Here is a 40,745-nt window from a genome sequence, read left to right as displayed (position 1 = left end):
CAACGAATTGATTTGTTCAAGAGATTAAATAAATCATATCGTAAACAAGCGTTGCGAAGTGGGGGTTTATCCCCCCGTAGCAACATCAGTTTAGAATCCTCCGGTTTCTAACCGGGGGAGATATCAATCACGACTAAGCCTTGTAGTGGTACAAACGCGGGAAATATTTTATAGAAATAATTGCTCCCGGCAAAATTAGAGTCTCTCCTAATCGGTCTGCACTAATTGCCTGCCGGCTTAACATCCATGCGGGTGGGTATAAACGTAACACTTCCATTACCACCAGTCGCAGATAAGATAATTTAGGAATGTCTTTAACGGTCGGTTCGCGATCGCCAATAACCCGATCAACCTCACTATATACTCGCTCTAGTACTTCTTGGTACTGTACTAATTGATATATTATCCATCCCAGTGCTGTTGCCATCCCATTGTAACTATTCAACAATGTGCGGACGATAGTTGTCTTTAATTGCTTCGGTACTTCGCTATCAGCCGTTACTAACCCAGCACAGCGTGCAATCCGTAGCGCTATTGCATTCTGCACTTCAATAGCTTCTTGATAGCTTTGCTTTATCGGCAAGAGTTCCGTTGCTGAAAGATTCTGCGTCAAGTGTGATTGATTGGCGCAGTATTCCTCTATAAAATTCGTTGCACTTACAAATGCTTCTTTCCAATCGCTAGCGTCTATATCAAACAGCATTTTGACATTGACGGCAAACATCATTTTTTTGGTTTCGATATCAATCTGAACAGGTGCTACTTTTGAGGATTTTTGCCATTCCCAAACAGTTGCTGTTGCCGATAAAGCTAGTTCGTTTTTTGGATATTTTTATTTATAAGCAAAGCTCATAAATAAAATGCAGAAGCAATGCGAAATTTCTTGCCAAAACATGATACTTGCGGCGATCGCATGAATTTTTGTAAAATTTATACGCGATCAACCATCCAACATTGAGGTAGGTGTCACCGTGCCGATTTGGCTTTAGTGAAAAATTAAGCGATCGCCACTTCAATATGTGTGTGCGATCGCTTATTAAAATAATTAAAGTCACGACTTAACTAAACTCAAGCCTAGTAAGAACGGGATACTACCAAGTTAGAACGCAGAGTCACATTTAAATCTTGTTCTGGCTTGAGGACAAAGACATCGGCTTGTTTTTTCCGCAACAGCACACTTGCAGCAGCACCAGCTGCCGCACCACCAATCGGTTCAATTGCTTGAATTTTGCGATCGCCTGTAATTAGTGATATCACACTGGCAGCACCCGCACCAATCGCTGCATCTGTGACAATTCTATTTGTATCAGCTCCTTTGCTGATTTTTTCAGTTCTGGTAATTACGGAAGAAGAAGCATTAACAGACTGACGCTGACCAGAAGCAAAAACTAACTCTTGAGCAACGAATTGCACACCTTTTTGACCATTTCTGGTTACTGGTTGCAATTGTCCCACAATTTGAGTTCCCGCAGGAATTAAGACATTTCTGCTGCTATCAATAATGTTGGTTGCAACTGTTAGTGTTAAGGGTACAGTTTCCCCAGGAGTAACAACAACTTTATCTTTGTCGTAAGCTACAGGAAATGTCACTCCGGTAGGAATAGAAACGGATCTTGATTGACCATAAATCCGTTGTGCGCTAGCAGGTGTGGATATAAATATGGGGACAATAGCACCCGTGCTTATAGCCATTGACATGAGTGCAGCCGTTGCATATTTCCAGCGATTAAGGTGAGTCATAAGAGGGTTTCCGTTTGTTTTTATCATGTGTTTAATGACGTCGATTTACTGAGATTGTTTCTAAAACTTTTTAAACCTGTCTATAGGCATATTCCGAAAGTTAAAGAATTTATTTGACCGATAATTTGAGTTTATTGTTCCTTAAACAGGGGACTGGGGATTGAGAAGATATGTATTGGTATTCATACCCCCCGACTTCTTCAATAAATCGGGGTTCTTGGTAAGATTAATAGATGACGCAGAGTTAACGAATTTGTTCCAGAATCTTTTTTGACTGTTTATGTCCACATATGTATGCCATTGAATAGAGGCGAATCGGCTGAATGCGAACTCTTATTTATATTGTAGACAAAATTACCATTTGATGCATGAATATTTAGATTTTCTGCTCAAACTTCTCTTAGTGTAAGTCTTGTTAACAACAATACCAAATTTGCAGTAAATACAGATGTGATGTTGATACCTCGGTCAAGGTAAAACCCAAGCGATCGCTTTTCTTTGAAGAAAGATTTTTTAGATGACCCAAAAATAGTGTCTGCTTTGCTGCTACTTTCTTAAAGCCTAATAGATATCTCCGAAAATTAAATATGCGTTATCCAAACCCCAAGAGACGCGAAATACGAAGTCTCTACATTGTTTTCCAACAGATGTCTAATAGATATAAAATGTCATCTTTTTATTCATCAGCGATCAAAAAGCAAAAGTAGCCAACAAAGCTTCCGTCAGACTCTAGGGTAAAGTTTTTTCTCTTGTCCCCTTTATTTATCCCCCCTACTCTCTTCTTTTGTTAACTCAGAGCAAAAGCCAGCCGCAGGTCAATTTTTATCTCCAGAAAATAAAAAGTTTTTGCCTAACAAGAAAAATCCGACGATCATATTGTTAATTTTTGTAAAATTAAAGTCTTCAATACTAGAAACATGATTTGTAGATAGCTAAACTAATTTAAGTGCATGTGTACTGTTTTTTATAAAATGTAGATGTGGCGCTATAGCCTCGATGATCCCAGTACAACTAATCCTCAAAAACTTTCTCAGTTACCGTGATGCAACTTTAGATTTTCGCGGTTTGCATACGGCTTGTATTTGTGGTTCTAACGGTGCGGGCAAATCTTCGCTTCTCGAAGCTATCACTTGGGCAATTTGGGGTGAAAGCCGCGCCGGTGTTGAAGATGATGTGATTCATTCTGGTGCGAAAGAAGTTCGAGTTGATTTCACTTTTCAAAGCAACCAGCAAATTTATCGAGTTATTCGCACCCGACCTCGTGGTGGTACTGGCGTTTTAGAATTTCAAGTGGAAACACCTTCTGGGTTTCGCTCACTTACCGGCAAAGGAGTAAGGGCAACTCAAGATGTGATTTTAGAACATATTAAGCTCGATTATGAAACTTTTATTAACTCCGCCTACCTGCGTCAAGGTCGTGCAGACGAGTTTATGCTCAAGCGTCCGAACGAACGCAAAGAAATTTTAGCAGAGTTATTGAAGCTAAATCAATACGATGAATTGGAAGAACGAGCCAAAGAATCGTCTCGTCAGTTCAAAGCAAAGGTAGAAGAATTAGAGCGTTGTTTGGAGTCGAGCAAAACTAAACTGCAAGAACGCTCTGTTACACAGGCACAACAAGCAGAATTAGAAGTTGAACTCAATCAACTCCAACAAATACAAGCTTTTGATAATATTCAAATCCAAAGTTTGCAAGTTGTCCAGCTTACTCGCCAAAATTGGACTGAACAACTGAGCTTTGTCAGACAACAATACCAAAATCTGAGTTCTGATTGCGATCGCCTGCAACAAGAACAATCAGCAATTAATAGTCAGCTATCAGATTTACAAGCAATCTTAAGTCAAGAAACCGAGATAAAAGCAGGGTTAGGGCAATATCAGACGCTGCAATCTCAAGAAGAATCTTTAAGTGCCAAATTTGAAGAATACACACAGCGAATACAACAGCGTCAACAACTACAGCATCAACTGACGAAGCAAATTAACGATCAAGAACGACAACTACAACACCTTCTCGCTCAATTAGAGGTTTTGCAGCAACAAGAGCAAGAAATTCAACATACTCTCACCAATAAAAGCGAAGTTGAAGCCGCTTTAGCACATCTGACAAAAGCACGTAACCGAGTTGCTTATTTAGATCAACTACAAATGCAAGTGTCTCCCTTATTGCAACAGCGAGCAACTTTGCAAAGCCAGTTAGATCGGGTTGCTGCTGGTTTGGTAGCACGTCTGGAACAACTCCAACAAGTAGAAAATGAACTCCAACGCGCATTTGGACGCCAACCGCAGTTGCAACAAGCGGTGATGGATGTAGGAATACAAATTGAAGAATTAGAGAAAAAGCGAGTTTATCTGCAACGAGTGCAGGAAAAAGGACAGGAAAGGCGTCACTTTATCGAACGCTTGCAAGGGCAGCAACGAGAGTATGAAAGACTGTTGGGAGAACTAGACCAAAAACTGCTTCTTCTGCAAAATCCGAATGCACTTTGTCCTTTGTGCGAACGTCCTTTAGATGAACATCATTGGAATCGAGTCACAGATAAAACCAAAGCAGAGTACAAGGATACGGAAGGGCAATTGTGGGTATTCCGAGAGCAAATGGCATTTTCGGATAGAGAAATTCAGGTACTCAGACAGGAATACCGGGAAATATCGCAAAAATTGGCGAGTTATGATGCTTTGCGCGAACAAAGAGGACAATTAGCAGCCCAACTTGAGTCTACCAGTAATGCTTCAGCACAACTACAACAAATTGCCGCCGAAAAACAGCATTTAGAGCGATCGCTTGAAGTTGGCGATTATGCTCTTGAAAAACAACTCGAATTACAGCAATTAAATGAATATCTTCAACAACTAAATTATCACGAACAAGACCACGCTCTTGCCCGTAGTGAAGTTGAACGCTGGCGATGGGCAGAAATTAAACTTCAGCAAATTAAAGATGCAAACAAGCGAAGTTCGCAAATAGCGGCACGAAAACCACAAATTGAAGCGCAAATTGCCGAATTAAAAGCGAAAATTGAGCTTCTTCAAATCAATTCTGAAGCTGCCAAACAAATTGCCGCCCTTGACCGCCACATTGCCGAAATTAATTACAGTTCAGACCAGCATAATAATATTCGCACAAGTTTACGCAAAGCGCAATCTTGGGAATTGCGCCATCAACAACTTTCGTCAGCTCAACAGCAGTATCCGCAACTAAAAGTCAGATTTCAAGACTTAGAAGCCTCTAGACATGGGAGAATGACTGAAAGGCAAACAATTGAACGCCAACTCGAAAGCATCGTTGCCCAACTTGAACAAACAGCAAACCCAACTGCTCAAATTGAAACCCTACAGCAACAAATTGCGGCTCGCAGACGAGAACTTGATGAAAAAATCGGGCAATTAGGGCGTTTAGAACAAGTTGCTCACCATCTGGAAATGCTGCAAACTCAGTTTTTGCAACAGCAGCAAGAATTGCTTGAAGCCAAGCGACAACAGCGCGTTTATCAGGAATTAACGCAAGCTTTTGGTAAAAATGGCATCCAAGCACTGATGATTGAAAATGTCTTGCCTCAGTTGGAAGCAGAGACAAATCAACTGCTTTCGCGATTGAGCGCGAATCAATTGCATGTGCAATTTATTACACAAAAAGCGGGAAGAAGTAGTAAAGCAAAGAAAAATGCCAAGTTGATAGACACTTTAGATATTTTAATTGCTGATGCTAGAGGAACGCGAGCTTATGAAACTTACTCTGGTGGAGAAGCTTTTAGAATTAACTTTGCGATTCGTTTAGCTTTGGCAAAATTATTAGCACAACGGGCAGGGGCGGCATTACAATTGTTAATTATAGATGAAGGCTTTGGTACACAGGATGCCGAAGGATGCGATCGCTTGATTGCCGCGATTAATGCGATCGCTTGTGATTTTGCCTGCATCCTCACTGTAACTCATATGCCCCACCTCAAAGAAGCCTTCCAAGCCCGGATTGAAGTCAATAAAACGAACCTTGGTTCACAGTTGCATTTGTCGATGTAATTAATAGACATCTCCATAAATTAATTATGCGTTGCCCGAAACCCTTGATTAGACGTGAAAATTAAATATGCATTGTCCAAACCCCAAGAGACGATTCTGTGCTACGTCTCTACATTCTTTTCCAACAGATGTCTGTTGTCGAGACGTTGCATGTGCTACGTCTCTACGTCTTTTTCGGAGATGTCTAATAGACATAGACGTGAAAATAAACTATGCGTTGTCCCAAACCCTTGTAGAGACGCGACCGGTCGCGTCTCTACATTGTTTTCTGGAGATGTCTAATAGACATAGACGTGAAAATGAACTATGCGTTGTCCCAAACCCTAACTTTTAGAAGTAATCTACCCGTGCATCTAAACCACGCGATCGCAATTCTCTAGAACGCTGTTCTGCTTGGGTGCGATCGCTAAATGCTCCCGCATTCACATAATTACCCAATCTCGATTCAGCCAGGAAAGCATTAGGTACATACTGACGTACTATGTTGAGAGTATCGTTATGGGAAATTGGCACTACTACTACATAGCGATTATTATTAGGACGATTCGCAACTGGGGAACCATTGAATCCTAATACTTGCCAAGTTTGCGAATCGACAACCCCAGTCGGATTGAGTCGATAATATTGCTGGAATGCAATTACAGACGATCTGGTGTATTCGCTGAAATAACCGTCAGGATAGGCATTATAGTAGCCTAACTGCGTTAAACGCTCCTGGAGTGCTTTCACATTTTCTCCAGTGTCACCGACAGAGATATAATTTTTGTTGGGTTGATTTTGATTAGCATATCTATCTTCCCAGGCTCTACGTACAGCTTCGAGTATTTGACTGTCGGCAATTCCATCGGCATAAAGCCTATAATCTTGTTGAAATCGACGCAAAGCATCTATGGTCAGCGGACTTACATTACCAGTTGGATTGGTGTTCAAATAACCCAGATCCCGTAAACGCTGTTGCAGTTCTCTAATTTGCTCAGTAGAGAGACTCACTCCAGCAGGAGTCGGTTCCTGAGAAGTTATCAGTAGTGCATCCCAAGTTTGCCTATTTGCCACACCATTAGCAGGTAAACCGGAATTGCGTTGAAATGCAATTACAGCATCTCTGGTAATTGGTCCAAAGCGACCGGTGGGATTAGTATTAAAATAACCCCTCTGTTTCAATAACTGTTGTAGCCTAGTTACAGCTAGACCACTACTATTTTCAGAAAGAACAGGATATTCACCACCTTCACCTTCACCACGTTTAATTAGTATTGCTTGTATAGTTCTAGAACCGACAACACCATCCGCACGCAATCGAGAAGCTTGCTGAAATTTAATGACTGCTTGCTGAGTATCTAAACCAAAATAGCCATCGATTCGACCGTTAAAGTAACCTAATTGGCGTAAATTTTGTTGGAGCTTGGAGACGCTAGCACCCTTGCTACCTTGCCGCAAGTCGCCGGTAACATTACTACCAGGGTTTTTACCAACATTACCACTGCTGTTTTTTGCAAGACATGCTTGTTGCAGCGATCGCTCAGTGCTGATACCCACAACTCCATCAGCAGGTAGTTTCTTAGCTCGCTGAAATCCGATTACAGCCTTCTGAGTCAAGGAAGCAAAATTACCCGTCACTGGAGCCTTAAAGTAGCCTAACTTTTTCAAACACCTCTGGGTGTTTGTGACATCATTACCGCTACTTCCTAATTTCTGAAGTGCCATAGCTTGTCCAGCTATACTCAAAATACCCATAGTTAGCGCTACAGACAATAGACGCATCCCGGCAATAGAGAAGTTTCTCCAATTATGAAAAAATTTAAAATCCACCCCCAGAGGAACAACCTCGATGCTTTTAGATGCCTCGTCGGTTGAGACTACACCAAAATTACCAATGGTTTCCATAATTTTTCCAAGTTTTCGGGTTATATAAATTTTTGTTACAGTATTTACCTTGCACGCTAACCTAGGTTGTTGATGTCAGATGTTGACAAATTTATGTCAGTATGCTAACGACTGTTGTTGCCAACAGTCAATCATCTACAAATGGTTTTGTACTGATTAACAACACATCGATAGAGTTACTTTCCGGCAAGGTTGCAATTTTTTTTTGTTATTACAATACCATGTACAACTAAAACTTGAAAACCACTTAATTCCACCTTGGTTAAAAAGCGTGAAAACTCTTCTTTCAAGCGTCTAAACGTCCCTTTTATTGTTGCGTTGGTTGGGAATTATCTTGAGCGTCAACTTTTTTAGTGTTACCTGCTTTCACCCAACCTTCTTGATCGCTATCTTCGAGACGAATTTTTTGCCAGACTTTATCTTGGCTTTCTTCCAAGACGATAATTTTTTGATTAAAACCAACTCCACCAACTTTTTCAGCGTCCTGTTTTGCTTCTGCTCGCAAACTCAAGCCTTGAGACCAACTAACACGGGCATTGTAAGCTCCTGCTGGCAATGGCTTTTTTGATTCAGTAGTATCGGGTGATAAAGTGGGAGTAACATTTGGTTTGGTAGTTCGCGCTTCAAAAGGGGTAGGGGTGAGTGCGGGTGATGCTCCGGGAGTTTTGGGAGCTTGTGCTTTGATCTCCGGTGAATCATTCGCAAAAATCGGTTTAGTCGGAGGTACGGCAGTTCGATTCATGAAATACAGCGCAGTTGCAACACCACCACCGATTAAAACAACGATCGCCAAGAAAATCCCAAGTATATATTTTAGTACGTTAGAAACCATCATATTTATAACCTTTGCACCACAGAAGTTAAGAGTTAGGGGTTAAAGTGAAAGATTATAACTCATAACTCTTAACTCATCATTCTTGACTTATTATTGCAGTTGTCGTTGAATGCGTTAGCGTAGCTTGCCCAAGGCATCGCTTAAGGGATTATGCTTCGATGCCAAACGCGCTCTACCCGACGCTGCCCATTCTTGCAGTTTCTGAATTTGCTCCACAGCGGTTCGCGCTAAGGGTATAATCTGACTGGCTGCTTCTAAAATGTCGTCAGTCACAAAGTCCCGATTTTGGCTAAACCCAATATGCATCGCTTCAATTAAAGTTTGCTCAATCTCCGCTCCTGAAAAATCGGGTGTTTCGTAAGCTAGCCTCTCTATTTCATAACTTTTCAAGTTATGTGGTCGCAGTCGGGATAAATGAACGTTAAAAATCGCTTTTCTTTCTTCTTGAGTGGGTAAACCAACAAAGAAAATCTCATCAAATCGCCCTTTTCGCAGCATTTCTGGTGGTAGCGCTTGAATGTCATTCGCCGTAGAAACAACAAACACGGGTGAGGTTTTCTCGGTTAACCAAGTAATAAATGTGCCAAAGACGCGGCTAGTGGTTCCCGCATCACCTCTGCTACCAAGCCCGGAAAAGGCTTTGTCTATTTCATCTATCCACAAAATGCAAGGCGCGAGAGCCTCAGCAACTTGTATCATTTGGCGCGTGCGGGATTCAGATTCACCCACCAAACCACCAAATAACCGTCCGACATCCAGACGTAGTAAAGGTAAATGCCAATGATGTGCGATCGCTTTTGCCGTTAATGATTTACCAGTTCCTTGAATACCCACCAACATTAAACCACGCGGGTGCGGTAATCCGTACTGACGCGCTTTTTCAGTAAATGAGCCTCCCCGACGCAACAGCCAATCTTTCAGATTATCCAATCCGCCAATATCAGATATTTGCTCAGTGGCAGGGTAAAAGTCTAAAATTTGCGTTTGGCGAATAGTTTGCCGTTTTTCTTCCAAAACTAAATCTACATCTTCTGGTTGCAATTCGCCATGAGTAGCGATCGCTCTAGCCAAAACTCGGCGAATTCTTTCCATCGAAAGCCCTTGACAAGAGCGCACCAAGTCATCTAAAACTTTGGCAGAAAGTGAGTTACCACCAGTCGCGATTAACAAGCGTTCTATCTCTGCTTTAATTTCTGGGGCTGCCGGCAAGGGAAACTCCAAAACCGTCATAACTTCAGTTAAGTCCTCCGGGATGGCGATTTTCGGGGACAATAAGACGATATTTTTCGGTTGAGACTTGAGGAGACGGGCGAGATTGCGGAGTTTGCGAGCGATCGCCACATCTTCTAAAAAGCGATGATAATCTCTTAAAATCAACACCGCCGGCGCAGAAGCCGATAACTTCTCGATAAACTCCAAAGCTTGCAGCGGGTTGCGACGACCAAACCCCGCATCATTCGGATTGCCTTGGTAGCCATCCACAAAATCCCAAGTATACACGGCACGGTTGCCCTGATTTGCCGCTTCTTCCCGAATCGCTGCTTCCACCCGTTCCTCTTCATACGTGGGGATGTAGATTAAAGGGTAACGAGCACGTAGCAGCAGTTTAAACTCTTCACGGAAGGTCATAAGTAGCTGTGGTTATTAGTTATTCTTTCATTGTTCAGGTTTGTATCGCCTCTAACAACTATAGAACCAACATCTACCAGTTCATAGGGGTTGGCAGTGCGATCGCTCTATGTGAGATATTTTTTCAAGGTGAGCGATCGCCCTTTTGTGGTGAGTATAGTTGAATCACCTGTCAGGATAATCAGGTGCTTCAAAATACTCCATTTTTTCATTTTTTTACAGACTCTTGCCAGAAAATTACAGCACCCTATCGCTAATATCGGATACACGTAGAGACGTAGCACAGAATAGTCTCTACAAGATTTTGGGTTTGATATACAGCAGATTGCGTTGTTATGAAATACACGTAGAGACGTAGCACTTGGTAGTCTGTGAGCGGGTGAGCGGGTTTTACGTATGTACCTCATATACCTGAAATCTGCTGTATTAAAACGATGAAGTTTTGAAAACCATAACACTTCGAGAGAATAACTTGCAGCAAATTCAGAATTCCCTTAGTTGTCTATTTAAGGTCATAAATGATAAGCAAATCTATGACAGCTTCAGCAAAGAAGTTGAAAATTGCTTCAAAGATATTCCACAAAGTACAGTTTTTACTGAAGAAATGGCATCAAAATTAACTAGAGAATGTACTTATAAAATTGTTGCTTTGCTGCACGAAAAAGGATTTTTTAATCAGGAGTAGAGTTTATCAGGCGCATTGGTAGTCTAGGCAATTTATACTTACAAATAGATAATTAATTGCGCCGTAATAAAGCAAACGGCGCATTAAATATCTACCCTGGAAGTTGCTTTTTCAGTGCTTCCAGAGAAGCCCAACGGTTATCAACTTGAGTTTGAGAACTATCAGAACTATCAACAGTAATTACAGGAATACCCGGACACTTCCGATTACAAAGCGGACGCTGAGGGATTGCTAAACACATTTGCTCGTACAGCCATTCACTAGGAGAAAAATATCCCTCTGGTGATAAACTTTCTAACAAATCCTCCATAACAACTTCCCGCTCTAGAGGCAAGTTTTCTGTTTCGTTAGCCGTTTCATCTAACCAAATAACTTCTTTTGTATCAAGCAGTACACGATGATTATAATTTTGCAAGCAGCGGCTACAGGTACAGGTAATAATTGCTTCTGCTTGACCGGACACTTGGAGGTAATTTCCATGATGCTGCACGCGGATGTTACCGCGAACTGGTGTCAAGGTTTCTAAACCGGGCAGAAACTCTTCAACCTGAATCTCCTCTGTCCGCTCCGGGGCTTTAGTTAGCTGCGGAATGTAAATTGCGTCCATAGGATTGTGAGACATCAAGAACGAAAAGTTATAATTATCAGCATTTGTGCTGATTCTACATTATTTAGTTTAGCTTTTACTATATGAGAAAAGCGATCGCGTTTCTACTAGACATCTCCAGAATTTAATTATCTGTTGCCCAAAACCTTTGTTCCAGACGTAGCATTGCTACGTCTCTACTTTTCAACCAGATGTCTACTCAATACGGTTTTCCGAAATTTATTATTAAAGACGCGAAAAACATCGCGTCCAATCAAAAATCAATCATCAGTTTCAGCCACAGCAAAGATTTGGAAATAAATTATTCCAAACGAGCAGGACGCACCACAAGCAAACGATGCGGCTCTTTGCCTCGGCTGTAGGTTTCAAAATCACTAAAATCCTGAAAAAAGCTGTGGATTTGACGCCGTTCGGCGGAACTTAGGGATTTAATTTCCACTTCTCTGCCAGTAGCACGCGCTTCTTCTGCTGCGGCTTCTGCCAAGGCACGAATTTCTGCTTGTCTAGTGACGCGGTAGCCGTTCAACTCGATTGTGTACGAGGCTTGCTGATCCTCTGATTGGTTCAAGTTGAGGACGGAGTTAGCCAAATACTGAATCGCATCTAGTACTGAACCATCAGTGCCAATTAAGATCCGAATTTGTTCTGGTGTTAAATTGCTTTCATCAATTGTCAACCAGTAGTTATCAAGTTCTTGAAACGCGCCATCGTGACCTTGAGTGGTTTCTATTCCACCCTTAATCTCAGCATTTACACCAGTTATGTGCAGCAGTGTTTTTAACCACTGCTGACCACGTTGCATCGGTTCTGCAATCATCAACTTGTAGCCTTTTTCTTAGAACTTTTTGGCTCAAACGGTAGCGCCTTTTGTCCAGCGATTTCTTCCTGTTTTTTCTCAGATTCTACGATTTTTTGTAGTTCCTCTGGTAGCGGTTCGCGGGAAAGTATATAGGTTTGCAATGTCTGGAAAATATTACCAATCACCATATACATCAGCACCCCTGCTGGTAAAGGAAAGAATAAAAACATCCCAGAAAATATAACTGGAGTGATTTTATTTACCGTGTCTTGCTGCGGGTTGCCACCACTGGAATTTTGCCCAGAAAGCATTTGGCTGACATAAAGGCTAATTCCAAAGAATACGATCATGGCGACGATATCCCAATGGACTGTGCCGTCTGGATCGGTTGCACCAACTCTGCCTAAGGCATCAATGAATAGAAATCCTTTATCTGCCGCTAGTCCAGGAATCGTTGCTTGAATAGTAACATCTCCTGGCTGTAAAGCTTCTACGTTGCCTTCAGCATCAATTTTTATCCGATCTTCACCTTTAGTTATTTTCCATTCTGGAACTAACTTAGTTTCCGGGTGTTCTGCTGTGAGTGCTTCAAATGGCTTGCCCTCAAGAGTTTGATATTGTATCTTGGTGTGTTCTCCCACCGATAATTTGTTACCCGCCGGCAGTATGGCAGTCACTTTGACGTGTTCACCATCGGCTATGTAGATGTTTTGGGGAGGAGTGGCAAAGGCTTGAGGTTGAATTCTTTCTACTTGATCGGCAGGAAGGATTTGCAAGTTAACGTTGTAGTTCGCACCTGCAAAAGGTGAACCCCTTAAAGTGGCAAACAACGCCAATAAAACTGGCATTTGCACTAGCAATGGAAAACATCCTGCTAGTGGGTTGCCAAATTCTTTTTGGACGTTCATCATTTCTTCTTGCTGCTTTTGCGGATCGTCCTTAAAACGCTCTTTGACATCCGCCATCCGCTTTTGCATCAGAGGTTGTACAATTCGCATTTTCCGCATGTTGCGAATTGAACCAGCACTCAGGGGATAGAGCGCAAAGCGGACTATCAATGTCAAAGCAACGATCGCCAATCCATAACTAGGCACAATTCCATAGAACAAGTCTATGATTGGCAGCATCACGTTGTTCGAGAGAAAGCCTATACCAAAATCCATTATTCTGAATTCAACCTGAGTTACTGTAAATTGACTGAATCTAATTTATCGCTTTTATCGCTCCTCATCATTTTCGGGCGACGATATTCCACTACGGATAGCCGCACAAGGGGGGATGGGGAGGGGGGGGACAAGGGAGAGGGGGGGACAAGGGGAGGGGGGGACAAGGGAGAGGGGGGAGACAAGGGAGAAATTTTTCCAAGTCGTCCTCCTTGTCCTCCTTGTCCTCCTTGTCTCCTTGTCCCCTTGTCTCCCCCTCCCCAGTCCCCAGTCTCCGTTAATTCTTAACAGTGCCAGTAAAGTTAGGATTTTTGGCGGCAATTCTTTCTAAAATGTAGTCGTAGGTTTCGCGAAATTTGGGAACTGCTCGCATTTCTAGACGACTACCGTTTCTGAGAGTTAGCACCATATCTCCCCAGATGCCAATGCCACGGGGAACCTTGACTACTTTGACAATTTCTGAGTAAATTACGTCGGTGCGATCGCGTCCTCTCCAACCTCCAGTTACAGTCACTCGGCGATCGGTAATGCGGTAGCGCAGCCACAACGCTCTGACAATTGCCGCAACTGTCAATGGTAAACCCACAACTGTTAGCCCAATCAGCACGCTTATAATTAAATCCCCGATATGGGGACCACCTTCATAATAAACATCTTCTTTAATACCCATTTAATACCTCAGCTTCTGCCAACAACTGCTCTAATTCTTGCAGAAATTGTTCTCTTACGCACTCTTGTGCGGCTGTTGGTTTGACAATTACTACTAGCCTGAATCCTGGTAATAATTTGGGCAACAATTTATGCAAAGCTGCTGCTATCTGCCTTTTGAGCCGATTGCGAACTACTGCCCGTTTGCTGACTTTGGTGCTAATCGAAATGCCAATGCGTGTACTGACAGGATTTGCACTTTTTGCAGTCGGTTGTGTAGTTATAGCGGCAGCATCCAAAGAAGGCACTCTTGAAGATGACGGTCGTAAGGCTCTCAATGTTAAATAAGAACCATGACGACGAGTTCCTTCTCGGAAGACTGCCTGGAAATCTTTTCGTGATTTTAGCCGATTTGCTTTAGGTAAAGCCACAAAATGCGATCGCCTGTAAATTTCCTAAACGCTGAGACGATGACGCCCCTTTCTTCTTCTTGCGCTAATCACGTTTCTTCCATCTGGTGTCCGCATTCTGGCACGAAATCCAGAAGTTCTTTTTCTCTTACGGCAAGTGCCACCCAAAGTTCTCTGCATACTGTTCTCCTCTTAGGCGATTTCTATAAAAACTCACAGCCTAATATTTTACCACATTTAAGGGGATTGTTAGTGGTTGTTGGTTTTTGGTTGATAGTTGACGGTTATACAGTTATCCAGCAACCACGCTTCCACGCTTCCAGCCCCCTAATTAACGCTGATAATCCAGGTTCCTACGTAACGTAGTAGTGGTACATCGCCGGGAGAAAGTACTTGACAATTAAAGTAAAATGTGCCACCGAAGGCTGGGTTTTGAACATTAGAGAATTCCAAGACAACGTTAGTACCTGCGGGAACTGGCTGTTCTGGGAAGATTTCAATTACCCGTCCTTGTTTATCCCATTTCACCTCAGATACGGCAACTTTTTTGTTATTGACGAGTATGTTAATCTTTTTGGCGTCAAAAGTCCCTTTGTAATAATTTGGATAGTTAACAACGAATTGAGCCACTGCCAATTTCATTTTTTTGGCGGGAATTCTGAGATTATAGCGATCCCATCCATTTGTTTGACCACCAAAATCTAACCGGAAAGGCAGCTGGTTTTTGCCTTCAACCCCGCTAAAGAGTGTAAATCCAGGTAAGCTCTGTGCCAAGGTGACGGCTGGCAGCCCAGTCACCAAACAGCCTGTCACGGCTAAAGCCGAAAGTAAACGTCGCATTGTTAGGCTCCTCTGACAGATATAAGTCTAGGCATTTGACATACTCCCACAAGTAGCGCAAGGCTACAGTGTGGGCTTCTCAGCGACTCCTAAGAAGAGGACATTAACTGAGCTTTGCTTATACTGCACGAGATGCCCCTCCGCACAGTTGAACAATACAAAAAATGTTCATTACCTTTCTAAATAACTGGGCGTTATTCTTCTTAACTAAACTTTACTACTGACTTTGTGACAATGGACGTTAATTGGCAACCAAAAGTGCCATAATACATAAATTTTTGCAGACTACTCTCCAGGGATCGCAGTCATCTGCTTTACTTGATATATAAAGAATTTAGCGGGTTATCTCGGAGACTGTTATTGCGTGATTTTCGCTTTTTTTGGTTGCTCAACCAGAGTCATTACAAGTTGAGTTTTAATTGGATTGTGTTTCTAAATATGTAGAAGTGTGTCTAAAATCAAGAGATTTGTGATAAAAATTGATTGTGAGAAAGAGCGATCGCCTGTTGAATTGCGCTAAATTCATGATTGTGAAACTTTACTGGAAGGATTCAGATTTTTCAGGGGAATAAGCAAGTTAAAAGAATATAATGAATCTTCTGCAATGTAAAGAAAAAATACAAAAAGTTTTCAATGCCTAAAATAAGTTGAAGACAAAGATGCAAAATTTGGGGTTCAACATAGGATGTGCAGTATGTAGCCACGAATGCAATTGCCTGAAATGATTACATCTGCGATTCCCCAAGTACAAAGGCTCCTTCCTCTGCTTGACAATAGCTGATAGCCTGAGAACACTTGCTATCTCCTGCACTAAATCCGGAAATAGGCAAAATTTTGCACATCTTGCAGACAATAGGTATTTCTTTCAAGGAGATTTCATGAAAATAGCGGTTGCTAAAGAAATAGAAGTTTGTGAACGTCGTGTAGCATTAATTCCTGACACTGTAGCCCGATTGGTAAAACAAGGCTTGGAAGTATTGGTAGAAGCAGGTGCGGGTGAGCGAGCATTTTTCTCTGATAGCGCTTATGAAGCAGCAGGAGCAAAAATAATCGCGGATACTGACACATTATGGAGCGAAGCAGATATTTTGCTCAAAGTCAGTCCCCCACAAGAGCGAGAAGATGGACGTTCAGAAATTGACTTACTCAAGGAAGGATCTGTATTAATCAGTTTCCTCAATCCCTTGGGAAATCCCGTAGTAGCACAGCAACTCGCAAATCACAAAGTAACGGCTCTGAGTATGGAAATGATTCCCCGTACCACCAGGGCACAAAGCATGGATGCTTTGTCCTCCCAGGCGTCAATCGCGGGTTATAAAGCAGTGTTGATTGGGGCAGCGGCATTACCAAAATACTTCCCGATGCTGACGACAGCCGCTGGGACGATCGCACCCGCGAAAGTATTTATTATGGGGGCTGGTGTAGCGGGATTGCAAGCGATCGCTACCGCTAGACGTTTGGGATCTGTAGTCGAAGCCTTTGATATTCGTCCCGCTGTTAAAGAAGAAGTGCAAAGCTTGGGAGCGAAATTCGTCGAAGTCAAACTCGAAGAAGAAACCGTTGCCGCTGGTGGTTACGCTAAAGAAATTTCTGAAGCTAGCAAACAACGCACTCAAGAAGTTGTTGCCGAACACGTCAAAAATGCCGATATCGTCATTACTACCGCTCAAGTTCCAGGGAGAAAAGCACCATTGCTGGTAACTGAAGAAATGGTAGCGCAAATGAAACCAGGTTCAGTAATTGTCGATATCGCTGCCGAACAAGGTGGTAACTGTGCTTGTACCGATCCAGGTAAAGATATTGTCTGGAATGGTGTCACAATCATTGGTCCGATTAATCTACCATCATCAATGCCAGTCCATGCGAGCCAATTGTATGCGAAAAATGTCACATCTTTGATGCAATTGCTGATTAAAGACAAAGCATTAGAGGTGAACTTTGCTGACGACATCGTTGATGCTGCTTGTATTACCCACGCTGGGGAAATTCGGAACTCACGAGTGCGAGATGCGCTACAAGCTGTCGCAGTTAAGAGTTAGGAGGAGCAAAGGAGCGGAGTTAATTCATAACTTCGCTCCTCCTAACTTCTAACTTTTTGTAAAAAGGAGTTTTCAACACATGACAGAAGCATTAATTGCAGCTTTATTTGTATTTGTTCTCGCATCTTTTACTGGGTTTGAAATCATCAACAAAATACCACCAACGCTACACACACCCTTAATGTCAGGTTCAAATGCCATTTCGGGAATTGCGGTACTTGGGGCAATTGTGGCAAGTGGTGCGAGAGAGACGAATCTTTCGGTAATTCTCGGTTTGATTGCTGTGGTATTAGCGATGGTTAACGTGGTGGGTGGTTTCCTCGTCACCGATCGCATGTTGCAAATGTTCAAGAAAAAGGAGATTAAAGCGTGAGCGATTTTATCCCAACTGGCATTCAGCTAACGTACTTAGTTGCTGCATCCTTATTTATTCTCGGTTTGAAAAAGCTGGGTTCACCTGCGACAGCGCGAAATGGTAATCTGATTGCAGCGGTGGGAATGTTGCTGGCGATTGTCGCAACGCTGCTCGATCAGAAGGTGTTGAACTATGAGATGATTTTGTTAGGTTTGGCGTTAGGCTCGGTAATTGGGGCGATCGTTGCTTACAAAGTCCAAATGACGGAAATGCCCCAAATGGTGGGTTTACTCAACGGTTTGGGTGGTGCAGCTTCTGCCCTGGTTGCTGTTGCGGAATTTTGGCGTTTGCTCGATCATGGTGAAGCAATACCCCTAGATGTCAACATCTCAATGCTGTTAGATGTGTTGATTGGTGGTGTGACTTTCACCGGTAGTTTTCTCGCATTTGCCAAATTGCAAGGTTTAATTAGCGGTTCTCCCATTACATTTCCCTTGCAGCAACCGTTTAACCTGTTGCTTCTCGGTGGTTATATCGCAGGCAGTGCCTATTTGATCGTATCCCCTCACAGCCTACCTGTATTCTTAGGGGTGGTTGCTGTTTCTCTGGTGCTGGGTGTGATGTTTGTCATCCCCATCGGTGGCGGTGATATGCCTGTGGTAATTTCGCTGTTAAACTCGTTATCGGGGATTGCAGCAGCTGCTGCTGGTTTTGTGGTGATGAACAATATGTTAATCATCGCTGGGGCTTTGGTAGGAGCATCTGGTTTAATCCTGACCGAGATTATGTGTAAGGCAATGAACCGCTCTTTATTTAGTGTGTTATTTAGTGCTTTTGGTTCAGCGTCTGCATCTGGTGGTGGTGCTGGTGGTGGTAGTGCAACTGATCAAACTGTTCGCAGCATCGATCCGGAAGAAGGAGCGATGATGTTGGGTTATGCTCGTTCTGTGGTAATTGTACCTGGATATGGGATGGCGGTTGCTCAAGCACAGCATAGCGTCCGGGAATTGTCAGATCAGCTAGAACGGATGGGTGTTGATGTTAAGTATGCCATTCATCCGGTTGCGGGGAGAATGCCGGGGCATATGAATGTGTTGTTGGCTGAGGCGAATGTGCCTTATACTCAGCTTTACGATATGGAAGATATTAATCCGCAGTTTGAACAAGCTGATGTGGCTTTGGTGATTGGGGCAAATGATGTCGTCAATCCGGCAGCACGGAGTGATGTAAATAGCCCGATTTATGGTATGCCAATTTTAGAAGTGGATCGGGCAAAGCAAACTATTGTGATTAAGCGTGGGATGAGTACGGGTTTTGCCGGTGTAGATAATGAGTTGTTCTACAAGGATAAAACCACGATGCTCTTTGGTAGCGCTAAGGATATGGTAGCGAAGTTGGTTTCTGAAGTGAAGCAGCTTTAAGAACCGCATTCGTAGCAGAGAGCGCAAAGATAAAGAGAGTTTGCCTTGGGGGTGTGATGCTCCTAAGACAAGTTTTTAACGTCGTGGTCGAAGGTTAAGCATTATTTCTCACAAAGACTCTGCCTTACTCTGTCTTGAAAAGTTTGTTCAGGAGGGTTTCCCCCCTGAAGCAAACTCTGCCGGGACGAAGGATTCGTACCGACAGACTTCGCAACTTTTCGCTGCACTACCTGGTGCGTCGCTCTGGGTTTAAAAACGCCCTCGGATTCATGAAATGCTGTTTGACACTCCCCGCATCTATTGACACGGGGATTCTTGGCTCAACGAGACCACTTAAACTAGACTCCTTGCGTTATCTAGTCCAGAGGTGGAACCCCTCTCTGCAAACAAAGAGGGGGAAATTAAGCGTGAGATTCTGGCTTATGCGAGATTCTCAAAGTAAGCTTCTAGCGCTTTGTTCACCAGCTCACTCATCGGTTTACCTTGACTGGTAGCAGCAGCTTTCAACTTGACGTAAATATCATCTTGAACGCTGACTCGATGCCGACTTTTACTGCTGGCAATGGTAGTATTAGCGATCGCTACCTCTTTCCCCCCACTTTCTTCTACCACCGCACCAGTTGTCGAATCTGCCATTGCCTCTGCCAAACCATCGCTCTCGTCTGTAATTTCCGGTGCTGCAACTGTTTCGACTTCGTAATTTGCCGCAAATTCGCGAATCGCATCAAACCCAACGCGATCGCAAAAATCACCAAAGCTTTCCCCAGATTTTCCGGACTGCTTAAAGAACACAAAAATCGGCTCTAGCTGCGTTTCTATGTCATTATGGTGCAGCCTTTCCATATAAGGTAACGCCAATCTGGTTTGGTCTGGTGAACCACCCAGCCATACTTGGTAACTTTCTGGAGCGCTACCGACAAAACCCAATTCTGCCATGTAAGGACGAGCGCAACCGTTCGGGCAACCAGTCATTCTTACCACAAAATGTTCATTTTGTAAACCTATTTTATCTAATGACGAGCGAATTCTTTCTAAAATACCTGGTATTGCTCGTTCTGATTCGGTGATTGCCAAGCCGCAAGTCGGCATTGCCGGACAAGCCATCGCATAGCGTACCAAAGAATCTATATTACCAGGGTCTGTGACGACACCGTGACGCTGAAGAATCTCTTCAACAACTTGTTTTTTCTCAGGTTCGATATCGAAGAGAATTGCGTTGTGATGCGGTGTCAGACGGATGGGCAAGTTTAATTGCTCAACAACTTCCCGCAGTCCGGTTTTCAGTTGGAGGGAACCTTCATCTTTGATGCGACCATTTTCGATGGAAATGCCTAAAAACAGCTTACCATCGCCTTGAGAGTGCCAGCCGAGGAAGTCTTGATATTTCCACTCTGGAAGTTCTTTAAAGGGTGTGAGTGACTTACCAAAGTATTCTGCAACCTTTGACTTGAATTTCTCAACCCCCCAATCGTGGATGAGATATTTTAGCCTAGCGTGACGGCGGTCAGTGCGATCGCCATAATCTCTTTGAGTCGCAACAACCGCTTTAACTATCTCATAAACGTCATCTTTCGTTACATAACAAATCGGGTCAGCTACCCGTGCAAAGGTTTCTTCTTTGTTGTGGGTTCTTCCTAAACCACCACCTGCAAAGACGTTAAATCCTTCTAATTTCCCTTTTTTATCGGTCATGACCACCAAGGTCAGGTCTTGGGTATACAAATCTATCGAATTATCCCCAGGAACCGTCACGCAAACTTTAAATTTGCGTGGCATGTAGAGATCGCCGTAAATTGGTTCTAAGCTATCTTCAACAATTGACTTACTATTATTTTGCCGTGCTGCCTTGACTTCTGGCTTTTCTTCGGCACTAATTACCTTTTCTCCATCCAGCCAAATATCGTAATATGCGCCGGTTTGGGGTTTGAGCAAATCAGAGATGTTTTTGGCATATTCCCAAGCATACTGATATTCTGGGCGATTTTTGAATGGTGCTGGGGGAGCCATGACGTTACGATTGACATCACCGCAAGCGGATAAAGTCGAACCCATATTTTTGACCATACCAGCGATCGCTGCTTTGAGATTTTTCTTCAAAATCCCGTGTAACTGAAACCCTTGACGGGTAGTTACTCGCATCGTCTGGTTGCCATAATCCGAAGCCAGCTTGTCTATAGTCAGATACAATTGTGGCGGAATAAAGCCACCCGGACTGGTGGTTCGCAGCATAAACTGGTAATCTTTCTCCTGTCCCTTGACGCGATTGTCGCGGTTATCCTGCTGGTAAGATCCGTGAAACTTGAGAATTTGTACCGCATCTTCGCTAAAGTGAGTTGTGTCCTGAATTAGTTCGCTGGCAACAGGTTCACGCAAAAAATTACTATGTTCTTTGAGACCTTCGACTTTGGAAGGCTTACGTTTGGCGGTAGGGGCAGGAGCAGATTTAACCATGTTTAGTTGTATAGTGTTCTCAATAAGGCATTATTTAACGCCGTCGCGTGCTAGTTATTAGCACTGATTCGGCTATCGATCCCCGGTAATCCGGTCGGAATAAAGAGGAATTTATTATATTTTAACATGGCAAAAGCTGGGTTTATCAGTGATGCAACACTTAATAAACCCAGCAATATTTTATATGGTTTTGAGTCGCTTCTAGAAATTGTTTGAAGCGCTGATTTAAACCAAACGAGAGCGCTAAAAGTTACAAGAGTCTTGTGTGAGGAGCTTTATGGGTAGATTATATTTTACTTGAAGCGAACACCAATACCACTTTGGATGCTCAGAGCAGAAGCAGAGCTATTTTTGTAGGCATCAATTCCTAAAGTAGCATTACTGTAGAGCAAGAAATTTTTACTAACTTCCGATTCTACCCCAGCAGTTACAGCTACGCCATCTTTGTTGCCGAGGGGAGTTGGTTTGCCGTTTGCTTCCACAAAAGAGTAACCAACACCTAAAAAGGCGTTAGTGTTTTTAGCAATACCCACATCTGCGGAAACTTGAGGAATAATAGCAGTTGTTTGGTCGCTCCAAAGAACATGACCCCGTGCTGAAAATGGAGTATCTCCTAATTTCAGACGACCTGTAAGATTACCACCAAATGTTGCCGCATCACCTGTTTGTCCACCATTGGTAACACCAACTCCCACACCAGCACCAACATAGCTGGCATCAGTACCTATTTTGGTTTCAGCATCAGCTTGACCGGCAGAGAGAAAAATAGGAGCAACTACTAAAGAAGACAATGCAGAAATTGTCACAAAAGACTTGATAAAGCGCTTCATAATGTCACCGAATTTGTAGGTGTTGCATTTAAACTCTAGGTCGAGAATCGATGAAAAAAGTTCCAGAAAATATCGATATTTTCTGAATAACTTGTGACTATTAATGCATGTCTTTGAGAAGATAATTAGCCAAAAATCGGAATAAGCTGCGATCATTACGGAGATTTATCTTTATATCCGGTATTTTGTTACATAAATAGACAGTTTTTTAACTGGTACAAACTTGAAAAATAAAAGTTTGTCTACTTAAGTAAAAAAACAACCTTTCTTAACGGTGTAATTTCTAAATTTAGAAGTAGTCAAGATAAAATGTAGTGTGATATAAAAATTTCGTAGTCGGCGCTTCAGCGCCAAAAAAACTAAAAATCTAATGCATTAATTTAGACTAGCCATGCCCCTAGGTGCGTTACAGACATTCGTCGTAAACCAAAAATATGGTTTGACGTTTAATTTGGTTGGTCTACTTATCAAGTGCGGATATAAAGTTGATTGTTGAAAATTATCCACTGAATAATAATGCTAACTACGACAAAAACGTTGTCTGGTTTGATGGGTTTGTGTATTGGTGATGCAATAGGAGTCCCAGTAGAGTTTACTAGCCGTGCTGAACGAATTAAATCGCCAGTAACATCGATGCAGGGTTACGGTACTTGGGATATGCCACCAGGCACATGGTCTGATGATAGTTCATTGACGTTTTGTTTAGCAGAATGTCTTTGTAACGGTTTTTCTTTGGATGCAATCGCCAATTCATTCTGGCGCTGGTATGATGAAGCGTACTGGACTGCTCGTGGTGAAGTATTTGACGTTGGTAATACCACATTTTTAGCGATCGCCAACTTGAAACAAGGAATTCCACCCTTGGAAGCTGGAGGAAAGACGGAAAAAAGTAATGGTAATGGTTCTTTAATGAGAATCTTGCCTATGGCTTATTATCACAAAAGCTTAACTTTTGCCGAATTGATTTCGCGGGTACACCAAGTTTCTTGTATTACCCATGCTCATATGCGCTCCCAAATCGCCTGCGGTATATATATCAGTATCGCAGTTTGTCTTTTACAAGGACTTGATCCGCAAGCAGCTTATTTACAAGGTTTAGAAAACGTTCGCCAAATTTACTATACATCTGAATACGCTTTGGAAATGCCGCATTTTTCCAGAGTCTTCAGCGACGAAATTGACAAGTTACCACTCGAAGAAATTAGTTCTAGCGGCTATGTTCTTGATACTTTAGAAGCCTCGCTTTGGTGTTTATTAAATAGTTCTAACTACGCCGAGGCAGTACTCAAAGCGGTAAATTTGGGTGGAGACACTGATACTACTGCCGCTGTTACTGGTGGGTTGGCAGGAATTTACTATGGGGTGGAAAATATTCCCTCAGAATGGATTTCGCAAATTGCCCGAAAACAGGACATTATGAATTTAGCAGAGCGTTTGGCAGCGGCTGTTTACACTTCCATAAATTAATTATGCGTTGCCCGAACCCAAGAGACGTAGCATTGCTACGTCTCTACGTCTTTTCTACCAGATGACTAATGATTAAACAGTAGACAAAGAATATACCTGACCATCAATTAGCAGTCGCGTGATTCCCTTAGCTTGCAGATGAGTTCGCGCTTTGTGGAGCATTTTACTATCGGGAACTTTAATTACGCGATCGCGCTTGGTAGAGAAGCGCTTTGCTACTCGGTGGTTATCAAATATCGGCAAAGTTCTTTGCTGAGTTTCGATGGTGGGAATTTGCCCCAAATCGCCAAAATCCTTTAGTGGTCGAGTGATTAATTCTGAGGAGCGATCGATTACTAAATAGCAAGTTTTGGGCAAATGAGCTGCCGACAACGGCAAAACTTGCACCGCTACTGAACCATTAGCTCGTCTTGTGACTAGAGGTCTTGAGTCCTCAAAGTCGTCATCTTCCTCATCTTCCTCATCGAAATCATCATCATCATCATCTAAATCGTCGTCTAGATCGTCTAAATCCTCTGACTCGTCTAGCAAGTCCTCGCCGAGCATTTGCGCTATCACCGTCGGGTTTGGAGGTTCACCCTCTAACATTGGGCTGGGAATATTAGTTATTACAGTCGGCTTTTGTTCTAAAAGTTCTAATTGCTCCCCAACTACTTGTCTTGGTATCGGTGTCGGTGCTGACGAACGCCGGCGAACCCGTCTGTTAGCGGCTGCTTCCTCGTCGGTTTCATCTTCTTCGTAAGGTTGTGCCTCTACTACTGGCAGTGGAGGCTGAACAACTTTGACTTTTGGAGGTGCGTTGCGCGGACTTGGCAAAGAAGTTTTCGGCAATTCCGGTGGAAAGCTTTCTTCCTTGGGAGTTGCTTTCACCTCGATTTGTTTGACTTCTTTATCTTTTTGCGGTGTTATATTTGCCTGCACTTGGTCATAACTTACCTGCGCTCTGCCTTCAGGAGTTCGGGCAGCACGCTTTAAAGAAACGAGGTATTCGTACTCGTCTTCTGGTAATGTACTTTTGAGCAAGCGACTAATTGTCGAATTACTAACTTCATAGCGTTCTGCCAAAGTTGAAGTTGTTTCGGCAGTCTCTCGATATAATTTAAGAATTTCTTGTTTATCAGAATCTGTTAGTTTTCTCACGGTAGACACCAAAATTTTTGTTAAGCTCGTTTTCGTCCGCCGACACGCCGCGATCGGCTCAATGATGCGTCATATTCCAAGGCGGCACCCATGCCAAATAACACTCCACTCATTACCCAAAATACCTCTAGTATCTCTCCACTTTGATAATTGGGAATCCAATTAGTGGCGTATTGAAACCACATATCTGCTATGTAGAGCGAAAATACTGCGGCTGCAATCATTCGCCAAGACAAAGAAGCTCGTCCGCCCCAAAAAGCTAGCAGTAGCGTGGTGGCGATAATTAACAATAACACGTCGCTGACAATGTAAACGGTACTTAAAATCAGAGCGATATTTTCTACCCCTGATGGCACTTGTTCGCTGACTTGATCTACTCCTTGTGGTTGATGAGAAATCAGCCACGCCAAAGCGCTGCCAAATGCTCCAATTGCCAACACAATCATCCATTGCCATTTTTCCAGATTGAGTCGCCTAGAAGCAACTGCTAAAATTACGCCTACACCAAGGAACAAATAAGTCACCACAAAAAATACATCACCTAGGGAAACGATTGGCTCTTCTTTTAATACTATTTCCGTATAGCCGAAAAATATTCCGCCGAGAAAATAAGAAAGCATCCCGATGCCAATTGCCAGCCAAACATTGCGACCACTGACAATTTGCGGACTGCGCCAATTCCTTAAGCATAATATCCCGGCACTTAAATAAGCCAATGCTTCAAAAATATTTGTACCAATTACGTACCAGGCTGCACGACTTTGTGTGCCGTCTGCTCCTGGAATTTTGGCACTAAATAACAAAAAGTACAATAGTGCCAGCACACCCCAGGCAATACTAGCCAAAACGATGTTTTGAGTGGTGAACAGGGATTTAGCAGGGTATGAATTGTTATAAGATGCTCTCATATGGCTTAACTGTATAAATGCATTCACCGCAGTATTTTAGCAATTGGGTGTAGTCAGCGGTTGATGTGAAACCTAAGGGGTTCATTTAAATGTTTATATACTACAAAATTTAAATCCCCAAAATAAACTGCCGATGATATGCTTGGTTATTGCCATAGTTTACTCAGTGGAGATTGATTTAGCCAACTAATAAAGTGCGATCGCTCCCCCGATGGCATATCTTGTAATGTACCAGCCACAAGTTTTGCAAAGTTGGCATTGCCAAAATATCCTTTCCCCAATCGATGCAGTTCTTGCAAAAGCATAATTACATGATTTTCTTGCCAAGCTGGAAGTTTGGCTAACTGCAATGGGTCGATAGTTAGCAAGTTATGAGCTGTTTCTGATGAGGATACCTGATAAAATTGCTTTTGTTGCAAAACTTCGGTAATATCTTTCTCAAATAATGACGCTTGTCGAGTCCCTAAGAGCTCTTCAATGTCAATATAAACCGCTTGCAGCAGCAATAAACTGGCTTGGATCAAAATTCCTATCTTGCTATGACTACCAGTGTCACTGTCTAGTTGCTCTAAACGGATTTTACCCCAAACGCTGTAGCGCTCCGGTTCCTCTAGCAAGACACACGCTTTACCTCGGTTATCAGTTAATTCCCTCCACAAGGCTCTAGCTTCTTCCTCTTGATTAGCCTTGAAGACGCTAATCAAACGAAACGTTAGCTCCTGATAATGGAGGATCGGCACTTGCTGATCCCGTTTTGGGTGCTGAATCGATGATATTTCAACATCCTGCCGTTTGAGAATAAACATGGCACACCGAAATTAACTTTTAACACGGGCATTCTTGATATGCTATCTATAATGGCACCGCCAGCTTATTGGCTGATAGTGCTTTGTTCTTGGCTTTTGGTTTGAGCGCATCCACCCTCACCACTCATTCACAACACAATATACAAATAGCAACACTCCCTAAGTGAACGTTTTTCGTCTAAATTGGTAAGAACCCAATTTCTTCAAGCCACTCGAAGTGAAAATGCATAATCTATAATAGATTGCATTTTGTCCTTAAGCACGTATATAATAATTAAAGACTGACTCTTGTGGGAGCCAGTATTTTAATCTGGGTGTGTAACTCAGGGGATAGAGTAACTGCCTTCTAAGCAGTCAGTCGCAGGTTCGATTCCTGCCACACCCGTTTGAACTAAATACCAACCCTCAAGCATAGTCATATGATAGGTAGCTTTTTCACGCAATCAAATATTAGTCCTAGATTGCTGCAACGGCATCGATCGCAGACCCAACACTGAAAGGATACTTAATTATTGCACCCGTCGTTTGCGAGCATTTAGCTTTTGATTTTGTCGCATACAACGAAGACAAATGTTACAAAATCCAAGCTAAATATTCAGGAGACCTCGTTATACTTTAAAAGCCTCCTTCTATACGCTTTGAAAATATAGTTTCGCTCTCTTAGGAAAATTTTGCATTTGCCAGTAGCTGATAATATAAATTCACCCATGTTTGTGATTAAATCTAGTGGTTGACCTTTTTTTTAAGTTTTTCGAGCTTTTTTAAACCATTCTTTACGCTTATTATCTGTGCTAAAAGCAGCCTTGACTCGAAGTCTTACAAATGTGCTACTAACGACTGCTATTTGAGCAAAGGTGAGAATAAGAGCTTTAGACATAAAATTATTTAAATTAACATAAAATACTCTTTAAGCTCGTAGTGAGCGGTTCACCGCTCATATCAATCCTTTTAAGAGAACTTTTTCTCAAAAGCTGACTTACAAAAATCAAAACGGTTGCGTATAAACTACAGAAAAATACAAACCATCTTCTTGCAAAGAATTCCTACGTGAATCTACAGAAACTAAAGGAATACCCCAGTCAAAACGAGCATTGATTCTGTCGCTTTGCCACAATAACCCCAGCCCAGTTGAAGCAAGACTATTAGGAGCATTGGCAACCTCTGTACTAGTACCACCAGAACCAGTGCCAAAATCAACGAATGGAGTAATTTGTAGCACACCTCCCACTTGTGGAAGGCGCAAAATTGGATATCTGAATTCGATAGAAGCCAAAAAAGCTTTATCGACTAGCAACAAATCTTGACGATAACCGCGCACGGTGCGTTGACCTCCCAAACCAAACTGCTCTAAAGGCACTAATGGTCTATCTGATAATTGAGCATCGGCACGAACTAAGAGTAATGTATCTGGAGCTAAAAGCCTGACCCACTGTCCTTGTCCTCGCCAGGAGAAAAATTGACCATCGGGTGCATTTGGGTTAATCGTAGCATCGAAGGCATCTATGCCAAAACTAAATTGCGATCGCCCTGCCAATACCTGTCGGCTATTGCGTTTAGTCCAATCTTGAAAAAACCGTAATATTGATAACCGTGTCTCTCCATCCCTAGCACCTGGAGAAGGAAATGGCAATCGTTCACCGATAGATTCTAAAAAACCAACATCACTTTCCCGACGAGATGCAGCTACTCCCAAAGCAAATTCTTCGTTGGGGGTTTGCACTATCGGTTGACGCAATGTGATGGAAAAATCTTGTGATGTTCCCTGGATATCTAAAATGTCGAACGGTTTTTCAATTACACGGCTATTTGTGTAATTGTAGCTAAATTGCAACGTTCCATTATAAGCATTTATCGGCAGGGTGTAGCTTGCCTCAACATCGTTGCTACCATCAGTGTTGGCGTAAGCAACATTTAAATTATCTCCCAATCCCGACAAGTTAGCTTTCTTGAGTTGAATTTGCCGCTGAAAGCTGCCAATACTGGGAGAGCGATTATTATCTAAGCTAATTTCAGCGGTGAATGTCTTTGTTTCACTTGCTCTGACAATTAATATACTACTACCTGGACTTGCCCCAGTTGCCAGTTCCGCAGAGATACTTTTAATTAGTGGATTAAGTTGAAGCAGTTGCAGTGCTTGTAAAAGCTTATTTACGTTCAGGGGTTTGCCAGTAGCTACGGCAAGACGACTGCGGAGATAATTAGGGTTAAGCCGCTTTAAACCCCTAATTTGGATGCTTTCTAAGCCACCTTCCACAACTTGAATGGTGATAGTACTTCCCCTAGTTCTAAAGGTTTGGTTAGCGGGGATGAATGCGCCGGAGGTAATATAACCTTTATCGCGGTATAGTTTAGTAACTGCTTCCGAAGCTTGTAGTAGTTGAGCAAAAGTAATCGGTTTATTGATAAACTCTTTGGTAGCTTCCGCAAATTCTTGAGGGCTGAATACAGTATTATCAATTACGTTAAAGCGATCAATTCTAATAGTTCCCGAAAACTGATTGGTAACTACCTCCGGAGTAGTCGGTGAAGGTGGCACAGATGAAGGAAACAACTCTTCTGGTGGTGGAAGAATCGGTGGTTTGTCTGGGATGAGCAGGGGATTGTTCTGGTCTGGTCGGGGGAATATATCTGGTGATGGTTGAGTTTGGGCAGTTTCAATTGGCTGGAGAATTTGAGCGGTATTCACCGATGCTGGAAATTCTTCAGAAATTGCATCTAACAGGGTCTGGTCATTAATTTCTACAGTCTCTTGAGGTTGAATCTTTTGGGTTTGACTAGATGGGATCGTAATATCTGCCCTAGTTTCTGCTAAGGCAATGTTTGGATATACGGCTCCTACTTCCACGAAAATTATCACAAATCCCAATCGAATATATACCTGTTTCCATCTGTGGCTCATTGAGAGTCACCTCTCTCTAAATTTGTGTAATTTAAGTTATGGTGTTCAATTTCTGCGAATTTATACGGGCAATCTCAAAATTGACACTCACAGTATATTCCCTTACAAAAAGAATTTTTGTTAAATATTTTCAAAAGTCATACTTTCGCAAAGCAAATTACATCTGAATAAACATCTAAGAGTGCTTATTGTTGCTCTGTAATATTTAAAATTAAGATTTATGAAATTTAAGCAAGCCAACTTTTCTTTTTGCAAAAAGCCGTCAAGGGAAGTACGGGGCTTTAGACCCAATTTTTCGGGAAAGTGGCATCTGGTACTACTTGTTGAGCTTAGACTTTTACAGATGCGTTCAGCGCTCCTGCAAGAGCTAAAACTACTACCCAAGACAAGCGATCGCATCTTTGTTTTCTGCCCATAGCCATATCAGTCAGTTTCTCTGACAATCTTTCAGTAGTTTCACTTGTAATGGTCACATTGGGTAATTATTTTTTTCTCAAAACTAATTAAAAATAATACCTACAGGATTTTCCCGGCAAAACAAACGTTTTATAAAAAAGGAGGTTAATAATAGTGTCAAAATTTGCATTGACTGGGGTTGTTTTTTCCAAACCCGGAAGATTTTACTTGCAGCTTCCTGGGTCTTGCACTGATGTCGCATTAACCGCAAATACTCGCGCACGATCGTCAGATGTGGTAAAAATTAACATAAATTTACATTTATGATTAAATCCGGCTGTAGTGAATGCGATCGCCTATTTTAATTACATTCACCCTCTTGATGAGTTTCCGTTTGTTTGAAAAGAGTGATACATTGTACCTTCAGGAGCAAGGCGAATAGCTGTGTTATAGTCAGTCATTGCTTTTAACTTATCGCCGATCTCATAATAAAGCTGACTGCGCCAAAGGTAAAACAGCGGGTTGTCTGGATGAAGATTAATCGCTTGAGTGTAATCTTCTATTGCTCCGTCTTGATCTTCTAGATTTTGGCGACGCAAGTTAGCGCGTTCAGTGTAAAGATAAGCATCATTAGGACGAGTACGAATTGCATTATTGAATAGAGCGATCGCTCCTTGAGTGTCTCCTTGTTTAAAAAAGGTACGAGCTTGTTCAACGTATGCAGCATCAAGGCTCTGTTTAGTTTCAGATACTATACCAGCAGAAGCCACTTTCTGCTCCTTTTTTGGTGTAGGCACAGATTCTGCTGTTGTTGCTTGATGCTTGCCCGAATTCACGGCTTTATAAACTAAATTAACAGTGGAGCCAAAAACTAAGCCAACTCCAACTAAAATCAGAATCACCGACGAAAGACTATGCTCGCCACTGTAAGGATTATTTTCATAGCTTTGAAAATCTTTGGGCAGAGAATTTTCGGCAAACAGAATGGCTTGTTCAGGTTGAATTATCGCTTGCTCTACCACAGTAGTGGTAGTTTGCAGGGGTGCTACACCAAGGAATTTTTTATTCATAATCTAGTTGCTCTACACATGACACAGTGTTTTTATATTGAAAATCAAAAACAACACAATTAAGGTTAATATCTCTGTCAGCTAAATTAACCGGCGTTAGATTAAACTTGATATTTAACCAAGTTTTTCCGACAAAAGATATTTAGATTATTTAATTTTGCCAGAGTAACTCACTTTTGACTTCTGTAAATAGAACTAGACCAAAAGGAAAACTAATACTACATAGTAAAGCATTACGCATCGGTCATTTGATCGAAACGCAACATGATTTTTGAAGAAATAATTAAATTTTGACTTCTGTAAATAGAACTAGACCAAAAGGAAAACTAACACTACATAGTAAAGCATTACGCATCGGTCATTTAATGGAAACGCTAGATGATTTTTGAAGAAATGATTAAATAAAGGGATATATTTGAAAAGTATTTCCCAAGATAGATGTGCGGGCGATGGCTCTTATGGCGAAAATCAAGCAATACTAGACTTGGGAAAGGTGAAAGGGTATGAACAAACATGGATTTACAGCGTATTGCAAGTAAATAAGGTACATCCACCCGCGCGATCGCAACTCATTCTTACTCAAAATAATCTGTATAACATTTAACTTAATACTTAATCGCCCTCCTAATTTATCGCGTAACTACTATAGCGGTTCTCAGTTGAGTGAGCGATTAATTTATCACGTTTGGCTTCATGGTGAAAGCGAACTTCGGGATAACCGCTCCCATGCTCCCCGTGAAGTAAGAAGTAAGTGTCTAGACTTGTCTAGTATTTATATAGCAGCTACATAAAACCTCACTCAACTGAAAGTTGATTCTTCAAATTCTTAGAATTACTTGACAATGGAAAGGAATTGACTTGTATTGCAATACGCTTGGTGTTAAGAAATTGGTGGTAAAAATTGTATCTATGTAGAGACGTAGCAATGCTACGTCTCTACGAGGATTTGGGGCTTAACTGAACGGTATTGACTTATATTGAGCAGCGCAAAAAAAAGACAGCTTATAAAAATAACTGTCTCTTTTCAACTGATTATTCAAGGTAGCTTTACAAACATTCTTGCTTTTTAAACCAGGTTTCGGTTGAGAACGGTAGTTTTTTCTAATTAGGGTAAAGCTTATAACTCAAGCTAGAAGTAAATTATAAGCCCTTATATAAAACTCCAGCTTTCAAAATGGACGAGGTTTAATTGCTTTGATTGGTTGTAATAACTTGAGGTTTTAATTGATCTGGGAGCAACGGTTCACTGACCAAATTATCCAAACCTACGCTGCTTGAGGTGAGCAATGCTTGCCAATCTGCTTTTAATTCGCCATTATTGGGATTGGAGGAAAGCGACTGGGCTAAACTAGCAAGGCTATCTTGCCAAATGCCGGCTTCTGCGTAAAGATTGGCACGCTGTTGAGGACTTGCTGTTGCTAACTTGCTCGCTAGTTGAGGAGCTGTTTTAACACGCTTGATAGCACCTTCGACAAACTTGTCTTTGGAGCGTTCTTGAGGGTCGCAAACTATTGAGAATGACCAACGATACACCTTATTTATTTCTAGTGGAGCCTTATTAAAAGGAATACTGACTATTCCACCTTTGTCACTTGATTTATAGGTTTGCTTGTATTCTTTATTTTGATCGCGTAATACAAGCTCTAATGTTGCAGAAGTTTGCGGAACGTAGAAAAAGAAAGTAGGGTTTGCTTGTGTTGTTAACCCCACGTTAGAATTGGGGACTACAGCAGTTAGAGGATTTTGCCCGGAAGAGCACTTTTTATCTTGCGGAGATCGCGACCCACCTGCTACCCGTCTGCCTGGTGCTTGTAGATCTTCTGGTGCTTTAAATGTTATTCGAGCTTCTGCGGGTGTCAAAGGAATCAGGAAAGACAACCCGAAAACTACAAATAATAGTTTTGCCCACAATCTTTGTTCGTGAAAGAATTTCATAGAAATAATGTTGCGACTAAAACCCCATTAGTTATTGGACTAACAGCCGCCCCCTCCATACTTAGTTGACAAAATTGTGCACATCTCTGTGTTAAATATTATAAAGTAAAATTTTCCCAAAATTCCTATAATTACATGCAAAAATGTTAATTCTTATATTGTTTATGAGTTTAAGCTAGCTTGTTTGGGATTATTTAAGATTATTTCCTAATGTTCAGTTTCGCTTTGGTAGCTACTAGACGTATCGATGTTATCGCTAGTGTAATGTATGGAAAACTGTTTGCGCGATCGCCTCCCCGTCGGTAAAATTGCGATGCTCCACTAGCTGGTGATCCTTCTTTCCCGAAAGTGGAAATTATCGAATCGAGTTGACTGACACTTTACCCAGTGACAAAAATTGAGAGCTAAATATCTCCAATTTATCTAAGAATACATCTGGCGAATAGGAGGTCTGACCCCTAATTTTACCAAAAAACCAACGTAAGAGACGTTCCGCCCATGAGTGTCTCTACAATTATTAGACCTCTTGCAAAAGTCCTTATTTTCATTATCTTCTTTGCGCCTTTGCGCCTTTGCGTGAGAAAAAAAATATTTATGCAAGAGGTCTATTGTGTGGAATGACGAAAAATCCTTATATAATGCCAGATGTATTCTCTAAGAAGTCGGGAATCTAAAGAAGACAAAATCGCGTTGCTCCCCTTGTTTGAAACTAAACTTCTAATTTATAACTTTTGAATTCCGAAAAAATTACTCCACAAAAGTCAAGAAAATTTTCGCCATACTAGAGCCAAAATAACGGCGTAGTTTATTAGGGTGATAGTCTTTTGCAACGTCGATGGATTTGTTCGGCAATTAATTAGAATTAAATTATTGGCAGTCGTTATCGATTTGGTGAATAGTTAAGTCAAGGGCCTGAAAATAAAGATAATTAGTGAGGGTTAGACATTGGGTGCCCTCGCAATGCCCCATACCCCAGGTCGCCGAAAACCATCATCAAAATCAAAATTTTTGGAAATCGATATTGACAGGCTTGCACAAAAACTGTAGATTCGGAAATGTTGCAGTTAATAAACGGGTTGCTTAGGGTAAGCGCCATTGGGACAAATAAAGCTTGTCTACCAATGAAAAAAGTATTTTTGTCAGCAATGATGAAATGTAATTTTGTTATTATTGGTTTACATAACCCGACAACATAGTTGAAGAGGGGTAAAGGGTAAAGGAATAAAAATAATATTTTCATGAAGAAGTCACCAAGTCAGAATAGAACGGGAGCAAAGCGCGAGATATTATCCTGGATTATGGCGTAGCTGTATTCTCAATTATTTCTGAATAAAACTAAAATTATCCTGAAGACAGCATTTACTGGCTGTCTTAAAGAAAAGCAGCGACAAGAGGAGAGATAAAAACGATGAGGGATTCTTATCTGTTGGCAGCAAGCTTGTTGACAGGATTGGCAATACCAGCATCGGGTCTTCCACAGTTATCGATGATTCAACTAGAAAATCATCCAGTGGTGTGGAATTTAAAACAAGGTTCGCTGTCAAGTGTAGGTGAGAAAGTCATCCCTAGTGTGGAAATCTCCTTACCAGAATTCAGCAATCAGGTATCACCTTACTTAAAGAGTTTGCCACCAACTGTAGAAGAGAAAATCGCCCCTAGTGCGGAAATCTCTTCACCAGAATTCAGCAATCAGGTATTGTCGGCGCCAAAAGAGTCATCATTTAAAGTAGATTCTCAACCAGCAGATGCGACGCTGGTATCGGGGAAAGAACTTTATTACCAAAGATTAGGTGCTTTGAAAACAGGTCAGATTTACACGCGCTTCGATGATGATAACATGCGTGAAGCGTTAGCGGAGCGTGTCGCAGACAAGCGATCGCCGTCAGGGGAATCGCTTGTCCGATCGAGCAGTAAACATCAACTAACTTATGAAGACTGGAAAAGTTTATTAGCCTTAGAAGGGAAAGCGATCGCTCGAGGTCAAGGAGCAAATCATCTCAATGTTTTAGTTGGTGATTCTTTGAGCATGTGGTTTCCTGCTCGAAAATTGCCGACTGGGAAATTATGGCTGAATCAAGGAATATCTGGAGATACTTCCAGTGGTGTATTAAAAAGATTATCTTTCTTTTCTAAAACGCGACCGGATGTGATTTACGTCATGGCGGGAATCAACGACTTACGCAATGGTGTTAGTGATGAAACAATTTTGCGTAATCACCGCCGAATTATTCGTACACTAAAACAAAGTCACCCAGAAAGTTTAATAATTATCCAATCAATTTTGCCTACTCGTCAGCCGAAAATTCCGAATACCCGAATTCGTCATATTAACGAGCAACTTGCCTTAATTGCCAAAGAACAACATGTAAATTATCTGAATATCCATAATTGGTTTACAGATTCTGATGGCAATTTACGGGAAGACTTAACCACAGATGGTTTACATTTGTCAACCCGTGGGTATGATGTTTGGCAATGGGCACTACAGCAAGTAGAAACTAAAATCACAGCTAACAAAAGTAAGCGATCGCTTAAGTAATGTTATTAAAAAACTACTAATGCTATCAACTCAGTTATCATCCAAACTTTCGTTAGAAGAATTTCTGCAATTGCCAGAAACCAAACCAGCTAGCGAATACGTTGACGGAAAAATCTGCCAAAAACCAATGGCTCAGGGAAAACATAGCATAATCCAAACTGAGTTATCATCTGCTATCAATCAAATAGGTAAATCAAAAAAGCTAGCGTTAGCATTAACCGAGTTACGCTGCACATTTGGGGGACGTTCTTTGGTTCCAGATATTACTGTATTTGAATGGTCACGCATCCCAACTGATGAAAATGGAGAGATTGCCAATAGATTTGAAAGCTATCCAGATTGGACAATTGAAATTTTATCACCCGATCAATTTCCTAACCGCGTCATTAATAAAATTATTTTCTGTATTAACCAGGGAACAAAACTAGGTTGGTTCATTGACAATAATGATAAATCAGTGATGGTATTTGAACCTAATCAATTGCCAGCAGTGAAATATGATAATGATAAATTACCTGTTATCAATGCTTTAGCAGATTGGCAGATACGAGCCGCAGATATCTTTAGCTGGCTAAAACTTAATTGATTTCGTAGTAAGCACTAAGAGTGCTTTAAATAAGCACTCTTAGTGCTTACTACGAATAAAAATTTAGACTTGAATCAAAGTTTCGCGATTTAAAACTTGATTTAACTTCCCGCTACGATAACCTTCTAAATCCAAAGTTACGTAGATAAATCCCAAATTTTGAAATGCAGAAACTATTGTTGGTAAATCTGTCGTTAGCACAAACTCTTTGATTTGTTCTGGTGGTAATTCAATGCGTGCGGTATCTCCATCAGAACGCACCCGCAAATTCTTTAAACCGAACTTCCGCAAGTAAATTTCCGCTCTTCCTACTCGTTGTAACTTAGCAACAGTAATTTCTTCACCATAGGGAAAACGGGAACTCAGACAAGGTTGAGCAGGTTTATCCCACCAGGGTAAACTCAGTTGTTGCGAAAGTTGACGAACTTCGACTTTAGAAATATTAACTTCTGCTAAAGGCGATCGCGCACCTCTTTCTTTTGCGGCACGAATTCCTGGGCGATAATCATGTAAATCATCAGCATTCACCCCATCCACAACATAGGGATAACCCAACTTCAAAGCCAAAGGTTTGAGAGTGTCGTGCAGTTCACTTTTACAAAAATAACAGCGGTTGACAGGGTTAGATGTGTAATTAGGATTGGACATCTCGTGTGTCTGGACGATTTGATGAGAAATCCCAATAGTTGCCGCTTGAATCTTGGCATCTTCCAACTCCTCAGGCAAAAGACTTGGAGAAACAGCCGTCACAGCCAAAGCGCGATCGCCTAAAATATCATAAGCAATCTTAGCAACCAAAGTGCTATCAATACCACCAGAGTAGGCAATTAAAGCCTGCTCCATTTCTCTAAACAAAGTTCTTAGTTGCTCAAGTTTCTCTGTCAGCATCATTTGCAGATCCACCCAAAACCGTATTCAGCCTAACAAATTCTATTGTAGGCACGTGGTATGAAAGATGGGGGATTGGGCATAGGGCAATGGGCAATGGGAATTAAAGAAGTTCAAGAAAGCAAGTGCGTGAATAAATACGATTCTTTCTATGCCCCATGCCCTATGCCCCATGCCCTAGTTTGCTGTATTTTGCTACCAAAGTTGCTAAAAGTGGCAAATCAATCGGTTTAGAAATATAGCCATTAACTCCAGCTGCGAGACAGATTTCGCGATCGCCTTTCATTGCCATTGCTGTTTGGGCTATTATCGGAATCGTTTTATACTGCTGATTTTCTCCTAGTTGTTGTACTAGCTTCAAACCATTTTCACCTGGTAAATACACATCCATTAAAATCACCGCAGGCTGCAACTCTGTGAGAGCTTGCCACATTTCGGCAGCATTTTTTACCCAAGTTACTTGATAACCCAATTTTTCTAGATAAGTTTTTATCAGTTTGGCATTGGGAAAATCATCTTCCACTAGCAAAATTTTTGATGATGAGGTACTATATAGATTCCCCCCATTTCCCTCATCTTCCGTAGAGACGTTCCCCCGGAACGTCTCTACCCCCTCTTCTCCATCTGCCTGTTCTTGCGTCAGGGGAAGTACGATGGTAAAACGGGAACCTTGATTAACTTTAGATTCTACTTTCAACCAGCCACTGTGAATTTCGACGAGTTTCTGAGTCACTGCTAATCCTAAACCAGTACCTTCATCACGACTGGTAGCAGTATTGGTAATTTGAAAATAAGGTTGAAAAAGTTCAGTTTGGTTTTCTTTGCAGATACCAGCACCAGTGTCCCAAACTGTAAAATACATAAATTCACCCTTGATATCTACCTTTAACCCAACGCTTCCTGTGGTTGTAAACTTGATCCCGTTGAACAATAAATTTAACAGCATTTGCTTGAGTCGCAAAGAGTCAGCTACGAGAGTTGTGATATTTGGATCTACCTCTAGACACAGTTTCAAATTTTTATTAGCAGCTTTTTCTTTCAGTAAAGCGAAAACATTGCGACAAAGTGTTAGTACATTTACAGTTTCCCACTGTACCTCTAGCTGATTTGCTTCAATTTTTGATAAATCCAAAATATCGTTAATTAAAGCTAGCAGGTGCTTGCCGCTGGACTGAATAATATTTAAATACTCTTGGTGACGTTCTCTTGCGGGATCGTAGCCTTGGGCTAAGAGCAGTTGAGTGAAACCGATAATAGAACTAAGCGGTGTGCGAATTTCGTGGCTGGTATTTGCGAGAAACTGGTTTTTTAGTTGATTAGTGCGCTCTAGTTGCTGATTAAAGCTTTCTAGATGTTGAGAACATTCCTGCAAAGATTTTATTTGTCGCAGTTGTGCCAAAGCTACCGCACATTGATTAGCGGCGCGAGCCATCAATTTTGATGTAAGTTTAACTTGTGGTGCTTTTAGTGACTCGCTACTAGGTTGTTCTAATTCTGTGACGATAATTAACCAGCTCGCAAAGCCGCCAAAATCGGAAGCTAACCGCCAAGCATTCGGTGGTTGTTGGTTTTCTAATTGGTGTAAATTTTCAATGTTTATTGTTTGTTGCAAGCTCAATTGCTGCTTTTTTACGGCGTTGGAAATCAGTCTGGATGAAGACCCAGAAGCATAGCAAATTTTGCCAACTGTTTCTTGTGGTGCAAAATTGGCGATCGCCACTTCACCGACCTTTAAAGCACTATTGAGTTCGTTTACAACTGTCTGGAAAATTTCTGCTTCTGTAGTACAAGTAGAAAGTAGACAATCGTTGAGACGACTTTGCAACTTATTTAAAGTGCATTCTAGCCACAAATCGGCGCGAAGTTGCTCGATTGATGTCAAAAGTTTTGTTCTTGTATCTACCTGAGAATTCTGTTCTGGTAAGCTTGAATACTGCTGCATGGTCAACTAGACCGCTGAACAAATATTAGTTTCCATCGAGATGCGAATCAGACTTTATGTATACTGGGATACGAATTATTCTTATTTATAGCTCATAACCGATAGCGTCTAGTGTAACGATATGCATAAATGACATTATTAGAAAACACAGTAAAAAATAGCGATAACAAAACAAACTGGCTTTGGTGAACCGATACAATGCTGGGGACGGATACTACAAGCACACGGGTAGCTTCTAACAGGCATCCACACAAGTCACTCATGTGGTTCTAACACATAAATCTACAAAATGGCTTTTTTTTTACTAAGGTAATTAAAGACTGGGAGATGGGGCATGGGGCAGGGAAGCAGTTCTTGACAATTCTTGACAGGGGGAGAAGGGAGAATTTATCTGATTTTCAATGCGAGCGTGCCCATTGCCCACATTATCCATTCCCCTTCTCTAAAACTGACTTAAGAATATGAATGTACAACTAGCTCAATTAATTGTTAACGGAATTGCGGTGGGGAGCATTATTGCTCTGGCAGCCGTTGGACTTACTTTAACCTATGGGATTTTACGGTTATCTAACTTTGCTCACGGTGATTTTCTCACATTGGGAGCTTATTTTACATGGCTCTTAAATAATCTTGGGATAAATATTTGGGTGTCGATGTTGCTAGGGGGGGTAGGAACGGTAGCGGTAATGGTGTTGTCGGAAAAGCTGCTGTGGTCAAGGATGCGCTCTATCCGTGCTACTTCTACTACTCTGATTATTATGTCCATCGGACTGGCATTATTTATTCGCAATGCCATTATATTCATTTGGGGTGGTAGTAACCAAAATTATAATTTGCCGATTACCCCTGCTTTAGACATTGCGGGTTTAAAGGTGCCGCAAAATCAATTGTTAGTTTTGTTCTTAGCGATGTTGGCAATTTTGGCGCTGCATTATCTTTTACAAAATACCAAAATTGGTAAAGCGATGCGAGCCGTTGCCGACGATTTGGATTTGGCGAGAGTTTCTGGTATTAATGTTGACTCTGTGATTATCTGGACTTGGATAATTGCCGGGACGCTCACATCCTTGGGAGGCAGTATGTACGGGCTAATTACAGCTGTGCGCCCGAACATGGGATGGTTTTTGATTTTACCTATGTTTGCCTCAGTGATTTTGGGGGGAATTGGCAATCCTTATGGAGCGATCGCAGCGGCTTTTATCATCGGTATCGTTCAAGAAGTCAGCACCATCATTCCTGGACTGGGTTCTCAGTATAAACAAGGTGTAGCGCTGTTCATTATGATTCTGGTGCTGCTAATTCGTCCCAAAGGTTTATTCAAAGGTACGATTTGAGCAACACCAAATGTCAAAGTTAGGAGTTAAGAGTCAAGAGTGAAAAATTAACAGTTTTATAACTCTTAACTCCGCTCCTCCTAACTTCTAAATCCGCGTCAGCAACTAAAAGTTAACCAGATGGAAGTAAATTGCTGCTATCAGGAAATTACCAGCTAGGAGAAATAAACTGATTCCAGTGCGAAAGGGAAAAGGAGCTTTAGCACCCGTTTGAGCAACTTCTGCGCCGACTTTTGGATTTGCAGGTTTCTTGGCTTGAGCTGTCATAGTTTCCTCTCCTAATTACAATCTTCTTAACAAATAGCAAAGAGTCGTCATATTTAGCGACACTCATCAAAAATATTTTTGTGGATTTTGTACCCTAAAACAGCACCAGTCAACAAAATGTATCATAGGGCATTTGAAGAGGGGGAAAGGGGAAGGGGGAAAGGGCAAGAAAGAAAAAATATTTCTCAAGAAAGCTCCCCAGCTCCCCCTTG

35 protein-coding genes, 1 tRNA gene and 1 pseudogene are annotated in these 40,745 nt (G+C 41.7%); 11 read left to right on the top strand and 26 right to left on the bottom strand.

The window, feature by feature from the left end:
• Nucleotides 1–133 precede the first annotated feature (133 nt).
• The 3 genes from OGM63_RS11405 to OGM63_RS11395 all read right to left on the bottom strand — a co-directional run bounded on the left by OGM63_RS11405 (nt 134) and on the right by OGM63_RS11395 (nt 1,740).
• Nucleotides 134–727: a cytochrome P450 gene (locus OGM63_RS11405; RefSeq protein WP_263745659.1), complete on the bottom strand. Its 594-nt coding sequence runs from the start codon at nt 725–727 to the stop codon at nt 134–136.
• Nucleotides 728–836: 109 nt separating this feature from the next.
• On the bottom strand, nt 837–1,055 hold the full coding sequence (locus tag OGM63_RS11400) for a hypothetical protein (RefSeq protein ID WP_263745658.1): 219 nt from the start codon (nt 1,053–1,055) through the stop codon (nt 837–839).
• Between the two features lie 19 nt (nt 1,056–1,074).
• Nucleotides 1,075–1,740 (bottom strand): TraB/TrbI/VirB10 family type IV secretion system protein, encoded by a 666-nt coding sequence (locus OGM63_RS11395; RefSeq protein ID WP_263745657.1) that lies wholly within the window; start codon nt 1,738–1,740, stop codon nt 1,075–1,077.
• A gap of 996 nt (nt 1,741–2,736) precedes the next feature.
• Between OGM63_RS11395 and sbcC the strand changes: the two genes are divergently transcribed.
• Nucleotides 2,737–5,760 carry an exonuclease subunit SbcC gene (gene sbcC, locus OGM63_RS11390; protein WP_263745656.1) on the top strand — a complete coding sequence of 1,008 codons (3,024 nt, stop codon included), beginning with the start codon at nt 2,737–2,739 and terminating at the stop codon, nt 5,758–5,760.
• A 330-nt stretch (nt 5,761–6,090) separates the two neighbouring features.
• Here sbcC and OGM63_RS11385 read toward each other — a convergent pair whose 3' ends face one another.
• The 3 genes from OGM63_RS11385 to OGM63_RS11375 form a co-directional block, all read right to left on the bottom strand.
• A complete protein-coding gene (locus OGM63_RS11385; protein ID WP_263745655.1) occupies nt 6,091–7,644 on the bottom strand; it encodes a peptidoglycan-binding domain-containing protein in 1,554 nt (517 codons plus the stop codon).
• A gap of 307 nt (nt 7,645–7,951) precedes the next feature.
• On the bottom strand, nt 7,952–8,479 hold the full coding sequence (locus OGM63_RS11380; RefSeq protein WP_263745654.1) for an SH3 domain-containing protein: 528 nt from the start codon (nt 8,477–8,479) through the stop codon (nt 7,952–7,954).
• A 114-nt stretch (nt 8,480–8,593) separates the two neighbouring features.
• Nucleotides 8,594–10,108, bottom strand: a complete 1,515-nt coding sequence (locus OGM63_RS11375) for a Ycf46 family AAA ATPase (RefSeq protein ID WP_263745653.1) — start codon at nt 10,106–10,108, stop codon at nt 8,594–8,596.
• 442 nt (nt 10,109–10,550) lie between these two features.
• Between OGM63_RS11375 and OGM63_RS11370 the strand changes: the two genes are divergently transcribed.
• Nucleotides 10,551–10,793, top strand: coding sequence for a hypothetical protein (locus OGM63_RS11370; protein ID WP_263745652.1), 243 nt, complete (start codon nt 10,551–10,553; stop codon nt 10,791–10,793).
• Nucleotides 10,794–10,884: 91 nt separating this feature from the next.
• Here OGM63_RS11370 and OGM63_RS11365 read toward each other — a convergent pair whose 3' ends face one another.
• The 7 genes from OGM63_RS11365 to OGM63_RS11335 all read right to left on the bottom strand — a co-directional run bounded on the left by OGM63_RS11365 (nt 10,885) and on the right by OGM63_RS11335 (nt 15,260).
• On the bottom strand, nt 10,885–11,400 hold the full coding sequence (locus OGM63_RS11365) for a YceD family protein (RefSeq protein WP_263745651.1): 516 nt from the start codon (nt 11,398–11,400) through the stop codon (nt 10,885–10,887).
• A 301-nt stretch (nt 11,401–11,701) separates the two neighbouring features.
• Nucleotides 11,702–12,217 (bottom strand): Jag family protein, encoded by a 516-nt coding sequence (locus OGM63_RS11360; protein WP_263745650.1) that lies wholly within the window; start codon nt 12,215–12,217, stop codon nt 11,702–11,704.
• On the bottom strand, nt 12,217–13,362 hold the full coding sequence (gene yidC / locus OGM63_RS11355) for a membrane protein insertase YidC (RefSeq protein ID WP_263745649.1): 1,146 nt from the start codon (nt 13,360–13,362) through the stop codon (nt 12,217–12,219). The genes OGM63_RS11360 and yidC overlap by 1 nt, the downstream gene beginning before the upstream one ends.
• Nucleotides 13,363–13,639: 277 nt before the next feature.
• A complete protein-coding gene (locus OGM63_RS11350) occupies nt 13,640–14,032 on the bottom strand; it encodes a PH domain-containing protein (protein WP_263745648.1) in 393 nt (130 codons plus the stop codon).
• A complete protein-coding gene (gene rnpA, locus OGM63_RS11345) occupies nt 14,022–14,441 on the bottom strand; it encodes a ribonuclease P protein component (protein ID WP_263745647.1) in 420 nt (139 codons plus the stop codon). Before rnpA ends, OGM63_RS11350 begins: the two co-directional genes overlap by 11 nt.
• Before the next feature lie 24 nt (nt 14,442–14,465).
• Complete coding sequence (rpmH, locus tag OGM63_RS11340; protein WP_015209090.1) at nt 14,466–14,600, bottom strand: 50S ribosomal protein L34; 135 nt, start codon at nt 14,598–14,600, stop codon at nt 14,466–14,468.
• Nucleotides 14,601–14,747: 147 nt separating this feature from the next.
• On the bottom strand, nt 14,748–15,260 hold the full coding sequence (locus OGM63_RS11335) for a DUF2808 domain-containing protein (RefSeq protein WP_263745646.1): 513 nt from the start codon (nt 15,258–15,260) through the stop codon (nt 14,748–14,750).
• A gap of 878 nt (nt 15,261–16,138) precedes the next feature.
• Between OGM63_RS11335 and OGM63_RS11330 the strand changes: the two genes are divergently transcribed.
• The 3 genes from OGM63_RS11330 (at nt 16,139) to OGM63_RS11320 (ending at nt 19,075) form a co-directional block, all read left to right on the top strand.
• Complete coding sequence (locus tag OGM63_RS11330; protein WP_263745645.1) at nt 16,139–17,299, top strand: Re/Si-specific NAD(P)(+) transhydrogenase subunit alpha; 1,161 nt, start codon at nt 16,139–16,141, stop codon at nt 17,297–17,299.
• Nucleotides 17,300–17,378: 79 nt separating this feature from the next.
• On the top strand, nt 17,379–17,672 hold the full coding sequence (locus tag OGM63_RS11325) for an NAD(P) transhydrogenase subunit alpha part 2 (RefSeq protein ID WP_029632369.1): 294 nt from the start codon (nt 17,379–17,381) through the stop codon (nt 17,670–17,672).
• Entirely contained in the window at nt 17,669–19,075 is a 1,407-nt protein-coding gene (locus OGM63_RS11320) for an NAD(P)(+) transhydrogenase (Re/Si-specific) subunit beta (RefSeq protein WP_263745643.1), read from the top strand. Before OGM63_RS11325 ends, OGM63_RS11320 begins: the two co-directional genes overlap by 4 nt.
• Nucleotides 19,076–19,495: 420 nt before the next feature.
• Here the strand turns inward: OGM63_RS11320 and sir are convergent, their stop codons facing one another.
• The gene (gene sir, locus OGM63_RS11315) at nt 19,496–21,526 is read right to left on the bottom strand and encodes a sulfite reductase, ferredoxin dependent (RefSeq protein WP_263745642.1); all 2,031 of its coding nucleotides are present in this window, start codon (nt 21,524–21,526) and stop codon (nt 19,496–19,498) included.
• Between the two features lie 293 nt (nt 21,527–21,819).
• Complete coding sequence (locus OGM63_RS11310) at nt 21,820–22,356, bottom strand: hypothetical protein (RefSeq protein ID WP_263745641.1); 537 nt, start codon at nt 22,354–22,356, stop codon at nt 21,820–21,822.
• 516 nt (nt 22,357–22,872) lie between these two features.
• Here OGM63_RS11310 and OGM63_RS11305 point away from each other — a divergent pair.
• Nucleotides 22,873–23,823, top strand: a complete 951-nt coding sequence (locus tag OGM63_RS11305; RefSeq protein WP_263745640.1) for an ADP-ribosylglycohydrolase family protein — start codon at nt 22,873–22,875, stop codon at nt 23,821–23,823.
• Between the two features lie 72 nt (nt 23,824–23,895).
• On the opposite strand, the gene OGM63_RS11300 is transcribed toward OGM63_RS11305, so the two are convergent.
• The 3 genes from OGM63_RS11300 to OGM63_RS11290 form a co-directional block, all read right to left on the bottom strand.
• Complete coding sequence (locus OGM63_RS11300) at nt 23,896–24,963, bottom strand: transposase (RefSeq protein WP_263745638.1); 1,068 nt, start codon at nt 24,961–24,963, stop codon at nt 23,896–23,898.
• 20 nt (nt 24,964–24,983) lie between these two features.
• Nucleotides 24,984–25,871, bottom strand: a complete 888-nt coding sequence (locus OGM63_RS11295) for a hypothetical protein (RefSeq protein ID WP_263745637.1) — start codon at nt 25,869–25,871, stop codon at nt 24,984–24,986.
• Between the two features lie 146 nt (nt 25,872–26,017).
• Nucleotides 26,018–26,677 carry an Npun_F0813 family protein gene (locus OGM63_RS11290; protein ID WP_263745636.1) on the bottom strand — a complete coding sequence of 220 codons (660 nt, stop codon included), beginning with the start codon at nt 26,675–26,677 and terminating at the stop codon, nt 26,018–26,020.
• A 312-nt stretch (nt 26,678–26,989) separates the two neighbouring features.
• On the opposite strand from OGM63_RS11290, the gene OGM63_RS11285 reads away from it, so the two are divergent.
• Nucleotides 26,990–27,062, top strand: a tRNA-Arg gene (locus OGM63_RS11285).
• A 213-nt stretch (nt 27,063–27,275) separates the two neighbouring features.
• On the opposite strand, the pseudogene OGM63_RS11280 reads toward OGM63_RS11285, so the two are convergent.
• The 4 genes and pseudogenes from OGM63_RS11280 to OGM63_RS11265 form a co-directional block, all read right to left on the bottom strand.
• Nucleotides 27,276–27,479 (bottom strand): annotated as a pseudogene (locus OGM63_RS11280) (ISLre2 family transposase); the annotation flags it as partial.
• A gap of 183 nt (nt 27,480–27,662) precedes the next feature.
• Nucleotides 27,663–29,576 carry a ShlB/FhaC/HecB family hemolysin secretion/activation protein gene (locus OGM63_RS11275; protein WP_263745635.1) on the bottom strand — a complete coding sequence of 638 codons (1,914 nt, stop codon included), beginning with the start codon at nt 29,574–29,576 and terminating at the stop codon, nt 27,663–27,665.
• A gap of 329 nt (nt 29,577–29,905) precedes the next feature.
• Entirely contained in the window at nt 29,906–30,049 is a 144-nt protein-coding gene (locus OGM63_RS11270; RefSeq protein WP_263745634.1) for a hypothetical protein, read from the bottom strand.
• Nucleotides 30,050–30,343: 294 nt separating this feature from the next.
• Nucleotides 30,344–31,042: a tetratricopeptide repeat protein gene (locus OGM63_RS11265; protein WP_263745633.1), complete on the bottom strand. Its 699-nt coding sequence runs from the start codon at nt 31,040–31,042 to the stop codon at nt 30,344–30,346.
• 415 nt (nt 31,043–31,457) lie between these two features.
• On the opposite strand from OGM63_RS11265, the gene OGM63_RS11260 reads away from it, so the two are divergent.
• Nucleotides 31,458–31,646, top strand: coding sequence for a hypothetical protein (locus tag OGM63_RS11260; protein WP_263745630.1), 189 nt, complete (start codon nt 31,458–31,460; stop codon nt 31,644–31,646).
• Between the two features lie 581 nt (nt 31,647–32,227).
• Here the strand turns inward: OGM63_RS11260 and OGM63_RS11255 are convergent.
• The gene (locus OGM63_RS11255; RefSeq protein WP_263745629.1) at nt 32,228–32,977 is read right to left on the bottom strand and encodes a DUF928 domain-containing protein; all 750 of its coding nucleotides are present in this window, start codon (nt 32,975–32,977) and stop codon (nt 32,228–32,230) included.
• A 1,408-nt stretch (nt 32,978–34,385) separates the two neighbouring features.
• Here OGM63_RS11255 and OGM63_RS11250 point away from each other — a divergent pair.
• Together OGM63_RS11250 and OGM63_RS11245 are read left to right on the top strand one after the other, a co-directional pair.
• On the top strand, nt 34,386–35,516 hold the full coding sequence (locus OGM63_RS11250; protein WP_263745627.1) for an SGNH/GDSL hydrolase family protein: 1,131 nt from the start codon (nt 34,386–34,388) through the stop codon (nt 35,514–35,516).
• A gap of 19 nt (nt 35,517–35,535) precedes the next feature.
• Nucleotides 35,536–36,102 (top strand): Uma2 family endonuclease, encoded by a 567-nt coding sequence (locus OGM63_RS11245; protein WP_263745626.1) that lies wholly within the window; start codon nt 35,536–35,538, stop codon nt 36,100–36,102.
• A gap of 63 nt (nt 36,103–36,165) precedes the next feature.
• Here the strand turns inward: OGM63_RS11245 and larE are convergent, their stop codons facing one another.
• Nucleotides 36,166–36,990 carry an ATP-dependent sacrificial sulfur transferase LarE gene (gene larE / locus OGM63_RS11240; RefSeq protein WP_263745660.1) on the bottom strand — a complete coding sequence of 275 codons (825 nt, stop codon included), beginning with the start codon at nt 36,988–36,990 and terminating at the stop codon, nt 36,166–36,168.
• A 163-nt stretch (nt 36,991–37,153) separates the two neighbouring features.
• Nucleotides 37,154–38,932 carry a hybrid histidine kinase/response regulator HrmK gene (hrmK, locus tag OGM63_RS11235; RefSeq protein WP_263745625.1) on the bottom strand — a complete coding sequence of 593 codons (1,779 nt, stop codon included), beginning with the start codon at nt 38,930–38,932 and terminating at the stop codon, nt 37,154–37,156.
• A 461-nt stretch (nt 38,933–39,393) separates the two neighbouring features.
• On the opposite strand from hrmK, the gene OGM63_RS11230 reads away from it, so the two are divergent.
• Nucleotides 39,394–40,266, top strand: a complete 873-nt coding sequence (locus tag OGM63_RS11230) for a branched-chain amino acid ABC transporter permease (RefSeq protein WP_263745624.1) — start codon at nt 39,394–39,396, stop codon at nt 40,264–40,266.
• A gap of 105 nt (nt 40,267–40,371) precedes the next feature.
• Here OGM63_RS11230 and OGM63_RS11225 read toward each other — a convergent pair whose 3' ends face one another.
• The gene (locus OGM63_RS11225) at nt 40,372–40,533 is read right to left on the bottom strand and encodes a photosystem I protein PsaX (RefSeq protein WP_263745623.1); all 162 of its coding nucleotides are present in this window, start codon (nt 40,531–40,533) and stop codon (nt 40,372–40,374) included.
• Between the last annotated feature and the right edge of the window lie 212 nt (nt 40,534–40,745).

The sequence above is a fragment of the Plectonema radiosum NIES-515 genome (assembly GCF_025753815.1).
In the GTDB taxonomy this organism is placed as follows: Bacteria; Cyanobacteriota; Cyanobacteriia; order Cyanobacteriales; family Nostocaceae; genus Hassallia; species Hassallia radiosum_A.
Note: the sequence above shows the minus strand (reverse complement) of the source record. Positions and strands in the feature narration are given on the sequence as shown.

Coding starts and splice junctions, on each gene's coding strand:
- OGM63_RS11405 (WP_263745659.1), bottom strand. CDS start 727: ATGATGTTTGCCGTCAATGTCAAAATGCTGTTTGATATAGACGCTAGC.
- OGM63_RS11395 (WP_263745657.1), bottom strand. CDS start 1,740: ATGACTCACCTTAATCGCTGGAAATATGCAACGGCTGCACTCATGTCA.
- sbcC (WP_263745656.1), top strand. CDS start 2,737: ATGATCCCAGTACAACTAATCCTCAAAAACTTTCTCAGTTACCGTGAT.
- OGM63_RS11385 (WP_263745655.1), bottom strand. CDS start 7,644: ATGGAAACCATTGGTAATTTTGGTGTAGTCTCAACCGACGAGGCATCT.
- OGM63_RS11380 (WP_263745654.1), bottom strand. CDS start 8,479: ATGATGGTTTCTAACGTACTAAAATATATACTTGGGATTTTCTTGGCG.
- OGM63_RS11375 (WP_263745653.1), bottom strand. CDS start 10,108: ATGACCTTCCGTGAAGAGTTTAAACTGCTGCTACGTGCTCGTTACCCT.
- OGM63_RS11365 (WP_263745651.1), bottom strand. CDS start 11,400: ATGGACGCAATTTACATTCCGCAGCTAACTAAAGCCCCGGAGCGGACA.
- OGM63_RS11360 (WP_263745650.1), bottom strand. CDS start 12,217: ATGATTGCAGAACCGATGCAACGTGGTCAGCAGTGGTTAAAAACACTG.
- yidC (WP_263745649.1), bottom strand. CDS start 13,362: ATGGATTTTGGTATAGGCTTTCTCTCGAACAACGTGATGCTGCCAATC.
- OGM63_RS11350 (WP_263745648.1), bottom strand. CDS start 14,032: ATGGGTATTAAAGAAGATGTTTATTATGAAGGTGGTCCCCATATCGGG.
- rpmH (WP_015209090.1), bottom strand. CDS start 14,600: ATGCAGAGAACTTTGGGTGGCACTTGCCGTAAGAGAAAAAGAACTTCT.
- OGM63_RS11335 (WP_263745646.1), bottom strand. CDS start 15,260: ATGCGACGTTTACTTTCGGCTTTAGCCGTGACAGGCTGTTTGGTGACT.
- OGM63_RS11330 (WP_263745645.1), top strand. CDS start 16,139: ATGAAAATAGCGGTTGCTAAAGAAATAGAAGTTTGTGAACGTCGTGTA.
- OGM63_RS11325 (WP_029632369.1), top strand. CDS start 17,379: ATGACAGAAGCATTAATTGCAGCTTTATTTGTATTTGTTCTCGCATCT.
- sir (WP_263745642.1), bottom strand. CDS start 21,526: ATGGTTAAATCTGCTCCTGCCCCTACCGCCAAACGTAAGCCTTCCAAA.
- OGM63_RS11310 (WP_263745641.1), bottom strand. CDS start 22,356: ATGAAGCGCTTTATCAAGTCTTTTGTGACAATTTCTGCATTGTCTTCT.
- OGM63_RS11305 (WP_263745640.1), top strand. CDS start 22,873: ATGCTAACTACGACAAAAACGTTGTCTGGTTTGATGGGTTTGTGTATT.
- OGM63_RS11295 (WP_263745637.1), bottom strand. CDS start 25,871: ATGAGAGCATCTTATAACAATTCATACCCTGCTAAATCCCTGTTCACC.
- OGM63_RS11290 (WP_263745636.1), bottom strand. CDS start 26,677: ATGTTTATTCTCAAACGGCAGGATGTTGAAATATCATCGATTCAGCAC.
- OGM63_RS11275 (WP_263745635.1), bottom strand. CDS start 29,576: ATGAGCCACAGATGGAAACAGGTATATATTCGATTGGGATTTGTGATA.
- OGM63_RS11265 (WP_263745633.1), bottom strand. CDS start 31,042: ATGAATAAAAAATTCCTTGGTGTAGCACCCCTGCAAACTACCACTACT.
- OGM63_RS11255 (WP_263745629.1), bottom strand. CDS start 32,977: ATGAAATTCTTTCACGAACAAAGATTGTGGGCAAAACTATTATTTGTA.
- OGM63_RS11250 (WP_263745627.1), top strand. CDS start 34,386: ATGAGGGATTCTTATCTGTTGGCAGCAAGCTTGTTGACAGGATTGGCA.
- OGM63_RS11245 (WP_263745626.1), top strand. CDS start 35,536: ATGCTATCAACTCAGTTATCATCCAAACTTTCGTTAGAAGAATTTCTG.
- larE (WP_263745660.1), bottom strand. CDS start 36,990: ATGCTGACAGAGAAACTTGAGCAACTAAGAACTTTGTTTAGAGAAATG.
- hrmK (WP_263745625.1), bottom strand. CDS start 38,932: ATGCAGCAGTATTCAAGCTTACCAGAACAGAATTCTCAGGTAGATACA.
- OGM63_RS11230 (WP_263745624.1), top strand. CDS start 39,394: ATGAATGTACAACTAGCTCAATTAATTGTTAACGGAATTGCGGTGGGG.
- OGM63_RS11225 (WP_263745623.1), bottom strand. CDS start 40,533: ATGACAGCTCAAGCCAAGAAACCTGCAAATCCAAAAGTCGGCGCAGAA.